At 41.5% G+C, this 54,062-nt stretch carries 75 protein-coding genes and 2 tRNA genes (1 of these 77 running past the window's edge); 48 read left to right on the forward strand and 29 right to left on the reverse strand.

The features are described from left to right. Positions 1–364: 364 nt before the first annotated feature. Positions 365–1,258, forward strand: coding sequence for an archaetidylserine decarboxylase (gene asd, locus C3007_RS06875; RefSeq protein ID WP_165779962.1), 894 nt, complete (start codon positions 365–367; stop codon positions 1,256–1,258). Positions 1,259–1,302: 44 nt separating this feature from the next. Then, complete coding sequence (bamJ, locus tag C3007_RS06880; RefSeq protein WP_103853748.1) at positions 1,303–1,935, forward strand: BamJ family beta-barrel-assembly machinery protein; 633 nt, start codon at positions 1,303–1,305, stop codon at positions 1,933–1,935. Positions 1,936–2,050: 115 nt separating this feature from the next. Here the strand turns inward: bamJ and C3007_RS06885 are convergent, their stop codons facing one another. Next, positions 2,051–4,624: a penicillin-binding protein 1A gene (locus tag C3007_RS06885; RefSeq protein WP_103853749.1), complete on the reverse strand. Its 2,574-nt coding sequence runs from the start codon at positions 4,622–4,624 to the stop codon at positions 2,051–2,053. A gap of 158 nt (positions 4,625–4,782) precedes the next feature. Between C3007_RS06885 and C3007_RS06890 the strand changes: the two genes are divergently transcribed. From C3007_RS06890 to C3007_RS06925, 8 genes are all read left to right on the forward strand, one after another. Next, the gene (locus C3007_RS06890) at positions 4,783–5,583 is read left to right on the forward strand and encodes a type IV pilus biogenesis protein PilM (RefSeq protein WP_103853750.1); all 801 of its coding nucleotides are present in this window, start codon (positions 4,783–4,785) and stop codon (positions 5,581–5,583) included. Then, entirely contained in the window at positions 5,573–6,097 is a 525-nt protein-coding gene (locus C3007_RS06895; RefSeq protein WP_103853751.1) for a hypothetical protein, read from the forward strand. The genes C3007_RS06890 and C3007_RS06895 overlap by 11 nt, the downstream gene beginning before the upstream one ends. Then, positions 6,078–6,617, forward strand: coding sequence for a hypothetical protein (locus C3007_RS06900; protein WP_123772533.1), 540 nt, complete (start codon positions 6,078–6,080; stop codon positions 6,615–6,617). The genes C3007_RS06895 and C3007_RS06900 overlap by 20 nt, the downstream gene beginning before the upstream one ends. Beyond that, a complete protein-coding gene (locus C3007_RS06905) occupies positions 6,614–6,973 on the forward strand; it encodes a pilus assembly protein PilP (RefSeq protein WP_103853753.1) in 360 nt (119 codons plus the stop codon). Before C3007_RS06900 ends, C3007_RS06905 begins: the two co-directional genes overlap by 4 nt. A gap of 9 nt (positions 6,974–6,982) precedes the next feature. Continuing rightward, entirely contained in the window at positions 6,983–8,386 is a 1,404-nt protein-coding gene (locus C3007_RS06910; RefSeq protein WP_103853754.1) for a type IV pilus secretin PilQ, read from the forward strand. A 136-nt stretch (positions 8,387–8,522) separates the two neighbouring features. After that, a complete protein-coding gene (gene aroK / locus C3007_RS06915; protein WP_279325033.1) occupies positions 8,523–9,071 on the forward strand; it encodes a shikimate kinase AroK in 549 nt (182 codons plus the stop codon). Positions 9,072–9,091: 20 nt separating this feature from the next. Next, positions 9,092–10,180, forward strand: coding sequence for a 3-dehydroquinate synthase (gene aroB / locus C3007_RS06920; RefSeq protein WP_103853755.1), 1,089 nt, complete (start codon positions 9,092–9,094; stop codon positions 10,178–10,180). Positions 10,181–10,185: 5 nt separating this feature from the next. Further along, complete coding sequence (locus C3007_RS06925) at positions 10,186–11,055, forward strand: Dam family site-specific DNA-(adenine-N6)-methyltransferase (protein WP_103853756.1); 870 nt, start codon at positions 10,186–10,188, stop codon at positions 11,053–11,055. Here C3007_RS06925 and C3007_RS06930 read toward each other — a convergent pair. Then, positions 11,039–11,353, reverse strand: coding sequence for a DciA family protein (locus C3007_RS06930; RefSeq protein WP_103853757.1), 315 nt, complete (start codon positions 11,351–11,353; stop codon positions 11,039–11,041). The genes C3007_RS06925 and C3007_RS06930 overlap by 17 nt on opposite strands. 106 nt (positions 11,354–11,459) lie before the next feature. Between C3007_RS06930 and secM the strand changes: the two genes are divergently transcribed. The 3 genes from secM to mutT all read left to right on the forward strand — a co-directional run bounded on the left by secM (position 11,460) and on the right by mutT (position 15,097). Continuing rightward, on the forward strand, positions 11,460–11,771 hold the full coding sequence (gene secM / locus C3007_RS06935; RefSeq protein ID WP_103853758.1) for a secA translation cis-regulator SecM: 312 nt from the start codon (positions 11,460–11,462) through the stop codon (positions 11,769–11,771). An 85-nt stretch (positions 11,772–11,856) separates the two neighbouring features. Beyond that, positions 11,857–14,574 carry a preprotein translocase subunit SecA gene (gene secA / locus C3007_RS06940; RefSeq protein WP_103853759.1) on the forward strand — a complete coding sequence of 906 codons (2,718 nt, stop codon included), beginning with the start codon at positions 11,857–11,859 and terminating at the stop codon, positions 14,572–14,574. Positions 14,575–14,695: 121 nt separating this feature from the next. Beyond that, complete coding sequence (gene mutT / locus C3007_RS06945; RefSeq protein WP_103853760.1) at positions 14,696–15,097, forward strand: 8-oxo-dGTP diphosphatase MutT; 402 nt, start codon at positions 14,696–14,698, stop codon at positions 15,095–15,097. A 66-nt stretch (positions 15,098–15,163) separates the two neighbouring features. Here mutT and C3007_RS11540 read toward each other — a convergent pair whose 3' ends face one another. The 4 genes from C3007_RS11540 to mfd form a co-directional block, all read right to left on the reverse strand. Next, positions 15,164–15,322 carry a hypothetical protein gene (locus tag C3007_RS11540; protein WP_164550739.1) on the reverse strand — a complete coding sequence of 53 codons (159 nt, stop codon included), beginning with the start codon at positions 15,320–15,322 and terminating at the stop codon, positions 15,164–15,166. A gap of 51 nt (positions 15,323–15,373) precedes the next feature. Next, complete coding sequence (gene mltF / locus C3007_RS06950; protein WP_103853761.1) at positions 15,374–16,786, reverse strand: membrane-bound lytic murein transglycosylase MltF; 1,413 nt, start codon at positions 16,784–16,786, stop codon at positions 15,374–15,376. A 112-nt stretch (positions 16,787–16,898) separates the two neighbouring features. Then, complete coding sequence (gene lpcA, locus C3007_RS06955; protein ID WP_103853762.1) at positions 16,899–17,483, reverse strand: D-sedoheptulose 7-phosphate isomerase; 585 nt, start codon at positions 17,481–17,483, stop codon at positions 16,899–16,901. 86 nt (positions 17,484–17,569) lie between these two features. Then, positions 17,570–21,004, reverse strand: a complete 3,435-nt coding sequence (gene mfd / locus C3007_RS06960) for a transcription-repair coupling factor (protein WP_165779965.1) — start codon at positions 21,002–21,004, stop codon at positions 17,570–17,572. A gap of 235 nt (positions 21,005–21,239) precedes the next feature. On the opposite strand from mfd, the gene C3007_RS06965 reads away from it, so the two are divergent. After that, positions 21,240–21,329: transfer RNA gene (locus tag C3007_RS06965), tRNA-Ser, on the forward strand. 229 nt (positions 21,330–21,558) lie between these two features. Continuing rightward, the gene (locus tag C3007_RS06970) at positions 21,559–22,785 is read left to right on the forward strand and encodes an integrase arm-type DNA-binding domain-containing protein (RefSeq protein WP_103853764.1); all 1,227 of its coding nucleotides are present in this window, start codon (positions 21,559–21,561) and stop codon (positions 22,783–22,785) included. On the opposite strand, the gene C3007_RS06975 is transcribed toward C3007_RS06970, so the two are convergent. From C3007_RS06975 to C3007_RS07060, 19 genes are all read right to left on the reverse strand, one after another. Then, the gene (locus tag C3007_RS06975) at positions 22,762–22,953 is read right to left on the reverse strand and encodes a helix-turn-helix transcriptional regulator (protein WP_103853765.1); all 192 of its coding nucleotides are present in this window, start codon (positions 22,951–22,953) and stop codon (positions 22,762–22,764) included. The two genes, C3007_RS06970 and C3007_RS06975, sit on opposite strands and share 24 nt — an antisense overlap. A gap of 301 nt (positions 22,954–23,254) precedes the next feature. Continuing rightward, entirely contained in the window at positions 23,255–23,752 is a 498-nt protein-coding gene (locus tag C3007_RS06980) for a hypothetical protein (protein WP_103853766.1), read from the reverse strand. Between the two features lie 2 nt (positions 23,753–23,754). Next, the gene (locus tag C3007_RS06985) at positions 23,755–24,084 is read right to left on the reverse strand and encodes a hypothetical protein (RefSeq protein WP_103853767.1); all 330 of its coding nucleotides are present in this window, start codon (positions 24,082–24,084) and stop codon (positions 23,755–23,757) included. 2 nt (positions 24,085–24,086) lie between these two features. Beyond that, positions 24,087–24,305: a hypothetical protein gene (locus tag C3007_RS06990; protein ID WP_103853768.1), complete on the reverse strand. Its 219-nt coding sequence runs from the start codon at positions 24,303–24,305 to the stop codon at positions 24,087–24,089. A gap of 16 nt (positions 24,306–24,321) precedes the next feature. Continuing rightward, the gene (locus tag C3007_RS06995) at positions 24,322–24,555 is read right to left on the reverse strand and encodes a hypothetical protein (RefSeq protein ID WP_103853769.1); all 234 of its coding nucleotides are present in this window, start codon (positions 24,553–24,555) and stop codon (positions 24,322–24,324) included. A gap of 30 nt (positions 24,556–24,585) precedes the next feature. Further along, the gene (locus C3007_RS07000) at positions 24,586–24,909 is read right to left on the reverse strand and encodes a DUF6378 domain-containing protein (protein ID WP_103853770.1); all 324 of its coding nucleotides are present in this window, start codon (positions 24,907–24,909) and stop codon (positions 24,586–24,588) included. A 243-nt stretch (positions 24,910–25,152) separates the two neighbouring features. After that, positions 25,153–25,401 (reverse strand): hypothetical protein, encoded by a 249-nt coding sequence (locus tag C3007_RS07005; RefSeq protein WP_103853771.1) that lies wholly within the window; start codon positions 25,399–25,401, stop codon positions 25,153–25,155. Next, a complete protein-coding gene (locus C3007_RS07010; RefSeq protein ID WP_103853772.1) occupies positions 25,398–26,015 on the reverse strand; it encodes a YqaJ viral recombinase family protein in 618 nt (205 codons plus the stop codon). Before C3007_RS07010 ends, C3007_RS07005 begins: the two co-directional genes overlap by 4 nt. After that, positions 26,012–26,791 (reverse strand): phage recombination protein Bet, encoded by a 780-nt coding sequence (gene bet, locus C3007_RS07015; protein ID WP_103853773.1) that lies wholly within the window; start codon positions 26,789–26,791, stop codon positions 26,012–26,014. The genes C3007_RS07010 and bet overlap by 4 nt, the downstream gene beginning before the upstream one ends. 10 nt (positions 26,792–26,801) lie before the next feature. Further along, positions 26,802–27,752: a hypothetical protein gene (locus C3007_RS07020; RefSeq protein WP_103853774.1), complete on the reverse strand. Its 951-nt coding sequence runs from the start codon at positions 27,750–27,752 to the stop codon at positions 26,802–26,804. Continuing rightward, positions 27,753–27,923, reverse strand: coding sequence for a hypothetical protein (locus tag C3007_RS11545; protein ID WP_165779963.1), 171 nt, complete (start codon positions 27,921–27,923; stop codon positions 27,753–27,755). 9 nt (positions 27,924–27,932) lie between these two features. Next, positions 27,933–28,154 (reverse strand): hypothetical protein, encoded by a 222-nt coding sequence (locus C3007_RS07025; protein WP_103853775.1) that lies wholly within the window; start codon positions 28,152–28,154, stop codon positions 27,933–27,935. Then, complete coding sequence (locus C3007_RS07030) at positions 28,147–28,419, reverse strand: hypothetical protein (RefSeq protein WP_103853776.1); 273 nt, start codon at positions 28,417–28,419, stop codon at positions 28,147–28,149. Before C3007_RS07030 ends, C3007_RS07025 begins: the two co-directional genes overlap by 8 nt. A 275-nt stretch (positions 28,420–28,694) precedes the next feature. Then, positions 28,695–28,765, reverse strand: a tRNA-Ala gene (locus tag C3007_RS07035). A 6-nt stretch (positions 28,766–28,771) separates the two neighbouring features. After that, complete coding sequence (locus C3007_RS07040; protein WP_103853777.1) at positions 28,772–28,954, reverse strand: hypothetical protein; 183 nt, start codon at positions 28,952–28,954, stop codon at positions 28,772–28,774. Positions 28,955–29,460: 506 nt separating this feature from the next. After that, entirely contained in the window at positions 29,461–30,276 is an 816-nt protein-coding gene (locus tag C3007_RS07045) for a DUF3037 domain-containing protein (RefSeq protein ID WP_103853778.1), read from the reverse strand. Beyond that, positions 30,273–31,010: a HipA family kinase gene (locus C3007_RS07050; protein WP_103853779.1), complete on the reverse strand. Its 738-nt coding sequence runs from the start codon at positions 31,008–31,010 to the stop codon at positions 30,273–30,275. The genes C3007_RS07045 and C3007_RS07050 overlap by 4 nt, the downstream gene beginning before the upstream one ends. A gap of 31 nt (positions 31,011–31,041) precedes the next feature. After that, positions 31,042–31,263, reverse strand: a complete 222-nt coding sequence (locus tag C3007_RS07055) for a hypothetical protein (RefSeq protein ID WP_103853780.1) — start codon at positions 31,261–31,263, stop codon at positions 31,042–31,044. Between the two features lie 20 nt (positions 31,264–31,283). Continuing rightward, positions 31,284–31,964, reverse strand: coding sequence for an XRE family transcriptional regulator (locus C3007_RS07060; protein ID WP_103853781.1), 681 nt, complete (start codon positions 31,962–31,964; stop codon positions 31,284–31,286). Between the two features lie 121 nt (positions 31,965–32,085). Here C3007_RS07060 and C3007_RS07065 point away from each other — a divergent pair, with 121 nt between their 5' ends. From C3007_RS07065 to C3007_RS07095, 7 genes are read left to right on the forward strand one after another with little or no spacing between them, the layout of a single operon-like run. Continuing rightward, on the forward strand, positions 32,086–32,292 hold the full coding sequence (locus C3007_RS07065; protein ID WP_103853782.1) for a YdaS family helix-turn-helix protein: 207 nt from the start codon (positions 32,086–32,088) through the stop codon (positions 32,290–32,292). A gap of 20 nt (positions 32,293–32,312) precedes the next feature. Continuing rightward, positions 32,313–32,594, forward strand: a complete 282-nt coding sequence (locus C3007_RS07070) for a hypothetical protein (RefSeq protein ID WP_103853783.1) — start codon at positions 32,313–32,315, stop codon at positions 32,592–32,594. A gap of 44 nt (positions 32,595–32,638) precedes the next feature. Then, the gene (locus C3007_RS07075) at positions 32,639–32,881 is read left to right on the forward strand and encodes a helix-turn-helix domain-containing protein (protein ID WP_103853784.1); all 243 of its coding nucleotides are present in this window, start codon (positions 32,639–32,641) and stop codon (positions 32,879–32,881) included. Beyond that, on the forward strand, positions 32,881–33,594 hold the full coding sequence (locus C3007_RS07080) for a helix-turn-helix domain-containing protein (RefSeq protein ID WP_103853785.1): 714 nt from the start codon (positions 32,881–32,883) through the stop codon (positions 33,592–33,594). The genes C3007_RS07075 and C3007_RS07080 overlap by 1 nt, the downstream gene beginning before the upstream one ends. Next, positions 33,594–34,271, forward strand: coding sequence for a replication protein P (locus C3007_RS07085; RefSeq protein ID WP_103853786.1), 678 nt, complete (start codon positions 33,594–33,596; stop codon positions 34,269–34,271). The genes C3007_RS07080 and C3007_RS07085 overlap by 1 nt, the downstream gene beginning before the upstream one ends. Continuing rightward, positions 34,271–34,498 (forward strand): hypothetical protein, encoded by a 228-nt coding sequence (locus tag C3007_RS07090; RefSeq protein WP_103853787.1) that lies wholly within the window; start codon positions 34,271–34,273, stop codon positions 34,496–34,498. Before C3007_RS07085 ends, C3007_RS07090 begins: the two co-directional genes overlap by 1 nt. Beyond that, positions 34,488–34,913: a recombination protein NinB gene (locus tag C3007_RS07095; RefSeq protein WP_103853788.1), complete on the forward strand. Its 426-nt coding sequence runs from the start codon at positions 34,488–34,490 to the stop codon at positions 34,911–34,913. Before C3007_RS07090 ends, C3007_RS07095 begins: the two co-directional genes overlap by 11 nt. 110 nt (positions 34,914–35,023) lie before the next feature. Here C3007_RS07095 and C3007_RS07100 read toward each other — a convergent pair whose 3' ends face one another. From C3007_RS07100 to C3007_RS07115, 4 genes are all read right to left on the reverse strand, one after another. Next, complete coding sequence (locus C3007_RS07100) at positions 35,024–35,260, reverse strand: hypothetical protein (protein ID WP_103853789.1); 237 nt, start codon at positions 35,258–35,260, stop codon at positions 35,024–35,026. Positions 35,261–35,324: 64 nt separating this feature from the next. Beyond that, on the reverse strand, positions 35,325–35,975 hold the full coding sequence (locus tag C3007_RS07105; protein ID WP_103853790.1) for a P22AR C-terminal domain-containing protein: 651 nt from the start codon (positions 35,973–35,975) through the stop codon (positions 35,325–35,327). A gap of 277 nt (positions 35,976–36,252) precedes the next feature. Then, positions 36,253–36,657, reverse strand: a complete 405-nt coding sequence (locus tag C3007_RS07110) for a type II toxin-antitoxin system HicB family antitoxin (RefSeq protein ID WP_017807335.1) — start codon at positions 36,655–36,657, stop codon at positions 36,253–36,255. Positions 36,658–36,678: 21 nt separating this feature from the next. Further along, positions 36,679–36,855, reverse strand: coding sequence for a type II toxin-antitoxin system HicA family toxin (locus C3007_RS07115; RefSeq protein WP_017807336.1), 177 nt, complete (start codon positions 36,853–36,855; stop codon positions 36,679–36,681). Between the two features lie 108 nt (positions 36,856–36,963). On the opposite strand from C3007_RS07115, the gene C3007_RS07120 reads away from it, so the two are divergent. From C3007_RS07120 to C3007_RS07245, 26 genes are all read left to right on the forward strand, one after another. Beyond that, on the forward strand, positions 36,964–37,563 hold the full coding sequence (locus tag C3007_RS07120; protein WP_103853791.1) for a recombination protein NinG: 600 nt from the start codon (positions 36,964–36,966) through the stop codon (positions 37,561–37,563). Continuing rightward, on the forward strand, positions 37,554–37,958 hold the full coding sequence (locus C3007_RS07125; RefSeq protein ID WP_103853792.1) for a hypothetical protein: 405 nt from the start codon (positions 37,554–37,556) through the stop codon (positions 37,956–37,958). The genes C3007_RS07120 and C3007_RS07125 overlap by 10 nt, the downstream gene beginning before the upstream one ends. Before the next feature lie 150 nt (positions 37,959–38,108). Then, positions 38,109–38,354, forward strand: a complete 246-nt coding sequence (locus C3007_RS07130) for a phage holin family protein (protein ID WP_172459846.1) — start codon at positions 38,109–38,111, stop codon at positions 38,352–38,354. After that, positions 38,351–38,872 carry a lysozyme gene (locus C3007_RS07135; RefSeq protein ID WP_103853793.1) on the forward strand — a complete coding sequence of 174 codons (522 nt, stop codon included), beginning with the start codon at positions 38,351–38,353 and terminating at the stop codon, positions 38,870–38,872. Before C3007_RS07130 ends, C3007_RS07135 begins: the two co-directional genes overlap by 4 nt. Next, on the forward strand, positions 38,845–39,186 hold the full coding sequence (locus C3007_RS07140; protein WP_103853794.1) for a DUF2570 family protein: 342 nt from the start codon (positions 38,845–38,847) through the stop codon (positions 39,184–39,186). Before C3007_RS07135 ends, C3007_RS07140 begins: the two co-directional genes overlap by 28 nt. Continuing rightward, the gene (gene lysC, locus C3007_RS07145) at positions 39,155–39,364 is read left to right on the forward strand and encodes an Rz1-like lysis system protein LysC (protein ID WP_243397671.1); all 210 of its coding nucleotides are present in this window, start codon (positions 39,155–39,157) and stop codon (positions 39,362–39,364) included. Before C3007_RS07140 ends, lysC begins: the two co-directional genes overlap by 32 nt. After that, entirely contained in the window at positions 39,361–39,684 is a 324-nt protein-coding gene (locus C3007_RS07150) for an HNH endonuclease (protein ID WP_103853795.1), read from the forward strand. Before lysC ends, C3007_RS07150 begins: the two co-directional genes overlap by 4 nt. A 98-nt stretch (positions 39,685–39,782) precedes the next feature. After that, positions 39,783–40,247 (forward strand): terminase, encoded by a 465-nt coding sequence (locus C3007_RS07155; protein WP_103853796.1) that lies wholly within the window; start codon positions 39,783–39,785, stop codon positions 40,245–40,247. Then, entirely contained in the window at positions 40,247–41,758 is a 1,512-nt protein-coding gene (locus tag C3007_RS07160) for a terminase large subunit (RefSeq protein WP_103853797.1), read from the forward strand. Before C3007_RS07155 ends, C3007_RS07160 begins: the two co-directional genes overlap by 1 nt. Continuing rightward, on the forward strand, positions 41,755–42,999 hold the full coding sequence (locus C3007_RS07165; RefSeq protein ID WP_103853798.1) for a phage portal protein: 1,245 nt from the start codon (positions 41,755–41,757) through the stop codon (positions 42,997–42,999). Before C3007_RS07160 ends, C3007_RS07165 begins: the two co-directional genes overlap by 4 nt. Further along, a complete protein-coding gene (locus tag C3007_RS07170; RefSeq protein WP_065231297.1) occupies positions 42,983–43,642 on the forward strand; it encodes an HK97 family phage prohead protease in 660 nt (219 codons plus the stop codon). The genes C3007_RS07165 and C3007_RS07170 overlap by 17 nt, the downstream gene beginning before the upstream one ends. A gap of 1 nt (position 43,643) precedes the next feature. After that, positions 43,644–44,843 carry a phage major capsid protein gene (locus tag C3007_RS07175; protein ID WP_103853799.1) on the forward strand — a complete coding sequence of 400 codons (1,200 nt, stop codon included), beginning with the start codon at positions 43,644–43,646 and terminating at the stop codon, positions 44,841–44,843. Between the two features lie 52 nt (positions 44,844–44,895). Further along, complete coding sequence (locus C3007_RS07180) at positions 44,896–45,210, forward strand: head-tail connector protein (protein WP_103853800.1); 315 nt, start codon at positions 44,896–44,898, stop codon at positions 45,208–45,210. Further along, positions 45,211–45,534: a phage head closure protein gene (locus tag C3007_RS07185; protein ID WP_103853801.1), complete on the forward strand. Its 324-nt coding sequence runs from the start codon at positions 45,211–45,213 to the stop codon at positions 45,532–45,534. It begins immediately after the preceding gene. Then, positions 45,527–46,006: an HK97-gp10 family putative phage morphogenesis protein gene (locus C3007_RS07190; protein ID WP_103853802.1), complete on the forward strand. Its 480-nt coding sequence runs from the start codon at positions 45,527–45,529 to the stop codon at positions 46,004–46,006. The genes C3007_RS07185 and C3007_RS07190 overlap by 8 nt, the downstream gene beginning before the upstream one ends. Continuing rightward, positions 46,003–46,347 (forward strand): DUF3168 domain-containing protein, encoded by a 345-nt coding sequence (locus C3007_RS07195; RefSeq protein ID WP_103853803.1) that lies wholly within the window; start codon positions 46,003–46,005, stop codon positions 46,345–46,347. Before C3007_RS07190 ends, C3007_RS07195 begins: the two co-directional genes overlap by 4 nt. 3 nt (positions 46,348–46,350) lie before the next feature. Beyond that, complete coding sequence (locus tag C3007_RS07200; RefSeq protein ID WP_103853804.1) at positions 46,351–47,004, forward strand: phage tail protein; 654 nt, start codon at positions 46,351–46,353, stop codon at positions 47,002–47,004. Between the two features lie 60 nt (positions 47,005–47,064). Further along, a complete protein-coding gene (locus C3007_RS07205) occupies positions 47,065–47,478 on the forward strand; it encodes a hypothetical protein (RefSeq protein WP_103853805.1) in 414 nt (137 codons plus the stop codon). A gap of 14 nt (positions 47,479–47,492) precedes the next feature. Further along, the gene (locus tag C3007_RS07210; RefSeq protein ID WP_423716525.1) at positions 47,493–47,759 is read left to right on the forward strand and encodes a phage tail assembly protein T; all 267 of its coding nucleotides are present in this window, start codon (positions 47,493–47,495) and stop codon (positions 47,757–47,759) included. Positions 47,760–47,833: 74 nt separating this feature from the next. Continuing rightward, positions 47,834–48,043, forward strand: coding sequence for a hypothetical protein (locus C3007_RS07215; protein WP_103853807.1), 210 nt, complete (start codon positions 47,834–47,836; stop codon positions 48,041–48,043). Between the two features lie 74 nt (positions 48,044–48,117). Beyond that, complete coding sequence (locus tag C3007_RS07220; RefSeq protein WP_103853808.1) at positions 48,118–48,513, forward strand: hypothetical protein; 396 nt, start codon at positions 48,118–48,120, stop codon at positions 48,511–48,513. 327 nt (positions 48,514–48,840) lie between these two features. Continuing rightward, on the forward strand, positions 48,841–49,674 hold the full coding sequence (locus C3007_RS07225; RefSeq protein WP_103853809.1) for a phage antirepressor N-terminal domain-containing protein: 834 nt from the start codon (positions 48,841–48,843) through the stop codon (positions 49,672–49,674). Between the two features lie 53 nt (positions 49,675–49,727). Then, positions 49,728–50,033 carry a DUF2513 domain-containing protein gene (locus tag C3007_RS07230; RefSeq protein WP_103853810.1) on the forward strand — a complete coding sequence of 102 codons (306 nt, stop codon included), beginning with the start codon at positions 49,728–49,730 and terminating at the stop codon, positions 50,031–50,033. Positions 50,034–50,086: 53 nt separating this feature from the next. Beyond that, on the forward strand, positions 50,087–50,293 hold the full coding sequence (locus C3007_RS07235; protein WP_103853811.1) for a hypothetical protein: 207 nt from the start codon (positions 50,087–50,089) through the stop codon (positions 50,291–50,293). Positions 50,294–50,355: 62 nt separating this feature from the next. Then, the gene (locus C3007_RS07240) at positions 50,356–53,856 is read left to right on the forward strand and encodes a phage tail tape measure protein (RefSeq protein ID WP_103853812.1); all 3,501 of its coding nucleotides are present in this window, start codon (positions 50,356–50,358) and stop codon (positions 53,854–53,856) included. Further along, positions 53,856–54,062 carry the 5' portion of a phage tail protein gene (locus C3007_RS07245; RefSeq protein WP_103853813.1) on the forward strand. Its footprint extends 120 nt past the window's final position, so only the first 207 of its 327 coding nucleotides appear in the window; it begins with the start codon at positions 53,856–53,858; its stop codon lies beyond the right edge, outside the window. Before C3007_RS07240 ends, C3007_RS07245 begins: the two co-directional genes overlap by 1 nt.

Genomic DNA, 54,062 nt, shown 5'->3' on the forward strand with positions numbered 1-54,062 from the left:
GTAAGGACGGACCTGTGTCCGTCCGTAATAATCATTAATTTTTCGGGCGCACACATAGGTGCGTCCCTACACCAATATAATAGAGAACGAACACTGCTCTTTTTCACCTATCATTTAAGTAAATTCTAGGGAGAACGCTGTATTCGTCCGCCTCTCATATCATTTTTTGTAGGGGCGGACCTGTGTGTCCGTTCGTAATAATCATTAATTTTCGGGCGCACACATAGGTGCGCCCCTACATCAATATAATCGAAAACGAACACTACCCCCATTCCTGCGATAAATCAAGGCAAAATCCGCATATCGTTGCACAAGTAGGATAAGTTGATATAATCGCCCTTCCATTTTAACAAAGGAAAACCTTATGACATTAAAAACGCAAATGCCTTTAACTTATTGGCAACGTGTAAAAGTGGCGTTTCAATATGTAATGCCGCAGTTTTATTTAACGCAACTTGCAGGCTGGTTTGCCAAGCAACGCTGGGGCGTGGTAACCCATTTTGTTATCAAATTATTTGCCAAAAAATACCAAGTGAATATGCAAGAGGCGGCAAAACCTAATTTTAACGATTATGCCACCTTTAATGAATTTTTTATCCGCCCATTAGCGGACGGTGCAAGAAAAATCGATGAAAATCCGACCGCACTTTGTTTGCCTGCTGATGGTTGCATCAGCCAGCTCGGTCATATTGATAATGATCGTTTATTACAAGCGAAAGGGCAGGATTTTAGCCTCGCTGATTTGCTTGCTAATGACGAAGAATTGGTTGAGGCCTTTAAAAATGGTGAGTTCGCCACCATTTATCTTTCACCACGCGACTATCACCGTGTACATATGCCTTGCGATGGCACATTACGCAAAATGATTTATGTACCGGGTGAACTGTTTTCAGTTAATCCATTTTTAGCGGAACACGTTCCAAATTTATTTGCGCGCAACGAACGCGTGATCTGCGTGTTTGATACGGAATTTGGGCAAATGGTACAAATTTTAGTGGGTGCAACCATCACAGCAAGTATCAGCACTCAATGGGCGGGCGTGATTAACCCACCGCGTAGCAAAGAGGTGAAAGTCTGGACATATAGCGGTGAAAATGCCGTAAAATTACGCAAAGGCCAAGAAATGGGCGCGTTCCAGCTTGGTTCTACGGTAATCAATCTATTCCAGCCGAATCAAGTGAAATTGGCAGAACAGTTGGCGGTTGATGTGCCAGTGCATATGGGCGAAGTGTTAGCTTATAAAAACACGATGGAATAAATCGCTTCATCAAACACATTTATTTTTAATAGAAGGAAAAAACAATGTCAGAACAATTTTTTAACCAAGTCGCTTTAGATGATGTTTCTGCCAAAGGCAGTTACGGTATCGGTTTACAAATCGGTCAGCAATTAGTTGATAGCAAATTAGCGGTAAAAGCAGATGCAGTGGCGAAAGGGATTTTTGATGCATTAAATCAAAACCCACCAGCCATTGATTTTAACGAAGTGAGCCAAGCATTACAACAACTTCAACAAGAGGCTGCTGAAGCCGCTAAAGCTCAATTTAAACAAATTGAAGAAGCAGGCAAAGCCTATTTAGCGGAAAATGCGAAAAAAGAGGGCGTTAAAGTAACTGATTCAGGCTTACAATATGAAGTGTTAGTGGAATGTAACGGCAAAATTCCAAGCAAACAAGATCAAGTACGCGTTCACTACACAGGAACATTGCCAGATGGCACGGTTTTTGACAGCTCTGTACAACGTGGCCAACCGGCTGAATTCCCAGTAAGTGGTGTAATCCCAGGTTGGGTTGAAGCCCTTTCAATGATGCCAGTTGGCTCAAAATGGAAACTCACCATTCCTCACAACCTCGCCTACGGCGAACGCGGCGCAGGTGCATCAATCCCACCATTTAGCACCTTAGTGTTTGAAGTGGAATTGTTGGATATTCTTTAATTTATCTTCCGCATAAAAAAGACCTAGCTATTTCGCTAGGTCTTTTCTTTTCCAATTAGAAAAATTCTTGAAAAAACAACCGCACTTTGTTTTTTTATCCTGTCGGTAATTTGTACTAGAATAATTCTTGTTGTTCAGAGGATTTCACTCCTCCATTTAAACGCTCTAGCAATTCAGGTGGGACATAGTAACCACGTTCTTTAACATAGGCGCGTTTAGGCTCTGTGCCTTTGATGAAGTATTCTTTACGTCCACCACTGTTAGAAAGCAGCCCTGAACCCGTATCAATACGCTTTTCGATAATATTTTGTGGCAGTGGAAGATTACGCTCTGGCACATCTTTTAAGCTCGTTTTCATATAGTCAATCCAAGCTGGCATTGCGGTTTGTGCGCCCGCTTCGCCTTTGCCTAAATTGCGTTTGTTGTCATCAAAGCCAACATAAACGGCGGTGGTAATATTTGCCCCGAAACCGGCATACCAAGCCACTTTTGAATTATTGGTTGTCCCTGTTTTTCCACCAATATCCGAACGCTTAATTTGATTTGCCATTCGCCAGCTTGTGCCTTTCCAGCCTAGACCTTGTTCGCCGTAAATTGCGGTATTCAATGCGCTACGAATTAAGAAAGCTAATTCACCACTAATTACGCGAGGCGCATACTGCACTTGATCATTGGCTTTTTTATCTTGCGCCATAAAATCAATTGCGTTTTCATCTAATTTTTTATTTTGGCGATCAAGTTCTGGAATATCATTAGGTTGATCATCTTGATCTAGCTCTTCACCATTGGTGCTACTATCCGTAGAAACTAAATTATCAGGTTGCTCTAAATCAAGGTTTTTAAACCCATCTAATTTTTCAGTTTCCCCGTAAATTACAGGAATGTTATCACAGGTAACACAAGCAATTTGTGGATTCGCAACAAACAGCTCTTTGCCGGTATTGTCAAGGATTTTTTCAATAAGGTAAGGATTTACTAAGAACCCCCCGTTATCAAACACCGCGTAAGCACGCGCCATTTCAAGTGGGGTGAATGAAGCCGCCCCTAAAGCAAGGGCTTCACTGGCGAAATATTGATCTCGCTGGAAGCCAAAGCGTTGCAAGAAATCGGCGGTAAAATCAATGCCTGCCATTTGGATTGCGCGGATCGCAATCATATTTTTGGATTGCCCTAAGCCCACACGCAAGCGCATTGGGCCGTCATAACGGTTTGGCGAGTTTTTCGGTGTCCACACTTTTTGTCCTGGTTTTTTGATCACGATCGGGGAATCTTGTAGCACACTTGATAAGGTTAGCCCTTTTTCTAATGCAGCAGCATAAATGAAAGGCTTGATCGATGACCCTACTTGCACTAAAGACTGAGTGGCGCGGTTAAATTTGCTTTGCTCAAAGCTAAAACCGCCCACTAAGGCTTCGATCGCACCATTATCACTATTTAATGAAACTAAGGCAGAATTTACTTCTGGCACTTGAGAAAGTTGCCATTCACCATTACCACGCTGACGCAACCAAATTTGTTCGCCTGCTTTTGGTTGTCTTTTGCCTGCCCAGCGCATTGCAGCAGGGGAAAGTGTGATGCTGTTGCCCTCATCTAATAATACTTTTGCGCCCGCTTTGCTAGTTTCCAATACAGCGGCTGGCACTAAAGGCGCTGAATTAGGCAATTTTTTTAGCGCATCAATAATTTTATCTTCGTCCCAAGCGGTTTCGCCCTTTTTCCATAAAACAGCGGCACCGCGGTAACCGTGGCGCATATCATAGGCGAGCAAATTATCACGCACGGCTTTTTGTGCTTCTGCTTGATCGGCAGAAAGCACGGTAGTATAAACTTTATAACCACTGGTATAGGCGTTTTCTTCACCAAAACGTTTCACCATTTCTTGGCGTACCATTTCGGTAACATAATCTGCTTTAAAATCTAACTGCGCACCGTGATAACGGGCTACGATAGGCTCATTGATGGCTTCATCATATTCCGCTTTGCTGATGTATTGCATTTCTAACATACGCCCTAGCACCACATTACGGCGTGCCGTTGCGCGTTTAAGAGAGTAGAGCGGATTCATTGTGGAAGGTGCTTTTGGCAAGCCTGCGATCACCGCCATTTCTGATAAGGTGAGCTGATCGAGGGATTTACCAAAATAGGTTTTCGCCGCCGCCGCCACACCATAAGCACGATAGCCAAGATAAATCTTGTTCAAATATAGCTCTAAAATTTCATCTTTGCTTAGGGTGTTTTCAATTTCGATCGCCAAAATGGCTTCTTTTGCTTTACGCACAATATTTTTTTCTGGCGTTAAGAAGAAGTTACGCGCGAGCTGTTGGGTAATGGTACTCGCCCCTTGTGAAGCTCCCCCTTTGGTAATCGCAACACTAATTGCACGCGCAATACCAATAGGATCTAAACCGTGGTGATCGTAAAAACGACTGTCTTCAGTGGCCAGAACGGCTTCGATTAATTTAGGTGGAATTTCATTCAGTTTCATTGGAATACGGCGCTGTTCGCCCACTTCACCAATGAGTTTGCCGTCAGCGGTATAAATCTGCATCGGCTGCTGTAATTCCACAGTTTTTAGGGAATCTACACTTGGCAAGCCTGATTTTAGTTGAACATAAATAATTCCTGCGACAACACAGCCTAAAATGCTAATAGTCAGCAAGCTACTTAAAATTAATTTTGCGATCCGCATCGTAAAATTCTCTCTTCATTCGTGCAAAATTGAAAAAAATCAGAAAAACTAAAACCCAAGATTTTAGCTTAACTACTTCCTTAAAACGTAAGTATAAAGTTTAGTCAAGGAAATCCAAAGCTAAAAGTGCATTTAAAATGAATATTTAAGTAGGAAGAATGAAGAAAACGAATAATTTCACCACACAAAAACAAGTTGGTGTGTGGAAACAAGGTGAAAATTATGAATGTGTTTGGTTTGATGAAAAAAATCAACCACACACCTGTACCCTATCTTCACCAATTTCCTTGCCACAGCTTGCTACGCAGCTTACACCACAATCAGGCAATAATTCCTTGAAAGCAATAAAATTTATCACGGCAATCTCACCGCAATACACTTGGATCAAAAATCTGCTGCTGCCACAAATTTTAACTGCCGCGGAATGTGAGCAACAATGTCGATTTTTATTATCGCAAGAATTGCCCCTTCCCCTTGAAGAAATCTGGTTTGATTATCAATCAGAACCGCTCAAACAAGGCTTCAAACTAAGTATTTTTGCCATAAAAAAACAAACTGCTTTGGATTATCTCAACGCTTACGCCCCTTTTCCTATTCAAGTATTGGATTGCTGTATCCACGCGATAATCCGCGCCTTTCAATATCTCACAGAGGTTAGCACGGAAAAACAGGTGCTTTTTCTTTACCAAGATAAGCAACACACCTTTGCCGTTCAGCCCAACGCCTCAGCGGTTCAATTTATGCAACAAACTGACAAAAATCTCACCGCACTTGCTGAAATGTTCTGCCAGCGTTATTCCTTGCAGCCTGAGCAAATTTATTACTATTGCGATGATTTACCAAACACCTTGCCTGATCACTGGCAGAAAGTCGAAACGGATTTGCCCTTTATCGCCTTAGGCAATGCCTTATGGCAACAATCTTTCTGGCAACAGAAAGGAGAAACAAATGGCGATTAATTTGCTACCGTGGCGATTGACTGCACATCATAAAAATATGAAAAAATTATTACTGCGAGCGGGAATTTGCTTCGCCATAAGCCTTGCTTGCCACCTTGCGATGTTCAACGTTTTACAAGCAGAACAAGCCATCGCGCCACAAAAGAATGCGCAATATGAAACACTTTCTCAAAATTTAAACCAAACCATTGAGCAGATTAGTGCCTTAAGACAACACTATGTTTATCAGCAAGAACAACAAAGTTTGCCATCGCAAGAGGTTATTCAATTTTTAGACTGGCTTGCTGCGCTTCCTTTGCAACAAGGAGAACTAAATGACGTGGCGCTTACGCAAGAAAAATTATTGCTCAATGGTTTTACAGAAGATCAACAAGAATTTGAGCAATTACAGCAACGCATCACGCAATTAGCGCTATTTAACCATTCCCAACTCACGCAATTTCAGCCCACAGGTTCACAGCTGACTTTTGAATTTCAATTAAAAAATGAACAAGATGATGAAGCAAATTTTTAATAATCCGCATAATTTACTCGGCAAGCTCGCCCAGCTTTCAGCCGCCAAGCAATACGCTCTATTGCTGATTTTTACCTTTTTGCCTGTGTCTTTTTGGATTATGGAATATCAGCAAATTCAACAGCAAAATAGCCAAACAGATCGCCAAATTCTGCAATTAGAACAAGATTTGGCACATCAAAAACAAATTTTAAGCTCACTACAACAAAACACACAAAATACGTTTACGCCTGAACTCACAAGCGATATTGCCCAAATAAATCAGGTTTTGCGTCCACAAGATTTTCAACTACAAGTAAAAAATAGCCAATGGGATTTTTACCAAGCGCCTTATTTAACAATGCAATTAGTCGGCAATTTCAATAATTTACACCAATTTTTGACCGCACTTTTAAAGCGCACACCGCAACTCAATGTATTACAACTGCATATTTACAAAACACGCGAAAACCCGCTTTCACAACTCTCGCTAATCACCGAAGTTCGTTTTAAACTTTCTTTACCCAAGGATAAACAATGAAAAAAGCGTTTCTTTTTCTCATACTGCTCAGCCCCTTTGTTTCTGCACAAGATCCTTTTGATAAAACACAGCGCACAGCACAGGCGGCAATCGTCGCTCAGCCAAGTTCTACAAATTGCCCTACACATAAAAAAATCTTGGCGGAAGAGGCTTCTTTTCAACAGCTCAAGTTAGTTGGAATTATTCAGTTTCCAGAAAACAACAAAGCAATTTTTAGTGATAAAAATCAACAAGTTATGCTTATTCAAAAGGAAGATGTGGTTGCACAAGAAAGATTGCAGATTAAGGATATTTCACCACAGCAAATTACACTTTTTGACTGTATGCAATCACAATTTGTTTATTTAACCTTTTAGGAGAAAAAAATGCGATTATTAAAGTGCGGTGCGTTTTTTCTGAGTTTTTCATTATTTGCCAGCGCAAGCGAAAAACCGAGCGAAACCTTTTCAATTCGCTTACAGCAAGCCCCTTTAGTGCAGACCGTGCAACAGCTAGCAGCACAACAGAAGGTTAATTTAGTAATCGATGACGAATTACAAGGTTCAATTTCTTTACAACTGCAACAAACTACGCTCGCGCAATTTTTGCAAGTGGTTGCCAAAATAAAACAGCTCCAATTCTGGCAGGAAAATGGTATTTATTATCTCAGTAAAGCCTCGCAAAATTCTTTGCCAGAAGTAGCTAATAACCTTCCCATTGAATTTGTAGATACATTGCCTGAGCCAGCACTTTCCAGATTATCAACAATGACAATAAAACTGCACTATGCCAAAGCATCTGAAGTGATGAAAACACTCACTTCGGGCAGTGGCTCGTTGCTTTCAGCAAATGGCAGTATGAGTTTTGATGATCGCAGTAACCTATTGATTATTAAAGATGAAAAAGCCGTATTAAACCAAATGAAACGCTTGGTTACGGAAATGGATAAGCCCATTGAACAGATCGCCATTGAAGCGCGCATTGTCACCATTAGTGATGAAAGTTTGAAAGAACTTGGCGTGCGTTGGGGGATTTTTACGCCAACAGATGCAAGCCATAAAGTAATGGGTAGTCTGAATGCGAACGGTTTTGCCAATATTACTGATAATCTCAACGTCAATTTTGCTACCACCAATACCCCTGCAGGCTCGGTGGCGTTGCAGATTGCCAAAATTAATGGAAGATTGCTTGATTTAGAATTGACTGCCTTGGAGCGAGAAAATAGCGTAGAAATTATCGCTAGCCCAAGTTTGCTTACCACTAATAAGAAAAGCGCGAGCATTAAGCAAGGGACGGAAATTCCTTATGTGGTGAATAATAATAAAAATGACAGCCAGAGCATTGAGTTTCGCGAAGCAGTGCTGGGGCTAGAAGTAACGCCACATTTATCCAAAAATAACGGCATTTTGTTGGATTTGGTGGTGAGCCAAAATGCCCCTGGTGGGCGCGTGGCTTATGGTGAAAACGAAGTGATCGCCATCGATAAGCAAGAAATTAACACGCAAGTTTTTGCACAAGATGGAGAAACCATTGTGTTAGGCGGCATCTTCCACGATACCATTACCAAAGCCTTAGATAAAGTGCCTGTGCTAGGTGATATTCCAGTGATTAAACGCTTGTTTAGCAAAGAAGTAGAGCGTCATCAAAAACGGGAATTGGTGATTTTCGTCACACCGCATTTGATCAAAAAAGGGCAACAGGCCGAAAAACAAAGTGCGGTGAAAAATCCGCCAAAAAATCACCGCACTTCGTCATCTTCTAGCAAGATTTCGCACAAATCTGGTAAATAAATCTGCTTTGACGGTTGAAAAAGGTGGGCATTTATTGAGATAATCCCCATTATTTTTTTGGGTGATCTTTTAGCAACCATATTTGATTTTGTGGTTGTCTTTTTATTTGTCGGAAAGATCAATTATTTTAAATTTTATTAAAGAAGAACAACGAAAAATGGCAGAGAAACGTAATATTTTCTTAGTAGGCCCAATGGGAGCAGGGAAAAGCACTATTGGTCGTCAATTAGCGCAAATGTTAGGAATGGATTTTATTGATACAGATGCGGAAATTGAACAACGTGCTGGCGCTGACATTAGCTGGATTTTTGATGTTGAAGGTGAAGAAGGCTTCCGCAAACGCGAAGAACGTATTATTAATGAATTAACACAAAAACAAGGCATTGTGCTTTCCACAGGCGGCGGTGCGGTGATGTCAAAAGAAAACCGTAATCACCTTTCTGCCCGTGGCATTGTGATCTATTTAGAAACCACGGTGGAAAAACAATTCCAACGTACTCAACGTGATAAAAAACGTCCATTATTGCAAGATGTGGAAGATCCGCGTCAAGTGTTAGAAGATCTATCAAAAATTCGTAATCCGCTTTATCAAGAAGTGGCGGATATTACCTTACCTACTGATGATCAAAGTGCCAAAGTAATGGCAAATCAACTTGTTGATTTAATTGAAAATATCAACGGCTAATTAAGCAAAAGGAAAAAATGATGTTGTGCGTAAATGTTGAATTAAAAGAACGCCGTTATCCTATTTATATCGGCGCAGGCCTGCTTTCTGATCCGAGTGTTTATCCCCTAAAATCAGGTGATAAAGTGATGATCGTGAGCAATCCAACCATTGCACAACATTATCTTGCGCAGGTAACAAAAACCTTGACGGAATTGGGTTGTCAGGTTGATCACCTGTTATTGCCTGATGGGGAACAATACAAAAATCTAGAGTCGCTTAATCTAATTTTTACCGCCTTATTAGAAAAAAATCACGGCCGCGATACCACCTTAATTGCTCTAGGTGGTGGTGTGATTGGTGATGTAGTGGGCTATGCCGCAGCCAGTTATCAACGTGGAGTGCGTTTTATCCAAATTCCAACCACCTTACTTGCACAAGTGGATTCTTCTGTGGGGGGGAAAACCGCAGTTAATCACCCTTTAGGTAAAAATATGATTGGGGCGTTTTATCAACCTTGCACCGTGATTGTCGATACGCTCACCTTGAATACCTTGCCAAAACGCGAAGTTAATGCAGGTTTGGCGGAAGTGATTAAATATGGCGCGATTTTAGATTATCCTTTCTTTGAATGGTTAGAACAGCACATTGATGAATTGGTTGCCCTTGAACAAGCGCCGTTGCAGCAATGTATCGCGCGTTGTTGTCAAATTAAAGCGGACGTAGTGGCAAGAGATGAAACAGAAAAAGGTGATCGCGCATTGCTCAACTTAGGCCATACTTTTGGCCACGCCATTGAAACCCATTTAGGCTATGGGCAATGGCTACACGGTGAGGCGGTAGCCGCTGGTTCAATGATGGCGGCTGCGCTTTCTGAAATGTTAGGGGATTTATCAGTGCAAGATGTAGGGCGTTTAGAAAAGCTCTTTGCGCGCGCTAATTTGCCAACCCTTTCACCAGATACAATGCAACCCGAAGATTATTTACCGCATATGATGCGCGATAAAAAAGTGCTAGCAGGCAAGTTACGCCTTGTGCTGCTAAAATCGCTCGGGCAAGCTTATGTGGCAAGCGATAGCGACAAAGATCTCGTTCTTGCAGCTATTGCACGTTGCACACAAACTGACTGATCTCAATGTATCCTGATGCGACAATTTTCCCACAACAAAAATACCGCCCTTTTCTAAAATGGGCGGGGGGAAAGTTTCGTCTTACGGATCAAATCAATAAATTATTTCCTAAGAAAAAACAATGTCTTATTGAGCCTTTCGTGGGGGCTGGGGCTGTTTTTTTGAATAGCCAATTTGAACGCTATATTTTGGTGGATATTAATGCGGATTTGATCAATCTATTTAACACCGTTAAACAAGATGTCAATTTGTATATTGAAGCTGTGAAAACCGTCTTTTTTCACCCTGATGCGAATACGCCAGACTATTATTACGCGCGGCGCGCTCAGTTTAATCAATCCACCAATAACTTTGAGCGTTCTGTGTTGTTTTTGTATCTCAATCGTTTTGGCTTTAATGGCTTATGCCGTTACAACAGCAAAAATGAGTTTAACGTGCCATTTGGACGCTATAAAACTCATTATTTCCCCGAAATTGAGTTACGCTATTTTGCCCATAAAGCGCAAAGTGCGGTGTTTATTTGTGCAGATTTTCACGAAGCCTTTAAATTTGCCGATGAAAATTCAGTGATCTATTGCGATCCGCCTTATGCACCGATCAAACAAGAAAGCAATTTCACCAGTTATGCTGGCAATGAATTTTCGTTAGATCATCAGCAAGCCTTGGCGGAATTGGCGCATCGTACCGCAAGGGAACGACAAATTCCGGTGCTAATTTCTAATCACGATACCAAATTTACCCGTCAAATTTACCACGGGGCGAAAATCAAACGCTTAAAAGTACAGCGCTCAATCAGCCAAGCTTCGCACAAACGAATTAAGGTAAACGAGCTGATCGCCAGTTTTCACGGGCAAAAACTCAACGCGGCTGAGTGATTAAGGCGGGATTGACTTTAAATTGAAGTTGCTGAATCTGCGGATTTAAGCCCTGCACTTTTGCCAAGAGATCTTTTTCTTTGAATAACAAACTTTGGCGTACCATCGCATTTGCCACTTCAATCACCAACGTGGTTTCGGAAAGATTGGCAACGCGATAAAAGCCTTTAAATTGATTGGGAAATAGGCGTTCTACTTGCTCGTTCAGTTGTTGTAACAAAATGCCTTTTTGCATAATTTTGCCTAGGCTGGAATTTTCTAGCACATCTTGTACGTTGGTTGGTTTACTGTATCGCATCGCTTGTTTTCGGCTTTTTTGCCCTAATATTACACATCAGAATAAGACATTGTAGTGATTTTCCGCTACAATAACAGCGAATTTTTAATTAAAAATAAGTTAGCGAATGATTTCATCTAAAAGCACACAGCATTTCTGGTCGCAATTACTACTTAGTATGATTGCGATCTTTGCCTTGCCTAATGCGCAAGGCGTGGAAAATGCAGGGCTTGCCTGTGAAAATTATTCGCGCGAACAGCGCCAAATGCAACAGCTTGGCTGTCATCAGCGAGTTGCTCACAAACAAATTATTCAACAGCAACAAAAACCAAGCAAAAAAAGTTTTGTTGCACCGAAAATTCTCACTAAAAAAGCACCGCACTTTGTTTTTTCTGTACTTAGTGCCGCCACGCCGATCCGCGCTGGCCCTACGGCTTAACCTTTCTTTCTAGTAAATACCTTTTAACTGATTTCAGCGATTGCTGAAGTTTAATTTAACCTATTGATATAAAAGAAATAAAATTATGTTTAGAACTATTTTTACAAAAATTTTTGGTAGCCGTAATGATCGCATTCTGCGCCGTTTGAATAAACAAGTGATCAAAATTAACAAAATGGAGCCGGAGTTTGAAGCCTTAAGCGATGAACAGTTGCAAGGCAAAACGGCAGAATTTCGTGAGCGCTTAAAAAACGGCGAAAGCCTACAAAGCTTATTGCCAGAAGCCTTTGCCACCGTGCGTGAAGCGAGTAAACGTGTACTCGGTATGCGCCATTTTGATGTGCAGCTCATTGGCGGTATGGTGCTGAATAATCGTTGTATTGCTGAAATGCACACAGGGGAAGGGAAAACCCTTACCGCAACCTTGCCTTGCTATCTTAATGCCTTAACAGGAAAAGGCGTTCACGTTGTTACGGTGAACGATTATCTTGCGCGCCGCGATGCGGAAACTAACCGCCCATTATTTGAATTTTTAGGAATGACCGTTGGGGTAAACGTGCCGGGCTTGCCAGCGGAAGAAAAACGTGCTGCCTATGCTGCCGATATTACCTATGCCACTAACAGTGAATTAGGCTTTGATTATTTGCGTGATAATTTAGCTCATTCAGCACAAGATCGCTTCCAAAAAGAACTTTATTATGCCTTGGTTGATGAAGTGGATTCTATTTTGATTGACGAAGCGCGTACGCCGTTGATCATTTCAGGGCCTGCGGAAGACAGTTCAGAACTTTATATTGCCATTGATAAATTGATTCCTCATTTAATCAAACAAGATAAAGAAGACACCGAAGAATACCAAGGTGATGGCGACTACACTTTAGATCTGAAAAGCAAGCAGGCCTATCTCACAGAACGTGGGCAAGAAAAAATCGAGCAATGGCTGATCGATCAAGGCCTGATGCAAGAAACCGAATCTCTGTATTCCCCTGCCAAAGTCACGCTGTTGCACCACGTTTATGCCGCATTGCGCGCCCATACATTGTTTGAACGTGATGTGGATTACATCGTAAAAGATGGTGAAATTATCATTGTTGATGAACATACAGGGCGTACAATGGCAGGCCGCCGTTGGTCAGAAGGTTTACACCAAGCTATTGAAGCAAAAGAAGGTGTGCCAATTCAAAATGAAAACCAAACGGTCGCTTCTATCACTTACCAAAACTATTTCCGTCTTTATGAAAAATTAGCTGGAATGACAGGAACAGCGGACACCGAAGCCTTTGAATTCCAACAAATTTATGGTTTGGAAACCATTGTGATCCCAACTAATCGCCCAATGATTCGCGATGATCGCACAGATTTAATGTTTGAAAATGAACAATACAAATTTGCTGCGATTATTGAAGAAATTAAGGATTGTATTGCGCGCAACCAACCCGTGTTGGTGGGAACGGCGTCTATTGAAAAATCGGAATTGTTATCTGATGCTTTAACCAAAGCTGGCATTAAACATAGCGTATTAAACGCAAAATTCCACGCCCAAGAAGCGGAAATTATTGCTAATGCAGGTTATCCGGGGGCCGTAACCATTGCCACCAATATGGCAGGACGTGGTACAGATATTGTGCTTGGCGGTAACTGGAAAGCTGAAGTGGCAAAATTGGATAACCCAACAGAAGCGCAAATTGAAGAAATCAAAGCCAAATGGCAAGAACGCCACGATATTGTAAAACAAGCGGGTGGCTTGCATATTATTGGTACGGAACGCCACGAGTCACGCCGTATTGATAACCAGTTGCGTGGACGTTCAGGCCGCCAAGGTGACCCAGGTTCATCACGTTTCTACTTATCCTTAGACGATGCGTTAATGCGTATTTACTTAAACGAAGGTAAGCTCAATATGATGCGCAAAGCCTTCAGCACACCAGGTGAAGCAATGGAATCGAAATTGCTCACTAAAGTAATCGCTTCTGCGCAAGCAAAAGTTGAAGCGCATAACTTTGATGGACGTAAACATTTATTAGAATTTGATGATGTGGCTAATGATCAACGCCGTGCTATTTATGAACAGCGCAATGAACTATTAGATAATGACAACATTGCCGAAACCATTAAAGTGATCCGCAAAGATGTTTTCAACAGCGTGATCGATCAATATATTCCACCAAATTCATTGGAAGAAATGTGGGATATTCCAGGGTTAGAACAGCGTTTAAGACAGGATTTTGCCCTTGATTTACCGATTGAACATTGGTTAGAAGAAAACAATGCCTTGCACGAAGAAACCTTGCGTGAGCGTATTATTGACGCGGCAGAAAAAGAATATGAACGCAAAGAAGAGCTTGTTGGTGCGGAATCAATGCGTCATTTTGAAAAAGGCATTATGCTACAAACCCTTGATGAGCTTTGGAAAGAACATCTTGCTTCGATGGATCATTTACGCCGTGGCATTCACTTGCGTGGCTATGCACAAAAAGATCCAAAACAAGAATATAAACGTGAGTCTTTCCAAATGTTTACGGATATGTTGGACGCATTAAAACTAAGTGTGATTACCACCTTAAGCCGAGTTCAGATTCGTACTCAAGAAGAAATTGAGCAAGCAGAGAAATTGCAGCAAGAAATGGCCGCGCGTGAGCAGGCACAAATGCAATATAACACCGCGGATGATCAGCAGGCTCAAGGAGAGCAAGCACCATTGCCACCATCAGATCGTAAGATTGGGCGTAATGAACCTTGCCCTTGCGGTTCTGGTAAGAAATACAAACACTGCCACGGCAATCGTGCGGCGAAATATAGTTAATCCATAAAGCATAAAGTGCGGTGAAAAATTTTTGATTTTTTTACCGCACTTTATAGAGAGTTTGTTGATCATTCATAGCTCAAATGCAAAATGAATGATCAACAGACCCTAAGGAGAAAAAATGGCGAAACCCATCATTCAAGTAGCAGCAGGCATTATTCGTAATGAATTTGGGCAGATTTATCTCACTCAACGCCTTGAGGGACAAGATTTTGCCCAAGCCCTAGAATTCCCTGGTGGAAAAGTTGATAAAGGTGAAACACCGGAACAAGCCCTTGCCAGAGAGCTAGAAGAAGAAATTGGCATTCATATTCTCAATGCTAGTTTATTTGAGCGTTTTACCTTTGAATATCCAAGTAAGATCATTCAATTTTCTTTTTACCTTGTGGAACAATGGGTGGGTGAACCTTTTGGACGAGAAGGGCAAGAGGGAATGTGGATCGCGCAATCTGAACTTGATGCCAGCCAATTTCCCCCCGCTAACAGCAAGCTTATTCAACGCTTATTGGCTGAAAATGCATAATTTATCGATAACAAAAAAAGCATTATGTGGAAAACATAAAACATAATGCTTTTTTCATTTCACTCATTAACAACAAATATCCTGAACCACAAATTGCAATGAATGGCGTTCGTGTAAGCGGAATTTTCGCTGTTTCAAACGTTTTAATCTTAAAGCTCGCACTTGCGATAAACGGAAGAGTTTAGTGTTGTTTTTCTTCAAAAATGTTTTTCTTTTTACTGCCATAATATCCTCTATTTTCTATCAAAATTCACAGCCTAAGGGAAACGCCCTAAATTATTTGCTGTGTTGTGGTAAAGGTTGGTTTTGTTCTTCTTGGTTTTGCTGTACGCGGTGATAATTCACAATGCTGTTCATATATCGGCGAATATTTTCCACATATTGGAACGCTTCATAACCTCGCGCATAGCCATATTTTAAATTTGTGTAGTAACGTTTTTCTGCCAGTAAGGGAAGATTTTTCTTCACATCAAGCCAGTTATCAGGATCACCACCAAGGCTTTTTGTTAAACGGCGCACATCAAGCAAATGCCCTAGCCCCATATTATAAGCACATAAGGCAAACCAAATGCGATCTTCTTGGCGAATGGTATTTGGCATTTGTGCAAGCAATAAATGCAAATATTCCGCCCCCGCTTTAATGCTTTGCTCCGCATCTAAACGATTGTTGATTTTCATTCGCTCCGCTGTCGCCTTAGTAAGCATCATCATTCCGCGCACCCCTGTTGGCGAAGTGGCTTCTGGGTTCCAATGTGATTCTTGATAAGCAATAGCAGCTAACAAGCGCCAATCTAAATCCCCTTTGTACTTATCAAAAAGATCGGCATATTTCGGTAAAATTGTTTCTATCGCGTTTAAATAAGAGCGGGTGTCCACATAATCAAACTGTGCAAGATGATTAAAATATTTTTCTTCAATGCGTGCAATAAGCCCTGTTTCAATGGCATTATTCATAAAATCAAGCAGAGCAGCTTGCAGTTCGTTATAAGTGTTATTTGCCAGATACCAATGAATGGTTGCTTCATCAGTAACATCAAAGGCAACTGCAAGCTGTGGCTTAATTTGTTGGGTAATGGAAATATCTATTGAGTTAGCAATGGTGTAATCTATTTTACTTTCCGCAACTTGCAGCAATAATTCTTCTTGGCTTTGATCCACTGTCGTCCATTGCAAATCAGGATATTGCTCTTTAAAACGGTTAAGCAATATATTAAGCTCCGAACCTTTTGCCACCACTAAGCGACCATTTAATCTTGCCAGCGAATTCGGGCGATTTTCTCCTTTACGGTAAACCAGTTGCCACGAGGCAGAAGAATACGCCGGCCCAAGCTGAAACTGTTCTAATTTTTCAGGCTGATAAAGCAAATTCGCTGCGGCTAAATCAATTTGATGAGCGGATAACGCAGAAAACAGTGCTTGAACGCTATCCATTGGGCGAATATCCAATTCTACATTCAAATAATCGGCAAAGGCTTTCGTCAGTTCATATTCAAACCCCGTTGCGCCCTCCGAACCAATGAAATAAGAAATAGGATTATTCAGTGTGCCAACAATCAGTTTGCCTTTGGTTTGCACCATTGCATAAGGGTTATCTTCCGATTGCATTATGCGCTGCCACGGGAACACCATATCAATGGCCCATAATAATAAGGCAACGGCACTCACTATGCGTAAAAATAAACCTTTCAATCTCGCTCTACTCTATCATCACAACACATTTTATGTGTTTGGTTAAATTTAAAAGTGCGGTAAAAAATCATTAAATTTTGTACCGCACTTATCAAATTAAATGAAAAATAAATTATGCCACTTTCGCCATTTCAAATTCGATCAACATCATTAAAATATGGATCACTTTGATGTGAATTTCTTGAATGCGATCGGCATAACGGAAATGTGGCACGCGAATTTCTACATCGGCAAGCCCTGCCATTTTTCCGCCGTCTTTGCCTGTCATTGCGATGACTTTCATTCCTTTGTCTTTCGCGGCTTTAATGGCATTTAAAATATTTTTGGAATTGCCTGAAGTGGATAAGCCAAACAACACATCGCCTTTTTGCCCCACTGCTTCAATATAGCGAGAGAACACATAATCATAGCCAAAATCATTACTCACGCAGCTTAAATGGCTGACATCAGAAATAGCAATGGCTGGATAACCAGGGCGATTTTCACGATAGCGCCCAGTGAGTTCTTCGGCAAAGTGCATTGCATCACAATGAGATCCGCCATTACCGCACGAAAGCACTTTTCCGCCTTGTTTAAAGCTATCCGCAATTAACAACGCAGCTTGTTGAATTAATTCGATATTTTTTTCATCATTGACGAATTTATTAAGCACGTCCTGCGCTTCGTTCAGCTCGGCTTTAATTTGATCTAAGTACATTTTGTTCTCCTTTTGAGATAATGCATTAAAGTTAAAATGGCGTTAATCTATCACGATTTTGCCATTAATTCATTATATTTCCGTGCCTAGGGTTGTAACGCTTGAAGCAATTCTGTAACAAAATCCAACCGCACTTTGTTATCGGTTAAATCACGCTGAAATCTAAATTTCGTTGGGCCGTCAAAGCGATACACCGCAGGGGATTGCTGAATAAGCTGCAAGAATTTTGTTGGATCAAGGCTCGCTTGAGGGGAAAACTCAATAAAGCCACCTTGTGCTGTCGCTTCAATACGAATGATCTGCAATGGCTTGGCTTGCAAACGCAGTTGGGCAATTTGTAGTAAATTTTTGGCTGGCTGCGGCAATAGCCCGAAGCGGTCGATAAGCTCCACTTTTAATTCATCAAGCTCTTGCGTATTTTCTGCCCCTGCAATGCGTTTATAAAAACCAAGACGCATATTCACATCGCCTAGGTAGTCATCAGGCAATAGGGCTGGAATACGCAAATCAATTTCAACTTGACGCTGGGTGAGTTCATCAAGAGAAGGTTCACGCCCGTCTTTCAACGTATTCACCGCACTTTCTAGCAGATCCATATATAAAGAAAAACCAATGCTTTCAATTTGTCCACTTTGCTCATCACCAAGCAATTCCCCTGCGCCACGAATTTCTAAATCTTGCGTTGCCAACATAAAACCTGCGCCAAGATTATCCAGACTTTCCAAGGCTTCAAGGCGTTTCAAGGCATCTTTTGTCATTGCTTTTGGCGGTGGCGTGAGTAAATAGGCATAGGCTTGATGATGCGAACGCCCCACTCGCCCACGCAGTTGGTGTAATTGTGCCAAGCCAAAGCGATCCGCGCGTTCAATGATGATGGTGTTCGCCGTTGGAACATCAATCCCTGTTTCAATAATGGTGGAACAAACTAGCACGTTATAACGCTGATGATAAAAATCGGACATCACCCGCTCCAATTCCCGCTCTCGCATTTGCCCGTGTCCGATAATGATGCGGGCTTCAGGCACAAGTGCGGCCAGTTTTTCTGCACAATTTTCAATGCTCGCCACATCATTATGTAAATAATACACCTGCCCGCCACGCAAAATTTCACGCAAAATGGCTTCACGAATGATTAAGTCGTCTGCTTGTCGCACGAAGGTTTTAATCGTCAAACGGCGAGCGGGTGGCGTAGAAATAATCGACAGCTCCCGAATGCCATTCATCGCCATATTGAGCGTTCGCGGGATTGGCGTTGCGGTGAGGGTTAAAATGTCCACATTGGCACGCAACTGCTTGATTTTTTCTTTCTGACGCACGCCGAAACGGTGTTCTTCATCAATAATCAGCAAGCCCAAATCCTTAAATTTCACCTCAGGCTGAATGAGTTTATGCGTGCCAATCAAAATATCAATTTTGCCGTCCGCTAAATCCGCTAGCACTGCTTTCTGCTCCTTCGCCGTTTTGAAACGCGACAACACTTCCACATTCACGGGCAAATTGGCGAAACGATCTTTAAAGTTGTCATAATGTTGTTGGGCGAGCAAGGTGGTTGGCACAAGCACCGCCACTTGTTTATGATTCATCACCGCTAAAAATGCCGCCCGCATTGCCACTTCCGTTTTACCAAAGCCTACATCACCACAAACTAGCCGATCCATCGCTTTGGGCTGACACATATCGGAAATCACAGCGTTAATCGCGGTCATTTGATCCAAGGTTTCCTCAAAAGGGAAAGTGGCAGAAAACTGCATAAATTCATCGCGATCATAATGAAATGCAAAGCCTTTTTGCGACTCTCGCAAGGCATACACATCAAGCAATTCCGCTGCCACATCACGGATTTTTTCCGCCGCTTTTTGCCGACTTTTCGCCCACGCATCGCTACCCAGTTTATGCAAGGGGGCAGTTTCTTCCGAGCCACCTACATAGCGACTGATCAAATGCAATGAGCTAACTGGCACATACAACTTGGCATCGTTGGCATAGTCGAGTAACAAAAATTCGGAAGTGATGCCTGCATTTTCTAAGGTAACCAGTCCCGCATAACGCCCTACGCCGTGATCTAAATGCACCACGGGCTGACCAATTTTCAGCTCTGCTAAATGTCGGATTAAAGTATCAGGATTGACGGATTTTTGTCGATCTCGGCTGCGTTGTTGCACACGTTCGCCGAGCAATTCCGTTTCCGTAATCAACGCAAGAGAAGCCTTGCCCTTATCCACAATAAAACCACGATCTTGGCTACAAATCAGCAAACTTTGCTTTTCTTGCAAATCTGAAAGATACGCAATTTGTTTTGGTCTTAATTTCAGCGGACTGAGCAAATCAAGCAAGGTTTCGCGCCGCCCTTCTGTTTCTACGCAAAAGACAATATCGCCATTAAACTGCGCCATAAATTGTTGCAAATGCAAGAGCGGTTCTTTTTGTTGCAATTTTAGGCTTAAATCTGGCAAGGCTTGCACAGGCAAGTTTTGCTGACGCACAGAAGCTCGCGCCACTCTTTCCGCTTTCAAGGTGATTTTTGGAAAATGTTTGAGCTGATGATTTATTTGGTCAATGGGCAACCAAAGCTGATCTGGCGGTAATAAAGGACGCATTGGATCAACACGGCGGCTTTCATAACGCTGTTCACAATCTTGATAAAAACGCTCACCTTGTTGCTGATTGCTCTCAAAAGCCACAAATAATGTCTGTTCAGGCAAATAATCAAATAAGGTGGCCATTTGTTCAAAAAACAGCGGCTGCCAATACTCAATCCCTGCTGCCAGCGTGCCTTTGCTCACCTGTTGATAAATATGCTCAGGATCACGGCGAATTTCACCAAAGGTATCACGAAATTTCGCACGGAAAAATTCAATGCCTTTGCTATCGGTAGGGAACTCTTGCGCAGGCAATAAACGAATTGAAGGAATTTCTTCTAATGTACGCTGCGTATCCACATCAAAGGTGCGAATACTATCAATCTCATCATCAAAAAAATCTAAACGGAAAGGCACCGCACTTCCCATTGGAAACAGATCGAGCAACGCCCCACGCAGCGCATATTCTCCGTGTTCCAGCACCTGTTCCACCGCACGATAACCCGCATTTTCTAACTTCAGACGGAAATCATTAATCACAATGCGATCGCCTTTTTTAATCAACAAAACATTGTGTTGCAAATACTCAGGCGGGCAAATTTTTTGCATTAACGTGCTGATCGGCAAAATGAAAATGCCGTTTTTTGCATTTTGCAAATGGAATAACGCACTGAGCCGTGAAGAAATAATGTCTTGATGCGGCGAAAAGCTGTCATAAGGCAAAGTTTCCCAATCTGGGAAAAAGGTAACAGGCTGCGAAACGAATTCCGCCAAAACTTTCGATAAACGCACCGCACTTCGCGTATCTGGCGTTACAACTACGGTAAGCCCTTGGTGGCTTTGGGCAATTTCGGCAAGGGCTAAGGTATCGCTGCCTGCAATAACATTGGCTAAAATTTTGTGATCATTGGCTTGCGTTGGGATATTCAAATCAAAATACATCATAAGGCTAAGTGCGGTGCTTTTTTCATCTATTTTTACGGATTAAAATTATGCCTAGTTTAGCGGAAATCCCCAAACTTGCAAAGAAAAACACTGTTGTTTTACACAGTATTAAATTCCCCTAAAAAAGACTAAAAAGTAATTTGCCCTCATTTTAATCACTCAGCTAATGGATAGGGAAAAACACTTGACGAAAGGCGATAAAATCTTTATATTCTCGCTCTAACTCTCGAATGGTGAGATGTCCGAGTGGTTGAAGGAGCACGCCTGGAAAGCGTGTATGTGCGAAAGTGCATCGGGGGTTCGAATCCCCCTCTCACCGCCATTCTATATTCCGACAATATCCCATAACGTCTAAAAATCCTTATTTTTCAATATTATTTTTGCCTTTTATGTCTAATGAAGTCTAAAAACGTCTATTGAAATCCAGCCGTTTTAGTTATACATTTAGTTATACCGCTTTAAGCTTGTAGTTATACCATATAACTACGATATAACTACAACATCACTAAATTATATTGTTTTAAGTCAAGTGATATAACTAAGAGGCAAAAATGGCTAGGCAAATCATACAGTTAAATAACACTAAAATTTCAACTGCGAAACCTCAAGAGAAAGATTATACCCTATCTGATGGGCAGGGGTTATATTTATTGATAAAAGCTAACGGATCTAAACTATGGCGATTTAATTATTATGATTTGCTTAAAAAGCGTAAATTGATTTCGTTAGGAAGTTATCCAGATATTTCATTGCTTGAAGCTCGCTCTAAACGTGATGAGTATCGTTCGTTGTTAGCCAAAGGCATTGATCCGCAAGATTATATCTTTAAGCAGAAAGAGCAGGCTATTTTTATGCAAAGCAATACTTTAATTAGTGTCGCACAAGATTGGCGGGAGATGAAATCATCTAAGGTTGAGGCGGGGACAATGAAAGATCAGTGGCGATTGCTAGAATTACATTTATTTCCGCATTTAGGCAATATGCCCATATCTGAAATCACCGCACCTTTCACAAGAATGAAATTGCAAAAATTGGCTGATGAGAAGAAATTTGAAATGCTGAAAAAGGTCATTAGGGGGCTAAATGAAATTATGCGTTTTGCGGTAAATGGAGGATTGATACAGTTTAACCCAACGGCAAATATTCAAGAATTGTTCCCTAGCGGTGAGGTTCAACATCGACCATCTATTCACCCCGATAAATTGCCTCAATTCCTAGAGGCGGTAAATAAAGCCAATATCCAGTTACAAACACGCTGCTTATTAGAATGGCAATTGCTCACAATGGTAAGACCAAGCGAAGCGGCTGGCACAATGTGGAAAGAAATTGATTTTGATAATGCTGTTTGGGTTATCCCAAAAGAAAGAATGAAAGGTAAGAAACGCCCTCATCTTGTACCGCTGTCGAAACAAGCAATAAATATCCTGAATATAATGCGTCCAATCACTGGGCATTGTGATTTTGTATTCCCTAAAAACGGAGATTTAACAGCAAATATGAGTAGTGAGACAATTAATAAAGCGTTGCGGAAAATGGGCTATCAAGGGATTTTATGCGCTCACGGATTTAGATCGATAGCCAGCACCGCACTTAATGAAAATGAATTTAATGTGGAAATTATTGAGGCTTTGCTTTCGCACGTTAAAGGCGACAAAGTCCGTACGGCTTACGATCGCAGTACGTACGAAAAGCAAAAGCGTCAATATATTGAATGGTGGGGGGATTTTGTAGAAAGGGCGTCCGTAAGACCGTGTTTATTGGGAGCAAGTGAGACTTGATTGGCATTGTTCAATCCATAAATCTAATTCACTTTCTCGCCACCCAGACGCTCTAGGCCCTAGTTTTAATTGTGGCGGGAAAGTCCCTTGCTTTATTTTTGCATAGATTGTTGATCTCGGTAAGCCTGTTTTTTGGCAAACTTCTTTTAATCTTAATATTCTGTCCATAGTTTTTTCCAAATAAAAAAGCCCCGACTAGCTGGGCATTAGTATGTACTAAATAGACCAAACAGCTAAAGCTATTTTGGTTAGTAAAAAACACCATAATAGATAAGGCGGTATAAAAACCAGCCAAAATAATGCTGTTAAAAATCGGTCTTCGGATAATCGTGTATTAAACGATAGCTGAAACGGAAAGGATACCGCTATTAACATTGTAAGTATGAATGTACCAAAAATAAGATCTGCCATATTGTATCTCCAATAAAAAAGCCACTTGTTACAGTGGCTTGTTAGTCTTAATTCATTTTTATTTTGTCTCAACTTTATAATTAAACAATGCTTTAGCCATTGCTTCGGCTTCTTCTTTTCTCATAAATACTAGCCCACGGTTCAATAAATTAAGGCTTTCAGAATTGAAGTTATAAAATGGAGCTTTATTTATAAAATCAGTATTTTCTAAATCTACGAACCAATATTCTTTCGCATTGATAAAAGTATCCAATGTTACAGACTCAGGCACTTCAATACCATTGATAAATCTTTTAGGCTTTGGCTCTTCCCACATTCCAATAATATCATTTTCATATTCATTAAGACCATTATAATATTTACCTTCTAAAGTCCAACTGGAAAATTCTGCTTTAATATCGCTATCATTACCAAAACCTTGTGTAGTGTAAAATCCGTGTAAAGGATATCCTGAATTAAATTCTTTAGGGAGCTGGTACTTAACATAAGCCTTCTTTCCATTACGTAATTGTACTGCCTCACCCGCTAATGCTTTTTCTAAATCAAATGGTTCCATAATTAATTCTCCTTTGAAAACTGATATAAGTCGGTAATTAACACTCGTTTGTTATAAGATGTACTTTCTAGATTATCAGTAATAAATACATCACCTAATCGTGAAACATTAATAAATTTATGTTTAATCCCGTTATGCATACAATATAAAGGGAATTGTTTAACATATTCTTCAATGTCAAAACTTAAGGTTGCGGGAACATCGTGCATTGACATAACCCAACGTGCATAATTAGTATCTCCCGGCTCTTTTAGTAGGGGACAATCTTCCGAGACAAAACGTAAGCCGTGATAAATAAAGTCTCGTACGTGTAAAGCTTCTTTAATTTCCATAACTAATCCTCCACTGGAACAATCAATAAATTTTTAGGACTAATATCACGATATTTAATTTGATATGCGTGTACTTGTTTTATTTCATCAAGTGGCAAGCCGTATCTTGTTTCTCGGACTATATCCCAACCAAACGAACGTGATTTTTCTAAAATAATATATTTTTTACCATCACCCATAATTAAGTCAGGTTCTTGTGGCTTAAATATTGATAGCTTCATACTCTCTCCTTTTCTACTACAAACAAACACCAGTCAATTCTTCAAGTAATTTCATAAGGTTTGCTTTTTCACCTTGCAAGGCTCGCAGCTCCCGCATTGCTTCAATAGCAACAAAATTTAAGTTGCCACACCGGTGATAGAAAAACTCTTGTAAGGTTATATCTGGCATATAATCCGAAAGATCTAAATCATCAATATCTACATCAACGTCAACATCGACAGTGACGGTATGAGTAATGATTTTCCCCATTTTTTTCTCCTATAAGGCAATAAAAACCGCTTATTCGCGGTTCGCTGTCATATTCTGAGTTTTTATATAATCCACAACCGGCACACTTACCGCTTGCTGTGGTTCAAATTGCTTACCAAGTGCAAGGCTCGCGTAGCCGATAATATCTTCCCAGTGGTCAGGAAAACTTTCATTGCCATTACAAATTCGAGTGACTTTTGCTTGTATCATTGTCATTGCGTAAGCCGCCACTTTATTTCGTTCAAATAGCTGACTATCAATAATTGGCTTCATCAAGCTGTAAAAGCTTTCTGCACCAGATACAAAGTCTCCGTGCGTTTTTTCTCGTTCGTTGAGTAGTTCGTTTGTGTTCATTTTTGCCTCATAAAAAAAGCCCTTAATTTAAGGGCTATCGTCTAAGAATAATCTTACATCGTCTAATTTAAACAATGCTATCTCTTTGATTTTAAATGCTAAATCTGTTCTTGATTGTCTAAAATCGTTTAGATATTGTTTAAATTGTCTAAGCTATAAATCAGAAAGGTTGTTTCTATATCATCATCTAATCCATCATTACTCCCTGCACTGGTGGCGTGTAGTTGCCGTTTTTGGCGTTGGTTAATCTCCAAGTTTTTCTAACGTTAACTTATATTCTGGGATAAGTTCACCATTTTTCCCTTCTTTATAAGTAATTAATTCATTATTAATATTGGCGCCTTCAATATGACGAATGACGCTGTAAATTGCTTCAATAGTTACATCTTCTGGTTCAGAATTAAAATCAATGAACCCTTTTTTATTGAGTTTAACAATAACAATCTTATTTTCAGGTGATATTCTCAAAGCATAACTAGTAATCGGTTTCATTCTCTCTCCTTATAGGATTTAAGTGCGGTCAAAAATTCGGGAATATATTTATCAAATGCCTTCATTAATATTTCATCACGTTGCGCGGTGTAAATATAAAAAGGCTGCTTTTGATATTCAGGGCAATAACTGACAAAATCCCACGTCTCATAGCCTGTTACCCATAAAGCGGATTGCACTTGAATAACGTACTCACTAGGCACGCCACCTTCGAGCAAATATTTGATATGGGTTTTCATTTTTGGGCATTTGATTTCCAGACCTTTTCTAAGGGTAGGAATGAGTCCATCAGGGCTAATCATTAGCTCTTTGTCGGCATTAAGATAGACACCGCCAACCTGTACAACATCATTGCCTGTTTCAAATTCATACGCCATTCTTGCCAGTGGCTCAAGCTGATTGCCGCGTTCCATTGCTGCGGTTTTTACGCCTTCCTTTGCACCTTCAATGCTTTCAGCAACCAGTTCAGCGAGATAATTCAGCCAGCTAGCTGACTTTTGCCCACTGTTAGACACGATATTTTTAATGCCCGTGCCGGTAGGAATGCCTAGCCGTGCGGCTAGCCATTCTTCCGAGCCTTGTTCACAATCAAGGGTGATCAAACCGTCTATCATAGTGGAATTTCCTCACTTGTTTTGTTATCAGCATTTTGTGCAGATTCATCTAATCGTCCGTTAAGAGTTTTGATAAAGTGTTCTGCTTTCGCTTTTGACAACTGCTCAATACTTTGCACACTGTAGTAGGCAAAGGCTTTTTCAGTGTCAGTGTTCGTGAGCTGAATAAGCTGATTGAGGGTGGCGATTTGTTCAGATGTGGCTAATTCGACTGCTTGCCCTTCAATCACATTCGGTTTTGGCGTGACATTTATCGGCTCTTTTTGATTTTCGATAATGCGGTCAGCTTCGTCTTGGTCGTAAATGCCCGTGAAACCAAAGGCTAGCCTTGCGCATTGGATCATCGCTTTATGGCGGAGCATTCGTTTGGGGTGGGTTTTCCAAGGACCTTGTATATCACGAAAACATTCGCTCATATATTCGGTAACGCTAATCGGTCTTGAGCGGTCTTTGCGATAGATGCGACAAGTGCATTTCTCATCATCTAAGTCAAACTCAATACCGTCAAATTGTGGGTTCTCATTTAAAATTCTCGCCCAACCGTCAACACCAACAATCGGTACAATGCCATTATTGCGATCAGGAAATGCGTAAATCTCTTTTGTCCACGGATTTAAGCCATATTGGTTAGCGACAATTAAAAGTGCGGTCATTTGGCTATCATTAACGTTGCCTTTGAATGCGGTATTTTTCAATGTCGCCATTAAGTCTGAACCGTCTGTGATTTCAAAACGGTTCGCTAATTTTTGAGTTAAAGTTTGAAGTGCGGTTGCCATAATCTATTCCTTATTTCTTTAAAATCGTTGCCTGAATACCCAATGCTTTAACTGGGGCAAAATATTCTCTTAACTGCTCAAGTGTTCCTGTGAAAGGAATTTCTTGAGCTGGGATTTTGAGGATAAATTGCGTTGCCGCAGGTAGCATTTCTTGCGCTGGCGTTTGCGGTTCAATATGCGCCGTGTTTTCATTGGTTTCTGTTTTCTCGTTGGCTTGTAATGCGTTAAGGTTTGCTTCCGCTTCTGCGCGCGCTTTTGCTTCTTGTTCCGCTTTCGCTTTTATTTCCGCTTCGCGTTTTTGTTCATCGGCAATGCGCGTCTGAATGATTGGCTCAAGTTCATCATCGCCAGTAATCAGATTGAGCCAATCCTTAAAGAGATACTCATAAGAGATAGGAATTAACTTGCGACGTGCAGAAAGTCGAGCTGCTTCTGCGGCAATTTCTGCCGCGATAAGGGTTTCTTCTGCGTTCACGGCTTTTGTGAATGTAGCAAGGGTACTACGGCGTTTAGTGGCTTCTTCTAAGCGTTTTTTGACAGTGGCTTTCGGTATAACCTGTTCAAGAGCAATACACACATCGCTTTCAAAACCTGATTTAACGGCTGAAATTCGCTCAAAAGCACCATTGACAATGTTTGCTTTAATCTCTGCTTCTTTGGTTTTCACCAGTTTTTCACGTTCTAAGCGCGCTTGGCGGAAACGTTCGGCAATGTCTTGGGCTTGTTCAAGCAATTTGTTAATATCGCCTTGCTGTGCATTTTTAATTGCCGTGCGCGTTTTATCCTCTAGCTCTTTCAGTAATTTCACTTCTTCTTTTGCTTGAGCAAAATCATTATCCGTCTCAAATGTTTGTGTGAGCGTTGATAAAAATTGATCTGCTTTCTTTTCAAAGTCGGTAATATTGCAAGCAAGCACCTTGCTTTCAGTGCTAATAATTAACTCAAATTTTTGGTTTTCCATTTACCCTCTCCCATAACAGTTACTTTTCCAATAATCGCAATCATCATCGCAAGGCTCGAAGTTATCGCTATCATCAGGATCGATTTCATCTTCGTCTTGTTGCTCAAATTGCTCATAATAATCTTGGTCGCTATCGCATTGCCAAGCACTTAAAAATCCGCGGCGTTTCATTGTGTTACCTCATAATTTTGTGAAGTTATCTTCAAAAAAGAGCATTATTCCTTGCTGTTTGCACGTCTGTATTTTCTCTTTAAATTCAGATGTTTCTTTTGCCATTCGGGGCGAATGGCAAACTGGCGTGCGATAAATATTTAAATTTGTTTTGAGATTGGCGATGTAGCCACGAAAGCCACCGTCATTAGCATAAACGCCGACTTCATAAGCGAGGTTAGTGTTACTCATTGACTTTCTCCTGCAAAAGTGCGGTGTAATTTATGAGATATTTTTCTGTCTCAGCTGTTAAATCAGGTTGTAAATCACCGTGTTCTTGTTGCCATTCTAGGCTTGCCTGGTGTTGCATTTGGGCGATTTTCTCAAGACTGAAATCTTGCGAAAGGTAGTGTTCTTGCAAATCCGTTGCTAATGCTGGGCGAAAGTAAGCAAGAGCAAAAAGTGCGGTAATGACAATAGATAAAGTGATGGCAGTGGCTTTGATTAAATCTTTCATTTTTGTTTCCTTCATAAAAAAGCCCACCTGTTACAGTGGGCAAGCGGAGGTTGTTTATGTCTGCACGGGGTTTAACGCCTTCCGTGTGGGCGTAATGAGTTTCTCCTATTTCTCACTCAGAACCGCACTCAAAGCCACCAGGAAAAAAGACTAAAAACGAGTGGCTAAGAATGCGGTTTTGAATGAAAGTTATGGCAAGGCACACTGACTACGGCAAGAAGATTGGTATAAAATAATCCGTAGATAATGACTCAGTGTGCCTTGCGATAAATGGTCGCCCCAAGCAGGGCTCGAACCTGCAACCGAATGCTCATTGAGCTGCTCTGACCTATTGAGCTATTGGGGCGTTTATTTAAAACGACACTTGTCTAACATTTCCCGCAATCATTACGGCCTTGATTCTTTGCGTGACATTCATCTCGGCTATGCTGATTTTGGTTCTCTGTAAATGCCGTTTTAGATAGACTGGAGTTTTACTTGCCCAGCCTGCAAGAACCTGTTTGCTTCCACTTTCGGCAACTGCACCGTTTTTCACTGGCTTCTGCTTCAACAGATGTTTAAAACTTGCTTTTCACTAGGTAGGTTAGGGCTTTCAATCTAACGACCGCCTAGCACCGTTGCGGATTGAATCTAAGTTCAATCCAAGCAAGCTTCTTTGGCTAAATTGTTAAAGAGCATTAAACGTTGTTTCGTTTTGATGGGTGTATAATAAAACTTAAGTTTTAATATGTAAAGCAAAAAGTTTTAAAAAGTTGCATTTAAATTAAAACAAATGTTTTAAATGGTTGATTTTTAACGAAGAATAATTTGAAAAATTTTGTTTGATCGCTTGTTTTTTGAACAATGCAAAAGCAAGGAATTGGAAACTGAGAAATGAATTTTGCTGAAATACCATTTTCGCGACGCCACGAAAATGGTTAAGCAAGGAAAGGTTGATTATCTAACAGATTGAAATGATTGTAGCTTATGGATTTAAGCACGATTTGAGTAGGGATAAGCAAGATTTTGGGCAAAAGAAAACCGCCATTGGGGCGGTTTTTATTAGATATTTTTAGCAAAGGCAATCAAATCGCTATTATTATTCCAATCAATATGCCGAATGTTAAACCGATCAAACGTACGTTTAATTGCATTCAGGACATTGATTTTATTTGCCGTGTCAGCAGTATCAAGTGTAAAAAGAATGTTTTCTTTCTTCAGCAACCCTTCTTCATCTGCGCGATTGATTTTTGATACCCAATTATCGCAATGTTCAATCATACTTGGGCTTTCAATTTGATCAAAGGCCAAGGGTTTAACCGCTTTTAGGATTTCTTTTTCACCTTCATTTTTTAACGCAAGGGGCAATTTGAATTTTGTTAATTCACCTGCTACCGTATATTCCTTGTAGCACTGTAGAATTTCATCATTTTCTGCCCTAAACAGTGCTTTAAAGCGTTGAACCATTATACTTTCTTGGTTATCGGATTTTACGCCACACAGATGAATATATCTTGTATAGAGATCGTTAAAGTAATCTTGTGGATTTTCAACTAAACCTACTGCGGCATTACTATATTGAATTATACCTTCCTTAACATCAGTATAGTGATGGAAAAAGCGCGCCATTTCCTGTGGTGTAAAATCAAATGCTTGTTCTGTAATGTAGTGTAATTCTTCGTTAATCGTATCACGCACACTTGCAAATATCTTACTACGATAGAAAAAATCATTCACGCGTTTGTCATTTTTTGCAACGAGTCGATAAGTAAGTTGGCGTTTTTCAGGCTCGCACATCAATAATCCAACATTGACGAACTCGCCAGTTTCAAAGTAAGGCTTAAACCTTACAAAGCTATATAGTATTGGTTGTTTCATTCGATGTCGTCCCAGTAATGTTCTTCATTAATCCGATTTAATAATGTTTTTATTTTGCTGATACAGTCGTCTATCTCTTGATTTTCATCATCAAGCAAGAACCATTTATCAGGTAAATTTTGGTAAATATGATCAAAGTTATTCAAAATGTCAATGGCTTTATCTGTAAAGAGCTGTTTATCAACCCAATCTAATTTCCAGTCTCTATTGGCAGGTGCAAAAATATGTTCATCGAATGTCGCACATTCATCAAATGCAAGGTTATGATCAATCACAAAAATCTTCTGCTGCCATTCATTAAATAGTAAATTGATATTTCCAGTACCTATGTTTGAAGCGGTTCTATCCGAATTAAGAATCCAGCGGTCAAACATATAAAGTAACTTTTGTAAATCTTCGGGGAAATAGCGAGGATTTTTAGCTTGCACCGTTTTGGCCACTTTTGCTTGGGCAATATGTTCGGAAGCAAAAGCTAATCCTGCAGGGAGCATTGGTTGCCATTCTGGTGAAGTGTATTCACTTGCCTGCTTAGGTATATCAACAAAACAGAATGGAGGGCAAGGCAGGCCTATTTCAATTGCTAATGCTGTTCCTATTGTTTCTGCTAATAGTTGCTCCATTGGCATCATTGCCGTTGTTTTTACGACAAACCACTGTCCATTTTCAACCTGGCAAATAAACGGACTAGTTATTCCCATCTCCATTCTTTCTCGAATGAAGGTTACTTTACTCATTTCTATCCTTTCCTTAATTGGCAACCCCAGCCTATACCCCACCTTTATCTTCACCTTTGCCCACTACCACATCAGCAAACTGATGTAGATTCTCCAATTCAATTGATAGCATACAGGTGACGAGATTCCGCAACGATGCTGGATCAACGCTCAGCAAACCTTCTAAATATTCTTTCTGCTCTGCTTTAGAATATTCAGTACGGCGTAGCGCCTCTTTGAGCAAGTCAATGAGAAACTGATCGCGTTCTTTCATTTTTAGCCACCTAATAACGTTCAACCGCCACGCCAGACTTTCTTACCTAAGATTCTGAAAGAATCGGGGGTTTCCATACTTTCATCAATATCAATAGGGGGGTAACCTTCGGCTGAACTAATTAATTGAATTCCATTTTCTGTTCTCATAAGACGCTTAATGAATAAACGTTGCTTATAAGACACCGCATAAATTTCTCCATCTTCAATGTCTATATCATCAGTATCAATAATTACAGTATCGCCATTTTCTAAATCGGGAACCATACTTGAGCCTTTTACATACATTGCTTTACAGCTATCAGGATTGATGTTGTATCGACGAAACCAAGATTTTCGCAACAATACAGGATCTTCATCGTTGATAAACCAAGCCAAGTTACCTGTTCCTGCCGATAATTTAATATCGTACATATCTATTTTTATGTAGTTATCTAATTGAGAGCCGCTCACATCATCTGCAATCTCAACATTGTGTATGTCAATAGGATTTAATGCCATATCGCCATCACCTGTTGATAACCAATCAGCCGAAACATTAAGGGCTTTTGCAAGTTTTAATAGATAACGTGGATTGAGTGTTTTTCCGTTAAGTATCTTACCAATGGCTGTTTGAGATACTCCTACATCCAAACCTAGCTCTACTTGAGTCTTGCCAGACACTTTCATTGCGTAATCTAGTCGTTCTGCTAATGAATTCATATTTCCCTCCAAATACTGTCATTTTAAAACTTTAGTTTTTAATAATCAAAAAACTAGCCTTTACATACAAAAACAAATGTTTTAATATGTTTTAAAACTTTTTAGAAAAATTTAAAACATTATGCTTACTAATAAAACTATCTTAGACATAATTACCATTGCTGGTAGCCAGCAAAAACTTGCTGATTTATGTGGCGTTTCTCAGATGACCATTAGCAAATGGCTCAATGGTGGTGGGATTAACGCCCGTTATATTCCCTTGCTTGCTCAGGCGAGCCAAGGAAAGTTCACGCCTGAAGATATTCTTAATGAATTATCTAACCCCTAATCTACCCAAAGGAAGTCGCAATGGCACGCAATAAATTAACAGAAGACGCAAGCAAGATTGCGGATTTGATTTACAAGAAGTCGTCGGAAAAGACGAATAAAGAGATTGCAGAAAAAATTGGCATCGATCCAAGTAATCTGGGGAGATTCCAATCAAATTATCTTGAGATGGTTTGTGCTTATTTGGACGAGATTGGTTTGAGCGTTCACGTCAAAGACGAATCGCGGTTAGTGCCGCAAGATGAACACAGAGCCTTGGTCACTTTAGCAAAAAAAGCGATCGAAGAAATGGAACAGCAATAAAAAACCACCGTTGCAGCGGTGGCTAATCAATTTAGGAATTAACTATGGAAGAAAATATTAATCCAAACGAAAAACAAAGTCAAAGCCAATGTAACAAAATCTTGGCTTATCTAAAAACAGGTAAAAAAATCACAGCACTTGAGGCGTTAAATCGCTTTGGCTGTATGCGTCTTTCTGCCCGTATTTTGGATTTGCGTGAGCAGGGTTATCCCATCACTGATGAGATGATGAAAGATCCAAATTCTGGCAAGCGTTATAAGGCTTATTGGCTAATGGAGACTGTGTAATGAGTATGCTCTTAATGGTTAAAGCAATGCAATGTAAAGTTGGGAATGCTACTCGTAAACTTGTTTTGCTTAAATTGGCGGATAATGCCAATGATGACGGCGTTTGCTTTCCTTCTTATCAACATATCGCTGACCAATGCGAGATCACTCGTCGCAGTGCGATCTCACACATTGAAGCGCTGATTGAGATGGGTTGGATTGAGAAAAAAGAGCGCAAAACGAAAGAAGGAAATACTTCAAACTTGTACATTCTGCGTCTTAAGAAAGATGGTGAACATTCTTCACCAGCTAGTGAAAATGCTTCACCAGATAGTGAAAATATTTCACCACCCCCTAGTGAAAATATTTCACCCAGAACCAGTCACTCTATTAACCAGTCAATTAACCATAAAAAAACTTCGCAAAAAAAATCGCAAAGTGCGGTGGAAATTTTGGCAAGTTTTGGCATTGAAGGGGAACTTGCAGAAGATTTTATCCAACACCGAAAAGCCAAACGTGCGGTAATCACCAACACGGCGATGGCGCGACTGAAAAAACAAGCGGATTTAGCCAAATTGCCACTCGGGGAGGTGGTGGCGATGATGATTGAACGTGGCTGGCAAGGCTTTCAAGCCGATTGGGATTGGAAAATTGCGGACAGCAAAAAGCCAAAATTCAGCGACGATGACGATAGCTGGTGGCGTGGCAAAACCATTGAGATTCGGGGGTATTGATGAACCAAGTTACAGCAACACAACTGCAGAATGCAATTGGGCGTGAACCAAGTTATCACGCTCCTGTGGGCAAACAAGAAATTCCACCGCACGTTGCCAAATTTGTCGATCGTCTGTTCGTTCGCCTAAAAGCGATATTCCCCGCGTGGCAAGCCGCATTTGACGATGAAGAAGGATACCAAGAAGCCAAGCACCTTTGGCTTGAAGCTTTGGTGAATAACGGGGTAACTAGCGCCGCTCAATTTAAGCGTGGTATTGCTCAAGCGGAGCGTGAGAATAAGCCATTTTTTCCAAGCGTGGGGCAATTTATCACTTGGTGCAAGCAAGATCGCTTTGAAGTGTTAGGCTTACCGAGCGAAGACGAGCTTTACCAACGGCTGAAAAAATTTCAAAGCTACGGAATGCTGGAAATCCACAAATTCCACTTTGAGAACGATGCGGAATATTGGTTGCTGACGGATTTGTATTGCAACAACCGAGAAGCCACGGAAGAAAAATTGCGCAAAGCAGTGACCAAAGCGTTGAAAGCGATGGCAGCACGCTTGGAAGCGGGCGAAACGTTGCCTAAACCGCAAATCACCCTGCCAAAGAAACCGAGCTTTGTGCCGCCTGAAAGACAACGTGAGATTAACCTGCGCGGCATTGCCGCCTGCAAAGCAGCTTTGGGGATTTTGTGATGACTAAATACAAATGCCCGAAGTGCGGTGGAGAATTGTCGGATTTATGGGATAGGCAACCTGTGAATGCTTTTATCGGTGAATATTCAGACGATAGATTCCGCTGTGAAGGGAAGCTGAAAGAAGCTAAACACGATCGTATGGGGGAATTTGTGTGGGTGAATCGTACAAAATCTTGTGGGTATTTTAGTCTTGATGAGTTAGGGATTGAAAGCGATGGAAACTAAACAACGCTTTTTCTTGCGTAATGCACGCATACAAGCGAATGCCATCGGGGTAATACATTCCCTTGCCTTAGATGAGAAAAGCCCTGTGGTGGTGGAAATAAAGCCCTTAACGCGTACGTTAGCACAGAATGCAAAACTTCACGCAATGCTAACGGATATTGCCAAGCAATGCACCTTTAACGGCAAAAAGCGAGATATTGAAACGTGGAAAATGCTTTTTGTGAGCGGTCATAAAATTGCCATTGGCGAGCAAGCGGAGATGGCGATTGGCTTTGAGGGAGAAGTGGTGAACTTACGCGAAAGCACCGCACAAATGGGCGTAAAGCGGTTAGCGAGTCTAATTGATTATGTTGATGCTTGGGCTGCGGAGCAAGGCGTGAGATTTAGCGACAAGCAAAGGTTTTACGGGTATTAAAAACCGCTCAAAAGAGCGGTTGGTAAAAAGGGGTTATTTAACAAACTTATGTACAGCGATTGCCCAAGCAACCATAACAAGTGCGAAAACGCCAAGTCCGATAGTGAGATTCATTGCTTTTCCTCCTTGCGTTGGGATTTAACTCGTTTCAATTGTCGATGCACGATCAAACCACTGTATGCACCGATAATGAGAAAAACGGTTTTAATAATTTTTAGAAGTAATGGTTCACTGTTAAAGAGAATAACAGGTATTGCCAAAATTGCAACCTTTGCGATGTCGATGGACATTTTCGCCCAGTCATCAAGGGTTTCAATTTCAATTGGTTTTTTGAATAAATTTAACATTTTGTCCTCCTTGAGGGCAGTATAACAAAAACCGCACCGAAGTGCGGTTGGATTTTGGCGAGTTTTAGAAATCAAGCAGCTTTTTTGTTGGGTTGATTTTAGGGATAACCCGTTGCCAGTTGAGTTTTTTCGATTGGGCAAATGGTTGAGTTAAACGCTGTAGGGTGGCTTGGCTTTCTTCATAATGGCGTTTGTACTCGTAGGCGTGGCTGTAAACCGCACCACTATATGTTGAGCCTAGGGCGTTGAGTGGCTCGTAAAGCTCGGCGAGTAGGGTATTCATTCGTTTGTGGCTGAACCATAACCAAGCAAGTTGTTCAAGCTCGTACTCGGTGAATTCAAAAGTGTATTTCTTTTCGGGTTCAGGTAGGGCGAGTTGTTGATTTTGTAAACTGTATTTTCCAGTTTTGCGGATTTGTGGAAGAACTTCTTCAAATACCCAGTTTTGGAATGATTTTGCGATGGGTTTTTCACTACGAAAAATGATCCGATATAAATTGGGTTCATTGATGAAGGCAGTTTTACGTTGTTTTTCATCTTTTGCCAAAGCGTACGCTAGACGTACACCTTGAGGATCTAGCATCTGGCTTTGAACTCTACGGGAATTTTGGATTTGAAAAATTCTGCAAACATCAAGCAAACAGAAAAACGGTTGATTGTCGAAAATTTCAATACGAACAGGGCTTGAATTAAAGTTGAAAAGTTGATTTGACATACTGTATTTCCTTTTGAATAGGTTGGGCGGATAGGGTGTTCAAAACCGCTACAGTGACGGCGTGGGTATTGGTTATTTCCTCACCACCCTATCCATAGATTGAATTTATTATTTGTATTGAATTTGGTTGAGAAAAGGAGAAACACCAAATTTCAGATACAAAAAAATCACATTGACGCAGTGAATGGCGACTGTAGGTATTTTAAAAGGCGTTTTGAAGCACCTTTGAGTTAAATCCTACGCTTGACCGAGGAGAATGTCAAGCGTAAGGGGGATATTAAGCCATTATTTTATCTGCGCTGACTGAGGCAAGAAAATGACTACGGTTTTTGTAATGTGGGTGTGTAGCGACAAACTCATCAATACGTTTAATTAAGTAGGCTGGCATTGTGATGTTGATACGTTCAGCTTTCCCTAAGAGGTGGCTAATATCAACATCAACAACGCCAAAGAAAATATCAACGCTTTGATAATCTGGATTGGCTTTATGTTCTTCTAGCGGGGTTGGTAGAGGAACTTCTTCATTGTCTCGGACAACTAACTCCAGATGTGATGTGATAGCTTGTTTTACATTGTTATATGCCTCTTCCAATGTATCACCAGCTGAAAAACAGCCAGGAATATCAGGCACGGAGACAACATAACCATCAGTAACTTTTTCAAGTGCGATTGGATATAACATTGATTTTCTCCTTAAAGGGGCTTATAGCCCCGCTTGTTTTCTGATTAATTTTTCAAGATGTCCTAATTCGGCTCTTGGGTGGGGAACGGTAACTTTTCCCTTTTTTTGATGATGCTCAAAATGGTGGTGGCTTCCATTTATGCTATCAAGATACCAACCATCTTGTTTGAGCAATTTTATCATTTGTTTGCTGTTCACATTTGTTTTCTCCTCGATGTGTTGTTAATTAATGTGTGTATTATAAGTATTTATTAGGCGTGTGTCAATATTTTTGTGGCGATAATGTGTATTTTTTTTGAGGTATGAATGACAAAAATACGAAAACGAAAATGCAAAATCTGTGGTGAACGTTTTGAAACCTATGACAGCTTTCGGCAATGGTGTAGCCCTGAATGTGGGGTGGCGTTGGCGAGGCTGAAGCAGGCGAAGCAGCGGGAAAAAGCAGAGCGTGAAAAAGTGCGGGCGGAAAAAGCAAAAATTCGGACGGTGAAAGAGGGGTTGAAAACGCATCATCAGCTCATTGCTGAAGCTCAAAGTGCGGTGAATAAATATATCCGTTTTCGTGATGCGAATAAGGAATGTATCTCGTGCGGTACGCCGTTGATTAGCGAGAAATTAGGCGGGGGATTTGATGCGGGGCATTATCGTAGCCGTGGTTCAGCCCCGCACTTGCGGTTTTATACGCTTAATATTTTTGGTCAATGCAAACGCTGCAATCGATGGTTGGGCGGAAATTACCACGAATATCGCGTAGGGCTGATTGAGCGTTTGGGAATCGAAAAGGTGCGAGAAATCGAAAGCGACCAACGCCCAAGGCATTATAGCGATGAGGATTTAAGGCGGATTAAGCGGATTTTTGAGCGGAAAGTGAAGTTATTAGAAAAGCGAGGTAAGCAATGGAATTAGTTTTTAACGATATTAAAAAAGTTTGCACGCAATGGGGCTATTGGGCCACACCACGATTAGGCACGGAATATCCTTGCCTTTCGGTGAGCATTCCCACGCCGATTGATGAAAGCAAAAGACGCGCCGATCCAATCAGTGAGCCATTGGCGGAAGAAATTGAACGTTGTGTGTTGGTGATGCGGAAAACCACCCCTGAGCTTTACGATTTATTTATGGCAACTTACGCTTACCGTTTGCCACTTTATAATGAGTACGATCACAATCGTGCGTTAGTAAGAATGGGGATTTTGGAAAGGTTTGAGATTAAGAAAACACGTTATTTTGAGCAGATGAAAATCGCTGAAACGGCATTGAAATTGATGTTAAGTAAAAACAAGTGCATTTTCTTGGCGTGATGTATAAAAAACGCTTGTTTTGTCCGAACTAAAAGTGTATGATTTTATCTATAGTGCGGTTTTGCACGTTTAAAACGCACGAATGAATTTTTACAGCCCTGATCGGAAACGGTCGGGGCTTTTTATTGCCTCGAAAACAGGAGGCGGAGTATGAAAATTATGAAAGATATGGGAACGCAAAGCTATATCTGGTCTGGCTTTGGTGGATTTATTGCGTGGCTTGGTGATCAACAGAATTTAATGATGTTGAGCCTTGCCATTGGTATTGTTACCGCACTTGCTAATTTGTATCAGCGTTGCCGTGAGGGGCAGGCTAAAAAACGAGATGAAGAGCGTAAGGAAGAAATCCATCAGCTCACAGTGGCAAGATTGAAAAAGGGGCTGGATATTAAATGAAGCATTTCAAAAAAATTGCGGGCTGTTCGGTTGTGGCTATCATTGGTTTAGTAATGCTTAATCACTCCGATGAAATCCGTACCACCCAAAAGGGAATGGAATTAATCGGCGAAGCAGAAAGTTGTATGCGTGAGCCGTATAAATGCCCTGCGGATGTGTGGACGGTTGGAATTGGGTCAACGGGTGATATTACTTTTGGCAAGGTGTACTCGGATAAAGAGATTGCCGACCGCTGGGCCAAAGATATTCAAACAGCGGAACAGTGCGTCAACCGTTATGCCAACGGCAAAGCTTTACCACAAGGGGCATTTGAGGCATTAACCTCGCTGACCTTTAACGTAGGCTGTGGCAAACTCAAAACCTCTACGATTTATCGTTACGCAAAACAAGGTGATATTGCTGCAATGTGTGAGCAGTTCCCGCGATGGAAATACTCAAGCGGAAAAATTCTGAAAGGCTTAGTAGTCCGCCGAGAGAAAGAGAAAGCATTATGTTTAACCAGTTTAAAACGTGGCTAAATCTCACCGCACTTTGTCTGATTTTGGGCTTGTGTGGTTGGGTTTGGTATCAGTCACAGATGATAAGTAGCTTAAAAGCCAAAAATCAAATGCAAGCCCAAACCATCACCACGCAAAGCCAAACTATCGCAAGCCTTAAAGCAGAGGCAAAACGTAATTATCAACTTACCCAAGAAGTTACACAATCAGAAAGTAAAATCAGGGAGCAATCCGATAATGTTATTCGTACAATTCAAACGCAGGTTAAAAATGTGGACGCTCATAATGCTCCTGCTCCTCGTAATGTTATTGAGTTCTTGCAGCAGTCAGATTGAGACTACGCATTGCCCAAGCATTCCGCCCGTGCTATTAGGGCATTTGGATAAGACAGCATTTAGTGGTCGCACTTATGGTGATGTAACACAGTATGCCGTGATACTCAAACGTGAGCGTGATATGTGTCTTAATCGGATTGATAAGATTAGAGACTGGCAAGTGGAGTTACATAAATGAGTAGGGCTAGTTGGCATCATCTTTATCATCGTAAGGCGTGGAAGCAACTACGCTTAGACCAATTAGCAAAACACCCCTTATGCGTTTTCTGTGCTCAAGCGGGCAAACTTACCCCCGCTACGGTAGTGGACCACATTACCCCCCACAAGGGCAATCTAGATTTATTCTTTGATCCCGATAATTTGCAATCACTTTGTAAGTTACATCACGACAGCGCAAAACAAAAAGCTGAAATTAAAAAACTTAATCATATTGGCTGTGATGCAAGTGGATTTCCTATCGACCCAGACCACCCATTCAATAAGGGGGAGGGCGGGTAAAAAGTTCAGGCAAACGGCTTGGGCTACCGCGTGGGGAACTCTGCGTGATCGCTATTACAGTTTTTCTACCCTTTTTTTAGCACTTTAGGAGGCCTTTTATGAGTGGACGCAAATTGCGTAGTGATAGCACCACTGCAAAAGTGTTAGCCACCAAAGCGGCACAAACCAAGCTATCACCACCACAAAAATTAACAAAATTAGAAACGCGCTATTGGAACAGTATTATCAATAGCCGTGCCTTAGACAGTTGGACGCCGATCGACCAAGAACGGGCGGTAAAACTGGCAAAACTTTATGTAGAAATTGATGACTACGAACACGAATTGGCAACACAAGCGCGTCGCTGGGTAAAAACAGACACCGGCACAATGAAAATGCACCCGCTGCACTATGTGATCGAAGACTTATATAAGCGTGAAATCCAAATGTGCCGCAGCTTACAAATTCATAGTCGTGCCACAAATGGCGAAAGCCGTGATCAAGTGAAAACCAATCAGCTTTATCAAGAGGCGCGGAATGCGATCAACGATGATGACGGCTTAATTGCAAGGGTGTTTAACTGATGACGACGGCAGAAAAAGTTATCGCCTTTATTGAAAAATATTGTTTTGTTCCAGAGGGGGCGTTAGTAGGAAGCCCGATTAAATTAGAGGATTTCCAAAAACGCTTTATTTTTGACGTTTATGACAATCCATACGGTACCACACACGGTATTTTGTCGATTGGGCGTAAAAATGGAAAAACGGCACTTATCGCGTGTTTATTACTGGCGCATTTAGTGGGGCCTGTTGCCATCTTAAATAGCCAGATTGTCAGTGGCGCGCTGAGTCGTGAACAAGCCGCTCTCGTGTTTAACCTCGCGGTAAAAATGATCCAACTTAACCCTAAACTGACTACCCTTGTTGATATTAAGCCAAGTGGTAAGCGGCTGATTGGACGGCCAATGAATGTTGAATACAAAGCCTTAGCCGCAGATGGTAAAACCGCACAAGGTTTATCGCCAGTGCTGGCGATTTTAGATGAAGTAGGGCAAGTGCAAGGCAGTCAATCGGCTTTCGTTGATGCGATTACGACCGCACAAGGCGCGCATAAGAGCCCATTATTGCTCACCATTAGCACACAAGCCGCAAATGACGCAGATTTGCTTTCAATTTGGATTGATGACGCAATTAACAGTGGCGATCCACATACGGTTTGCCACGTTTACAGCGCGGATAAAGACTTAAAAATTACTGATCCGAAAGCGTGGAAACAAGCCAATCCTGCGTTAGGTGTGTTCCGCAGTGAGGAAGACATCAAAAAATTGGCAGACAAAGCTAACCGAATGCCAAGTTTTGAAAATACGTTCCGCAATTTGAATCTCAACCAGCGGGTTAGCACAGTATCCACGTTTGTTACGCAAGATGTTTGGAAAGCCAATGGCGAAGTGGGACAGCCACCGACGGGATTAAGTGTGTATGGCGGTTTAGATTTATCCGCCCGAACAGACTTAACCTCGCTGGTGCTGGTTGCCAAAGATCCAAGCGGCAAAACCAATGTTTATAGTTATTTCTGGACGCCGGAACAAGGTTTGATTGACCGCGCAAAGCGCGATCGGAGCCCTTATGATGTGTGGGCAAAACAAGGTTTTATCCGCACAACACCCGGTGCCTCCGTGGATTATGCTCACGTTGTACGGGATATTGCCGACATCTTAAGTGATTTTGATATTTCCTCAATTGCGTTTGACCGATGGCGAATGGATATTTTCAAAAAAGAAATGGACGCACAGGGCATTACGTTGCCCCTAGTGCCTTTTGGTCAAGGATTTAAGGATATGTCGCCGGCAATTGACACCTTAGAAAGCCAATTGCTTAATGGACAACTGCGCCACGGTATGCACCCCGTTTTAACGATGTGTGCGGCAAACGCAGTCATTACCAAAGATCCAGCCGGCAACCGAAAATTTGAAAAACACAAAGCAACGGGACGAATTGACGGAATGGTCGCACTTGCTATGGCGCTTGGTATAGCAGAAAGTGCGGAAACGCCATTGAATATTGATGCATTTTTACAGGATATGATTATCGGATGAGTACACTAAATGATAAAAACTGGTGGAGCCGTTTTTACCAACGCTGGTTTTCAGGCGGAAAACGCCTTGATAAAGGCAGCGTTGTAGAACCCTTTGTAAGTGAGGCAAGTGGCGCAGGCGAAACGGTAAATGGCGAAACCGCCTTAAAATTAAGTGCAGTTTGGGCTTGTGTGCGGTTACGCAGTCAAACCATTGCATCACTGCCTTTCCACCTTAAAAATGAGCAACGGCAAATCGCTCGCGATCACCCTCTTTACAAAATTATTCACGACACGCCCAATGCGGATATGTGTGCCAGTGAGTTTTGGGAAGCGGTGATTGCTAACCTTGATTTATGGGGTAACGCCTATTGTCGCATAAATCGGATTGGTGAGCGTGTGGTTGCATTGGATATTCTTGACCCACAGTATATGCAGGTGCAACGCAGTGATAACGGTGAAATCCGCTACATTTACACCAAAAATAACGTGGACGGCGGCAATTACGCCGAACGGGATATTTTGCATTTTAGAGGTTTTACCCTTGATGGGTTAATTGGATTATCCCCTATTCGCTACCAAGCACAAGTAATGGGCTTGCAAACGGCTGCGAATAATGCCGCCGCCAAAGCCTTTAAGAATAATTTAAAAGCGGGAGGTTTTCTGAAAACCGGTGAGCGGATTTTATCCGATGAGCAACGCAAGCGCGTGCGAGAGGGGCTAAGCGAATTTGGCAAGCCTGAAAACGCTGGCAAGTGGATGGTGCTTGAAGCAGGAATGGAACCCGCCAATATGTCAGGCAGTTGGATCAACCCCCAAGACGCTCAATTATTGGAAAGCCGCTATTTTGGGATTGAGGAAATTTGCCGTGCCTTTGGTGTACCGCCTCAATTAATTTATAGCACGGATAAATCGTCATCTTGGGCATCAAGTGCAGAGCAAATTACGCAAAATTTCCTGACTTACTCACTCAATCCAATGCTAAAACGGATTGAACAAACTATTACACGCAAATTGCTGAAACCTGAAGAGCGGTCAAAAATTTACCCTATTTTTAGTGTAGAAGGGTTATTGCGTGCAGACAGCGCAGGAAGAGCGAGTTTTTACACCGCACTGTTGCAAAATGGCGTAATGACCCGAAACGAAGTGCGGGCATTAGAAAATCTCCCCGCCGTGGAGGGCGCAGATCAACTGACTGTACAACTTAATTTGACCGCGATTGATAAAATCGGAAAGGACATAACCAATGACAAACCGAACTAAAGATCTCTTATTTAAAGCCGAAGCCATCAAAGAAGATGGCTTTTTTTCGGGCTATTGCAACGTGTTTGATGTGAAAGATGCCTACGATGAGATCGTACGCAAAGGGGCATTTTTAGACACCATCAAGATGTGGAAAGAGCAAGGCAAAATGCCGCCGGTATTATGGAACCACGACCGTGATCAGCCTATCGGCGTATGGACACTGCTTAAAGAAGATGAGAAAGGCTTATACGGCGAAGGGCGATTACTGATTAACGACGTGGCAAAAGCCAAAGAAGTGCACGCTTTAATGATGGCGGGTGCCATTGATGGGCTCTCTATTGGCTATCGGGTAAATAAGTGGGCCTATGATGAAAAAGAGGACTCGACAGAATTACTTGCCATTGAGTTAAGAGAAATCTCGGTAGTTACTTTTCCCGCCAATGAGGCAAGTCGTGTGGAAAAAGTGAAATCCGTGTTAGAGAAAGGCAGATTGCCTACTCTTGCCGAATTTGAGAAAGCCCTAAGAGATTTAGGGTTTTCACGAACACAAGCCGTAACTGTTGCTAGCTACGGCTTGAAAAAACTCATTCAGGGCGAGCCTGAAGAAAAATCACTTAGCAACGCATTAACCATTCTTAAATCCATTACGGGAGAACATTAATATGTCAGAAACAGAAAAAAATCTTGAACAGCTCGCCAGCGAGTTTAAAAAAGCTACCGACCAAGTAAAAGGGTTAGGTGAAGAACTACAAGGTAAAATGGCGAACAACGAAAAAGGCTTAGAGGGCTTAAAAGCGCAAGTTGATGAAGCCTTAACTTCAATGAACGAAGCGAAAAGCCGATTAGATGAGTTAGAGCAAAAAGCCGCTCGTCGTGGTGGAGCCAATGAGACCGCTGAAAAATCCTTAGTAGAACAGTTAATGGAATCAGACAGTTTCCAAAAATTTATGCAAGATCCACGCAAAGGCAATTCCGCCCATTTATCCGTAAAAGCCACCATTACCAGTGCGACGACGAATACGGCAGGTGCAGCAGGAGCATTAATCCCTGAGCATAAATTACCGGGTGTGTTAACCCCACCCGATCAGGCACTCACTATTCGCGACTTGTTAGCCAAAGGCACAACGCAAAGTAACTCCATCACCTACATTCGTGAAACCGGCTTTACCAATGGGGCGGCGTATCAAGTGAATGAGGGGGATAAAAAAGCCCAATCCGATATTAAATTTGACGAAGTAACGCTGGGGGTTAAAACCATTGCCCATTATATGAAAGCCTCTCGTCAAATTTTAGACGATGCACCAATGTTACAAAGCTACATTAACGGTCGCTTAATTTATGGCTTAAAGCTGTTTGAAGATCGCCAATTATTAAACGGAGATGGGTCAAGTGGTGCCTTACACGGGATTTTACCGCAAGCTACTGCGTTTGCAGATCCCGCAAAATTGGCGACCTACACCATCATTGATCAACTGCGATTAGCACAATTACAAGCCTTAATTGCAGAATATCCAGCCACAGGCTATGTGCTTAACCCTATCGATTGGACAAAAATTGAGTTGGAAAAAGACGGTATGGGGCGTAACATTATTGGCAATCCACAAGGTACCGCACAGCCAACTTTATGGGGCTTACCGGTGGTGCAAACACAAGCAATGAACGCAGGCACTTTCTTGACTGGGGCATTTAGTCTCGGTGCACAAGTGTTTGACCGTCAGGCTTCAGCCATCGCCATTGCAACGGAAAACGAAGATGACTTTGTGCGCAACTTAGTGACCATTTTGGCGGAAGAGCGTTTAGCCCTTGCGGTATATCGTCCAGAGGCCTTTATCAAAGGCACACTTGCCGCGAAAACGAAATAACCCTTAACACCGCACAACTCAAGTGCGGTGCTTTTTTTGGAGATTTTTACCAATGCTTATCTCGCTTGAGCTTATCAAACAACATTGCCGTATTGATCATAACGAGGAAAATACCCTCTTAACCCAATATGAAACCGCCGCGCAAACCTACCTTGAAAGCCAACTTGGGCGCAAACTCTATCTAGATAGTGTGCCTGAAGAAGAGTCAATGGGACTTGTGGCAAATGCGGCAATTAAACAGGCAATGCTAATGACCATTGCCCACTGGTATGAACATCGAGAAAGCGTTGTAGTAGGTATAACCTCTAAAGAAATTGAGCAAGGTGTTTGGCGGCTGATACAACCTTACCGATTAATGGGGGTGTAAATGCAAATTGGCAAACTGCGTCATCGTATCAAGATACAGCAGCAAATCAACACCCAAAACGACTACGGCGCATTGGTTGCGCAGTGGCAAGACGTTGTCAGATGTTGGGCGGAAGTCAAACCTTTAACGGGGAAAGAATATTTTTCCGCGCAACAGGTGCAGTCGGAAGTTACCGTGCAAATTTGGTTACGTTATCGGGCAGGTATTACACCCACAATGCGAGTCGTTTTTGGTGAGCGACATTTTGAAATCGTCGAAGTGCTGAATTACCAAGGACGAAGCACCGCATTGCAATTACTGTGTAAGGAAAAAGTCAATGGCTAGCACAGTCAAAGTGGAAGGATTAAGGGCGTTGTCGGCGGCAATGAAAGAACTCGGCCGAAAAGCAAGTAACCGTATTGCCGTTAAAGCAATGCGAAAAGGTGGGGCGATTGTACGCGACAAAGCACGCAATAATGCCCCAACCTTAAAAGAGAAAGTGCCGCACCGACGTGCAGGTACATTAAAAAAAGCCATTCAATCCAAAACCAAAATTGGACGAAATGGCAAAACTAACACCTATATTGGTGTAAAAAAGCTTTCGGGTAAGCAAATCGAAAAATTTAAAGCCAAAACACAGAAAGGTGGGGCGTATAACCCTAACGATCCGTATTATTGGCGATTTGTTGAGTTCGGCACATCAAAAATGCCGGCACGCCCTTTCTTGCGTACTGCCTTTGAGCAAACGAAAGACCAAGCCGCTAATGCCATTATTACTACCTTACGAGAGGAAATCTTAAGGGAAGGAAACAAATGATCCAACACGACTTATTTAACGCCCTGTCGCCTTTGGTTGCAGGGCGTTGTTTTTATGAAGTGATCCCTGATACCAATACGACCTATCCCGTCATTGTGTATCAATTCCCCACCATCACCCCAAATTCTGCCCTAGAAGATGGGGATTTAGATGATTACCAAGTGCAAATCGACATTTACAGCAATCAAGTGGATGACATCTTTAACTTGCGCGAAGCATTGTTTGAAGCGATAGAAGATGAATTTGATTTTGCCGAACGCATTTCGGATTTTAGTGATTATGAACCCGATACCAAGCTACACCGCCGTGTAGTGACGTATCAAATAGCTTATGGAGAATAACTTATGGCCACACAAACCACCCCATTTCAGGGGACAAAATTTTATATCGGCAAGGGCGTTGAAGCGGAAAAAAGTATCACCGCGTGCGAAATTACTCCTAATGCCAAAATCACCGTAGCCAATAGCGGTTACAAAAAGGGGGATTTGCTCCGCATTACTGGGCTTGGCTCGTTAGACGGCTATTACCCAGTGAAAGAAGTGCAAACCAACGACATCCTTTTTGCCGATGAAGTGAATTGGGCGGGACAAGATAAGCCAACTAGCTTTACCAACGCCAAAGTGGCGCGTGTAACCTGGTCTTCCAACTTCTGTGCCATCAAAAACATTGAAAAAGACGGCGACACGCTTTCGGAAGAAGATGTTACCACGATGTGTAGCGAAGGCACTGAAACCGAACCGGGCGATATTGAGTTTGGTAACGTCAAACTCACATTCTTTTGGGCACCCGCTACCGCAATGCAAGCGGATTTGCGTAAGAAGTTCTACGGCAAAGAAACGTTCCCTTATTTGATTGTGTTCAAAAATAATCAAGGATCGCTTTACGGCACAGGCTTTATCCAAACCAGCACCAACATTAGCGGTGAGGTCAAAGGCAAGTTTGAATCAGGCGTAACCATTAAACAATCCAAACGTGATTATTTATTACCAGTCGCATAATCCACCACCGCACGATAAAAAGTGCGGTGTTTTTTATAAACATTTTAAGGAAATCAACAAATGAAAGGTACAAGAGATTTATTATTGGCTACCAAACCTAAACTCAAAAAAATTGAGATTGACGGCGCAGACTATTTTATTCGCGAATTAACCGTGGGTGAAGTGAATGAACAAATTTACGGTCAACAGCACCGTTTAATGCGAATTGCTAAAGAGCAAGGCATTGAGTTGAACTTAGAGAATGAAGAGGAACTCACTAAGCAATTGACGCAAATCTATGATCCTTATGCGTTATCCCGAACCTTAGCAATGCGTTTGTGCGATGAGCAAGGGAAAAATCTGTTTGAACCGAATAACAACGCCGATTTAGAGGCGCTTTCTCAGCTAGATAATGACATCTTTAAGAAATTAACCGATGCCATTAAGAGTGAGGAAGAGACAAAAAACTCACCGCCCGACGCAAGTTCCAATTAACCCTCTCCCTTGCGTTGGGCAAAACGCTATCAGAAATCGAATCAATGCCAGAGCGCCACTTGCAAGAATATGAACAATTCTACCAAGAACAACCGTTCGGCTTGTGGCGTGAAGATTATCGCACCGCACAAATTGCCTATCTTTTAGCGGCGATTAACAGCGATCCGAAAAAAGACAGCCCAAAACTCACCGAGTTTATGCCGTTTTTTGCTAACCAAAGTGCGGTGGAAAATAACCAAGATTTTGATGATGGTAGCGAGATGTTTTTGGCTCAAAGATAAAACAAACCCCGAAGCGTTTGCAGCACTTCGGGGTTTTCATTCCTAATAATCCATACTTAAAAGGAATAATTTATATGCAGGATTATAGCAGTATTAGTAATGTAATCAAACTTATTTTAGGTTTCTTCGTGGGAGGAAATATGAGCGAACAAGGTGCAGATAAAGCAGGGAAAGATATTGCGACTGGATTACGTTTTCTCTTTAAAAGCTGTGGATTAGCAATATGTATAGGTGTCATTTTATGGCTGTTGCCTGATTTAATCACTGCGATCCGTTGGTGGTGATGTGATCTCTATCACTTTAAAACTCGCCTGATTTTGGTATGATTAACTCCTATTTTTTAGTTTAGGAGTTAATTATGAAAAAATTAGTATTAATTGGATTGGTTAGTGCGGTATTGGCGGGGTGTGCAACTAATTTGACTCAAGAACAAATTGCCGCCGCGGATTACGGCAATTATCCAGCTAACTATCAAAATATAGTCAAATCCTATTATGAGGAAGTTGCAAAAGATCCAGATAGCTTAAAATATAAAGAAATCACAAAACCAGCTCGAGTTTGGATAAAGGATTTTGGCACATATAAATTCGGTTATCTAACGTGTGTGACATTGAATGGTAAAAATTCGTATGGAGCATATACAGGTTATAAGACCCAAGCACTTTTAATAAAGGATGATGTAGTTATTCACAATATTCAAGATGTGATAGCACATAATTCAATGCGAAATACGACTTTTTGCTCTAAGAAATAACTATATTATTATCACAAACCCTGTTGACCTCAACGGGGTTTTCTTTTATATTAACCTCATAGGTGTCGTAACCTTAAAACAGGCGGTAATCCGCAACCGAAATCCAATGCGGTTTTTTTGTATCTAGAATTTGGTGTTTCTCCTTTTCTCAGCCAAATTTAGTAAACGAAAAACGGTATATTTGCTCAATGTCGAGAGGGTGAGGAATACAATACCTTCGGGGAATAACTCCAGCCATCCTGTTTTGGCTTTCGAACCTCTCGGCACCAACCATATTCATTATGAATATAGTTGATAATTTCGAAAAATATAAACAGGAGATGGATTATGTCTAATCTAATTTCAACTCAAACACTTCAATTTCACAATCAATCTTTAGTTACTTTTGAACAAAACGGTACATACTACACTGCAATGAAACCGATTTGTGAAAATATTGGACTGCAATGGGAATCTCAATTTAATCGTATTAAACGTGATGATGTTTTAAAGTCAACTGTTCTTATCATAAGAATGGTTGCCGAAGATGGGAAAGAACGCCAAATGCTCTGCCTCCCAATCCAATACCTTAACGGCTGGTTATTTGGCATTGATGTAAAACGTGTGAAACCTGAAATCAGAGAAACCTTGATTACATACAAAAGAGAATGCTATCAGGCGTTGTTTGATTATTGGAATAAAGGCAAGGCAGAAAGATCGCAAACCACAGTTGATGATCGCACAGGTTTACGCGATGCAGTCAATATGCTAGTGAGCAAAAAAGGTTTAATCTACTCTGACGCTTATCAGCTAATCCATCAACGCTTTAATGTAAATCACATTGACGAATTAAGTAGAGAGCAACTACCGCAAGCGGTGGAATATGCTCACAAAATTATCTTAGAAGGTGAATTGATTATTCCAGAAAAACAAGAATATATTTCCATTGGGCTTAATACCGCCCAAGCTTTAGTGAAATTTCATCGTCTCGCGGTCGCCAAAGCCCAAAAAGCGGAAACAGCATTGCGACAAATTCACCAAATAATGGGCTATGAGCCTTACGTCCGCAATGATTTAGCGGCAGGGCTTTTTGACATTCACCACGAATTTACGGTTTGGCTCAATGATTTTGAACAAGCAGTAACCGCAGCAACAATGCCAAAATTAGGCTATGTGAAATAAATTTCACAAAAAATCACCGCACTTTAGTTTAAGTGCGGTTGCAGGAGAATCAAATGAAACGAAATTGGGAGCTTATCCGCAAAATTTTGTTCAAATTGGCACTTACGTCATTAGACAATGGAGGCATAAAAGGCTTTCCGCCCGCGGTGGTGGAATATCACTACCTATTGTTGAAGCAATCACAATTAATTGATTCTCAACATAAGCTAACGTGGCAAGGACACGAGTTTCTCGACAAAATCCGAAATGATACCGCGTGGAATAAAATTAAACAAACCATTAAAACCAAAGGGATTGATTTATCTTTTGAGGCAATCAAATTAGCAGGAAAAAGTTTATTGTTTTCTTTATTGAAATAGCTTGACTGCCAGTGGGGATTTGGTAGATTGGAAAATAAAATTTAGGAGGGAATATGTCAGATCTAATGTTTTTTATTCGGGGATTACTACGTTTTTCTTGGTCGCTGATTATCTTGCCTCTACTTTTTTTGATACCAATAGGTTTATTTATCGCAGGAATGATTTATTTTGATATTAGCATTCCTTGGTGGGGGGCTTTAATTATCGCCTTTTTCTTAAGTGCTATAATTAATGGATTTAAAGCCCCACAAAATAAATAAATCCCTTTATACGATTATAAAACCTTGCTCTTATAGCAAGGTTTTTTTATGGAGAAAAGTTTATGTCAGGTTCACTTGGTGGTCTTAATATTTATCTAGGGTTAAACACCTTAGACTTTGAAAAAGCATTAAATAGCTCAGATTACAAAACACAGAAGTTCACAAAACAGCTACAGGTCAACTTTGAAAATGCCCAACAGCGTGTAAAAACCTTTTCGGAACGTACCACAAAATATTTAAACAATATCGAAAAAGCCGCTAATTCCATTAATAATTCCACAAAATGGCAGCTGGTTGAAACCGCTACTCGAGTATTGGGCGGTTCAGCAAAAAATGCAGCGCAACAAATTATTAAATTAGCCGATGCGCATACTGAATTAAAAAACCGTATTAAGTTAGTAACGGAAGATAGTGTAAGCGAAGCAAAGGCCATTCAGGCAGTTTATGATATTTCGTCAAAAACCTTTCAATCTGCGGATGCAACAGCACAGGTCTACACTAAATTTGCAAGCAGCGCAAAAGAGCTTGGGATTGCTCAAAGTGAGGTGGCTCGCCTAACGGAAACGGTAAATAAAACCATTGCCTTATCGGGGGTGAGCGCAGCTTCTGCCGAGGCGGGGCTTTTGCAGTTTAGCCAAGCTTTAGATAAAGGGCGGTTAAATGGTCAAGAATTATCTTCGGTAATGACGCAAACGCCAGCCTTAGCGAAAGCGATCGCCGATGGTTTAGGTGTGCCAGTTGGCGCATTAAAAGAGTTGGGTGAAAAAGGCGTTTTAACCACTGATGTTATCATCAAAGCATTACAAAAAATGGGGGTTGAAATTGACCGTTTATTTAGTGCGAATGATACAACCTTATCGGGCGCTTTTGTTAATTTAAATAACGCCGCGCAAAAATGGGTGGGTGAACTCAATCAAGGGCTGGTGAGTACAAAATCCATCGCAGATGTGGTGAATACCATTGCGAATAATTTTGATACGTTAGCGGAAAGGGCGGGGCAATTCGCGTTAGTGGGAGGATACTTTTTAGCGCGCCCAAAAATCCAACAACTCGCTGAATATCAAAAATCGCTAAAAATTGCAAAAGAAAAACAAATTGTAGAGCGTGAGGCGGCGAAAACCTTATCACTCACGACACAAGCGAACTATGAAAAAGCGCGCTCTGAATATAACCTTGCACAAGCTGAAGTGCAGAATATCGCTTACGCCAAGCAACAAATTGTGGTGGAACGCGAATTATTGGTTGCTCGCTTAAAAAGTGCGACAACGCAAGAACAGCGTGCGGCGTTAACCTCCCAAATATTGAGTCTTCGACAGCAAGAACTTGCGATGACAAAATTGCAAAAAGCGGCAGAAGAACAGGTTATTGCTGTAAAGCAAGGCGTTAAAGTCGCGTATATGGAAAACGCGGTCGCACAAAGTGCATATCAAGCGGGCTTAATTAAATCAAGCGCGTTGATGAATGTTTACCGCGGTGTTGTGCGGGGAGTAACCGCGGAACTTCAAATGATGAAAGCGGCATTTTTATCCAATCCGCTTATGTTGGGAATAACCGCACTTACCGTCGTTGCCTCGTTTGCGGGGTATTGGTTCGCTACCGCAGATGCCACAGATGAAGCAACGCAAAAAGCCAAAGATTATGTGCAATCGGTTGATGCAAGTAAAGCTGCATTAGAAAAAATGTCTGCGGCGGCATTGCAAAAACAACTGAAAGACCTTGAAGAAAGCAAAGCGGCATTTAACAAAAAAATTGAGGAGCAAAAGAAAAAGGCAGCGGAATTACAGAAACAACTTGAGGAACTCAATAAAGGGGAAATGCTTAACTATGGTGCAGACTCTCTTTATTCGTTTGCAAGTAATGCGGAAAAGGTGAAAAAAGTTCAGGGCGAGTTAATCGACCTCAACGCAGATTTGGATCAGTCAATGCGGGATTTAGATGCGACTAATGAACGCTATAACGCTACCCGGGAACATTACAATCAACTTTTGGGCATTGGCTCAAGTAAAACCCCAGATGTCACCGATAAAACCTTTTTATTTAGCAAATCATTGGACGAGTTGGGTATCTCCGCAGAAGACGCGAAGAATAAATTGCAGTCTTTGTTTTCAATGTTTGCAGGACAAGGGATTTTGGCATTCCAACAAGGCGATAAAATTGTAGGATATGCCAATGATAAACTGCAAGAAGACCTCAACAAGTTAGCTGCGGATAAAGTGCGCGCGGGCTTAAAAGGAAAAGCGTTGTATAAGCACGATGCGGAGCAAGCAGCAAAAAATAAAGGCTATCAAGGCGAAGCGAAAGATAAGTTCGTTGATGCCTATGTAAGTGCGGAGTTAGCCAAAGAGAGCAATAGAAGATCGGGCGGAAGTAAAAAATCAAAGACTGATTACGTCAAGCAGTACACTGATCAACTTACCCAAATGCAACAACGCTTGGCGGAGCTAAAAGCCAATGCAAGTGATATAGCTCTTTATGGTGAACCCAGCCAATATCAAGAAGTGAATAAACTCACTCAAGATATTGCAGTCAATGCTGAAAAATATAAGCATTTTGGGTCGGAAGGTCTTGCTAAGTTAAAAGCGATGGCGGAGCAAATTGACAAGGCACAGCAAGCAGTTAATATCGCACAATTTAAGTACAGCAATAAAGAAAAACTTGATGCAATGGAATTTGAGCTTGAGTTATTAGGCAAAAGCCGTCAAGAACAAGAATTATTGCGTTATGGCAACCAACTTGATACGGAAGCAGCCCGTTTAAAAATTGGAATGTCTAAAGAAAACATTGCGAAGCTTGATGAAGAAATTGCCAAACTAAAAGAACGCTATGCCCTTATCCTAGAGCAAAAAGAAAAAGCCAAAAGTGATCCCGTGCTAGGCATCAAGAAAGGCTGGGAAACAATTAAAGCCGATGTTACCGACGTAGCTAAAAATATGGAAAACATCACCGTAAACGCCTTTAATGGGATGTCAGACGCACTAACGGAATTGGCGATGACTGGAAAAGCCAATTTTGGTGATCTTGCTCGGTCAATCATCAAAGATATTGTTCAAATGACAATCCGAATGGCAATGTTTAAAGCGATTTCTTCTGCCTTTGGTGGTTTTTCAGGGGGCGGAGAGGTAACCGCACCTACTCAACACTGGAAAGGCGGTTTGGTTGGCTTTGATACGGGTGGTTTTACAGGACTAGGTGGCAAATATACTCCCGCTGGCATTGTACATAAAGGCGAGTATGTCATCACCAAAGAAGCGACAAGCCGTATTGGGTTAGATTATCTTAACTACCTCAACTATGGTGGAGCTTTCGCGGGTCGCCGTGGTTTTGCTAATGGTGGCGGTGTGGCTGTGCCGAAAGTACCAGTGATTGGACAGCGAGCCAATAACAGCACGCAAAACATCACCGTCAAAGTGATCAACCAAGGCGAACCTGTGCAAGCGGAAGTCAGCACGAAGCAAAAAGGCGATCAACTTGAAATCACCCTTGAGCTGATGAAAACCATTGCACGTAATGAGGCAAACCAAGTTATTCAAACCAATTTCCGCGCAGGAGGCGCATTTAGCTAATGGAAACCTTTAAATGGTGCATCCGTCCAGAATTTACCGTGGAAAACTCGCCTAAAGTCAATGAGATTGAGTTTGGCGATGGTTACACCCAACGGCAGTCTCGGGCGATCAATAATTTATTGCGGGTTTATCCTGTGGTGGTGAAAGTGCGAAATAAAGTGCGGTTGGAAGTGGATGAATTTTTGGCTCGGCATAAAGGTGTCGAG

This window comes from Avibacterium gallinarum (genome assembly GCF_002921135.1).
GTDB classification, from domain to species: Bacteria; Pseudomonadota; Gammaproteobacteria; order Enterobacterales; family Pasteurellaceae; genus Avibacterium; species Avibacterium gallinarum.

Coding starts and splice junctions, on each gene's coding strand:
- C3007_RS07225 (WP_103853809.1), top strand. CDS start 48,841: ATGTCTAATCTAATTTCAACTCAAACACTTCAATTTCACAATCAATCT.
- C3007_RS07200 (WP_103853804.1), top strand. CDS start 46,351: ATGGCCACACAAACCACCCCATTTCAGGGGACAAAATTTTATATCGGC.
- C3007_RS07190 (WP_103853802.1), top strand. CDS start 45,527: ATGGCTAGCACAGTCAAAGTGGAAGGATTAAGGGCGTTGTCGGCGGCA.
- C3007_RS06910 (WP_103853754.1), top strand. CDS start 6,983: ATGCGATTATTAAAGTGCGGTGCGTTTTTTCTGAGTTTTTCATTATTT.
- C3007_RS07010 (WP_103853772.1), bottom strand. CDS start 26,015: ATGATAGACGGTTTGATCACCCTTGATTGTGAACAAGGCTCGGAAGAA.
- C3007_RS07005 (WP_103853771.1), bottom strand. CDS start 25,401: ATGAAACCGATTACTAGTTATGCTTTGAGAATATCACCTGAAAATAAG.
- C3007_RS07170 (WP_065231297.1), top strand. CDS start 42,983: ATGACAAACCGAACTAAAGATCTCTTATTTAAAGCCGAAGCCATCAAA.
- C3007_RS07135 (WP_103853793.1), top strand. CDS start 38,351: ATGAAGCATTTCAAAAAAATTGCGGGCTGTTCGGTTGTGGCTATCATT.
- C3007_RS07020 (WP_103853774.1), bottom strand. CDS start 27,752: ATGGAAAACCAAAAATTTGAGTTAATTATTAGCACTGAAAGCAAGGTG.
- mutT (WP_103853760.1), top strand. CDS start 14,696: ATGGCGAAACCCATCATTCAAGTAGCAGCAGGCATTATTCGTAATGAA.
- C3007_RS07205 (WP_103853805.1), top strand. CDS start 47,065: ATGAAAGGTACAAGAGATTTATTATTGGCTACCAAACCTAAACTCAAA.
- asd (WP_165779962.1), top strand. CDS start 365: ATGACATTAAAAACGCAAATGCCTTTAACTTATTGGCAACGTGTAAAA.
- C3007_RS06925 (WP_103853756.1), top strand. CDS start 10,186: ATGTATCCTGATGCGACAATTTTCCCACAACAAAAATACCGCCCTTTT.
- C3007_RS07215 (WP_103853807.1), top strand. CDS start 47,834: ATGCAGGATTATAGCAGTATTAGTAATGTAATCAAACTTATTTTAGGT.
- bet (WP_103853773.1), bottom strand. CDS start 26,791: ATGGCAACCGCACTTCAAACTTTAACTCAAAAATTAGCGAACCGTTTT.
- C3007_RS07100 (WP_103853789.1), bottom strand. CDS start 35,260: ATGTTAAATTTATTCAAAAAACCAATTGAAATTGAAACCCTTGATGAC.
- C3007_RS07165 (WP_103853798.1), top strand. CDS start 41,755: ATGAGTACACTAAATGATAAAAACTGGTGGAGCCGTTTTTACCAACGC.
- C3007_RS06885 (WP_103853749.1), bottom strand. CDS start 4,624: ATGCGGATCGCAAAATTAATTTTAAGTAGCTTGCTGACTATTAGCATT.
- C3007_RS06930 (WP_103853757.1), bottom strand. CDS start 11,353: ATGCGATACAGTAAACCAACCAACGTACAAGATGTGCTAGAAAATTCC.
- C3007_RS06895 (WP_103853751.1), top strand. CDS start 5,573: ATGGCGATTAATTTGCTACCGTGGCGATTGACTGCACATCATAAAAAT.
- C3007_RS07230 (WP_103853810.1), top strand. CDS start 49,728: ATGAAACGAAATTGGGAGCTTATCCGCAAAATTTTGTTCAAATTGGCA.
- C3007_RS07240 (WP_103853812.1), top strand. CDS start 50,356: ATGTCAGGTTCACTTGGTGGTCTTAATATTTATCTAGGGTTAAACACC.
- C3007_RS06980 (WP_103853766.1), bottom strand. CDS start 23,752: ATGGAACCATTTGATTTAGAAAAAGCATTAGCGGGTGAGGCAGTACAA.
- C3007_RS07125 (WP_103853792.1), top strand. CDS start 37,554: ATGGAATTAGTTTTTAACGATATTAAAAAAGTTTGCACGCAATGGGGC.
- C3007_RS07065 (WP_103853782.1), top strand. CDS start 32,086: ATGCTTACTAATAAAACTATCTTAGACATAATTACCATTGCTGGTAGC.
- C3007_RS07235 (WP_103853811.1), top strand. CDS start 50,087: ATGTCAGATCTAATGTTTTTTATTCGGGGATTACTACGTTTTTCTTGG.
- mfd (WP_165779965.1), bottom strand. CDS start 21,004: ATGTATTTTGATTTGAATATCCCAACGCAAGCCAATGATCACAAAATT.
- C3007_RS07195 (WP_103853803.1), top strand. CDS start 46,003: ATGATCCAACACGACTTATTTAACGCCCTGTCGCCTTTGGTTGCAGGG.
- secM (WP_103853758.1), top strand. CDS start 11,460: ATGATTTCATCTAAAAGCACACAGCATTTCTGGTCGCAATTACTACTT.
- lysC (WP_243397671.1), top strand. CDS start 39,155: ATGTTATTGAGTTCTTGCAGCAGTCAGATTGAGACTACGCATTGCCCA.
- aroB (WP_103853755.1), top strand. CDS start 9,092: ATGTTGTGCGTAAATGTTGAATTAAAAGAACGCCGTTATCCTATTTAT.
- C3007_RS06900 (WP_123772533.1), top strand. CDS start 6,078: ATGATGAAGCAAATTTTTAATAATCCGCATAATTTACTCGGCAAGCTC.
- C3007_RS07050 (WP_103853779.1), bottom strand. CDS start 31,010: ATGAGTAAAGTAACCTTCATTCGAGAAAGAATGGAGATGGGAATAACT.
- C3007_RS07085 (WP_103853786.1), top strand. CDS start 33,594: ATGAACCAAGTTACAGCAACACAACTGCAGAATGCAATTGGGCGTGAA.
- C3007_RS07185 (WP_103853801.1), top strand. CDS start 45,211: ATGCAAATTGGCAAACTGCGTCATCGTATCAAGATACAGCAGCAAATC.
- C3007_RS07055 (WP_103853780.1), bottom strand. CDS start 31,263: ATGAAAGAACGCGATCAGTTTCTCATTGACTTGCTCAAAGAGGCGCTA.
- C3007_RS07110 (WP_017807335.1), bottom strand. CDS start 36,657: ATGTTATATCCAATCGCACTTGAAAAAGTTACTGATGGTTATGTTGTC.
- C3007_RS07160 (WP_103853797.1), top strand. CDS start 40,247: ATGACGACGGCAGAAAAAGTTATCGCCTTTATTGAAAAATATTGTTTT.
- C3007_RS11545 (WP_165779963.1), bottom strand. CDS start 27,923: ATGAAACGCCGCGGATTTTTAAGTGCTTGGCAATGCGATAGCGACCAA.
- C3007_RS06990 (WP_103853768.1), bottom strand. CDS start 24,305: ATGAAGCTATCAATATTTAAGCCACAAGAACCTGACTTAATTATGGGT.
- C3007_RS07000 (WP_103853770.1), bottom strand. CDS start 24,909: ATGAACACAAACGAACTACTCAACGAACGAGAAAAAACGCACGGAGAC.
- C3007_RS07150 (WP_103853795.1), top strand. CDS start 39,361: ATGAGTAGGGCTAGTTGGCATCATCTTTATCATCGTAAGGCGTGGAAG.
- C3007_RS06905 (WP_103853753.1), top strand. CDS start 6,614: ATGAAAAAAGCGTTTCTTTTTCTCATACTGCTCAGCCCCTTTGTTTCT.
- C3007_RS11540 (WP_164550739.1), bottom strand. CDS start 15,322: ATGGCAGTAAAAAGAAAAACATTTTTGAAGAAAAACAACACTAAACTC.
- C3007_RS07080 (WP_103853785.1), top strand. CDS start 32,881: ATGAGTATGCTCTTAATGGTTAAAGCAATGCAATGTAAAGTTGGGAAT.
- C3007_RS07095 (WP_103853788.1), top strand. CDS start 34,488: ATGGAAACTAAACAACGCTTTTTCTTGCGTAATGCACGCATACAAGCG.
- C3007_RS07045 (WP_103853778.1), bottom strand. CDS start 30,276: ATGAAACAACCAATACTATATAGCTTTGTAAGGTTTAAGCCTTACTTT.
- C3007_RS07090 (WP_103853787.1), top strand. CDS start 34,271: ATGACTAAATACAAATGCCCGAAGTGCGGTGGAGAATTGTCGGATTTA.
- C3007_RS07075 (WP_103853784.1), top strand. CDS start 32,639: ATGGAAGAAAATATTAATCCAAACGAAAAACAAAGTCAAAGCCAATGT.
- C3007_RS07180 (WP_103853800.1), top strand. CDS start 44,896: ATGCTTATCTCGCTTGAGCTTATCAAACAACATTGCCGTATTGATCAT.
- C3007_RS07140 (WP_103853794.1), top strand. CDS start 38,845: ATGTTTAACCAGTTTAAAACGTGGCTAAATCTCACCGCACTTTGTCTG.
- C3007_RS07070 (WP_103853783.1), top strand. CDS start 32,313: ATGGCACGCAATAAATTAACAGAAGACGCAAGCAAGATTGCGGATTTG.
- C3007_RS07220 (WP_103853808.1), top strand. CDS start 48,118: ATGAAAAAATTAGTATTAATTGGATTGGTTAGTGCGGTATTGGCGGGG.
- C3007_RS07030 (WP_103853776.1), bottom strand. CDS start 28,419: ATGAAAGATTTAATCAAAGCCACTGCCATCACTTTATCTATTGTCATT.
- C3007_RS07130 (WP_172459846.1), top strand. CDS start 38,109: ATGAAAATTATGAAAGATATGGGAACGCAAAGCTATATCTGGTCTGGC.
- lpcA (WP_103853762.1), bottom strand. CDS start 17,483: ATGTACTTAGATCAAATTAAAGCCGAGCTGAACGAAGCGCAGGACGTG.
- C3007_RS07105 (WP_103853790.1), bottom strand. CDS start 35,975: ATGTCAAATCAACTTTTCAACTTTAATTCAAGCCCTGTTCGTATTGAA.
- bamJ (WP_103853748.1), top strand. CDS start 1,303: ATGTCAGAACAATTTTTTAACCAAGTCGCTTTAGATGATGTTTCTGCC.
- C3007_RS07175 (WP_103853799.1), top strand. CDS start 43,644: ATGTCAGAAACAGAAAAAAATCTTGAACAGCTCGCCAGCGAGTTTAAA.
- C3007_RS07155 (WP_103853796.1), top strand. CDS start 39,783: ATGAGTGGACGCAAATTGCGTAGTGATAGCACCACTGCAAAAGTGTTA.
- C3007_RS07025 (WP_103853775.1), bottom strand. CDS start 28,154: ATGAGTAACACTAACCTCGCTTATGAAGTCGGCGTTTATGCTAATGAC.
- C3007_RS06970 (WP_103853764.1), top strand. CDS start 21,559: ATGGCTAGGCAAATCATACAGTTAAATAACACTAAAATTTCAACTGCG.
- C3007_RS06975 (WP_103853765.1), bottom strand. CDS start 22,953: ATGGACAGAATATTAAGATTAAAAGAAGTTTGCCAAAAAACAGGCTTA.
- secA (WP_103853759.1), top strand. CDS start 11,857: ATGTTTAGAACTATTTTTACAAAAATTTTTGGTAGCCGTAATGATCGC.
- C3007_RS07060 (WP_103853781.1), bottom strand. CDS start 31,964: ATGAATTCATTAGCAGAACGACTAGATTACGCAATGAAAGTGTCTGGC.
- C3007_RS07120 (WP_103853791.1), top strand. CDS start 36,964: ATGACAAAAATACGAAAACGAAAATGCAAAATCTGTGGTGAACGTTTT.
- C3007_RS06995 (WP_103853769.1), bottom strand. CDS start 24,555: ATGGGGAAAATCATTACTCATACCGTCACTGTCGATGTTGACGTTGAT.
- C3007_RS06985 (WP_103853767.1), bottom strand. CDS start 24,084: ATGGAAATTAAAGAAGCTTTACACGTACGAGACTTTATTTATCACGGC.
- C3007_RS06890 (WP_103853750.1), top strand. CDS start 4,783: ATGAAGAAAACGAATAATTTCACCACACAAAAACAAGTTGGTGTGTGG.